Origin of the sequence: Actinophytocola sp. (assembly GCF_035634895.1) — a bacterium.
Lineage (GTDB): Bacteria > Actinomycetota > Actinomycetes > Mycobacteriales > Pseudonocardiaceae > Actinophytocola.
Window position 1 is genome coordinate 1 of record NZ_DASQCC010000098.1, and the last position, 41,327, is coordinate 41,327.

40 protein-coding genes and 1 pseudogene are annotated in these 41,327 nt (G+C 71.3%); 20 read left to right on the plus strand and 21 right to left on the minus strand.

The window, feature by feature from the left end:
• The 4 genes from VET29_RS13370 to VET29_RS13385 all read left to right on the plus strand — a co-directional run.
• Window positions 1–258 (plus strand): substrate-binding domain-containing protein (locus tag VET29_RS13370; protein ID WP_324919709.1); only part of this gene is annotated, 258 nt, incomplete at its 5' end.
• Window positions 259–301: 43 nt separating this feature from the next.
• The gene (locus VET29_RS13375) at window positions 302–877 is read left to right on the plus strand and encodes a DNA-binding protein (RefSeq protein WP_324919711.1); all 576 of its coding nucleotides are present in this window, start codon (window positions 302–304) and stop codon (window positions 875–877) included.
• 1 nt (window position 878) lies between these two features.
• Window positions 879–1,526: an RES family NAD+ phosphorylase gene (locus VET29_RS13380; RefSeq protein WP_324919713.1), complete on the plus strand. Its 648-nt coding sequence runs from the start codon at window positions 879–881 to the stop codon at window positions 1,524–1,526.
• 135 nt (window positions 1,527–1,661) lie between these two features.
• Window positions 1,662–1,883, plus strand: coding sequence for a hypothetical protein (locus VET29_RS13385; RefSeq protein ID WP_324919715.1), 222 nt, complete (start codon window positions 1,662–1,664; stop codon window positions 1,881–1,883).
• A gap of 5 nt (window positions 1,884–1,888) precedes the next feature.
• On the opposite strand, the gene VET29_RS13390 is transcribed toward VET29_RS13385, so the two are convergent.
• Window positions 1,889–2,935, minus strand: a complete 1,047-nt coding sequence (locus tag VET29_RS13390) for a TerC family protein (protein ID WP_324919717.1) — start codon at window positions 2,933–2,935, stop codon at window positions 1,889–1,891.
• A gap of 273 nt (window positions 2,936–3,208) precedes the next feature.
• Between VET29_RS13390 and VET29_RS13395 the strand changes: the two genes are divergently transcribed.
• Window positions 3,209–6,091: an alpha/beta fold hydrolase gene (locus VET29_RS13395; protein ID WP_324919719.1), complete on the plus strand. Its 2,883-nt coding sequence runs from the start codon at window positions 3,209–3,211 to the stop codon at window positions 6,089–6,091.
• A 91-nt stretch (window positions 6,092–6,182) separates the two neighbouring features.
• Complete coding sequence (locus VET29_RS13400; RefSeq protein WP_324919721.1) at window positions 6,183–7,103, plus strand: ABC transporter permease; 921 nt, start codon at window positions 6,183–6,185, stop codon at window positions 7,101–7,103.
• Window positions 7,104–7,131: 28 nt separating this feature from the next.
• Here VET29_RS13400 and VET29_RS13405 read toward each other — a convergent pair whose 3' ends face one another.
• The 6 genes and pseudogenes from VET29_RS13405 to VET29_RS13430 all read right to left on the minus strand — a co-directional run bounded on the left by VET29_RS13405 (window position 7,132) and on the right by VET29_RS13430 (window position 13,228).
• Window positions 7,132–7,785, minus strand: a complete 654-nt coding sequence (locus VET29_RS13405; protein WP_324919723.1) for a hypothetical protein — start codon at window positions 7,783–7,785, stop codon at window positions 7,132–7,134.
• A 94-nt stretch (window positions 7,786–7,879) separates the two neighbouring features.
• Window positions 7,880–9,814, minus strand: a complete 1,935-nt coding sequence (locus VET29_RS13410) for a VWA domain-containing protein (RefSeq protein ID WP_324919724.1) — start codon at window positions 9,812–9,814, stop codon at window positions 7,880–7,882.
• 169 nt (window positions 9,815–9,983) lie between these two features.
• Window positions 9,984–11,393, minus strand: a complete 1,410-nt coding sequence (locus VET29_RS13415) for a sigma 54-interacting transcriptional regulator (protein WP_324919727.1) — start codon at window positions 11,391–11,393, stop codon at window positions 9,984–9,986.
• Window positions 11,394–11,442: 49 nt separating this feature from the next.
• Window positions 11,443–11,694, minus strand: a complete 252-nt coding sequence (locus VET29_RS13420) for a signal peptidase II (RefSeq protein WP_324919729.1) — start codon at window positions 11,692–11,694, stop codon at window positions 11,443–11,445.
• 41 nt (window positions 11,695–11,735) lie between these two features.
• Window positions 11,736–11,936: pseudogene (locus VET29_RS13425) on the minus strand (signal peptidase II); the annotation flags it as partial.
• An 83-nt stretch (window positions 11,937–12,019) separates the two neighbouring features.
• Entirely contained in the window at window positions 12,020–13,228 is a 1,209-nt protein-coding gene (locus VET29_RS13430) for a low temperature requirement protein A (RefSeq protein ID WP_324919731.1), read from the minus strand.
• Between the two features lie 41 nt (window positions 13,229–13,269).
• On the opposite strand from VET29_RS13430, the gene VET29_RS13435 reads away from it, so the two are divergent.
• The 3 genes from VET29_RS13435 (at window position 13,270) to VET29_RS13445 (ending at window position 15,181) form a co-directional block, all read left to right on the plus strand.
• Window positions 13,270–13,752: a YcxB family protein gene (locus VET29_RS13435; RefSeq protein ID WP_324919733.1), complete on the plus strand. Its 483-nt coding sequence runs from the start codon at window positions 13,270–13,272 to the stop codon at window positions 13,750–13,752.
• Window positions 13,753–13,815: 63 nt separating this feature from the next.
• Window positions 13,816–14,613, plus strand: coding sequence for a hypothetical protein (locus VET29_RS13440; protein ID WP_324919735.1), 798 nt, complete (start codon window positions 13,816–13,818; stop codon window positions 14,611–14,613).
• Window positions 14,603–15,181, plus strand: coding sequence for a hypothetical protein (locus VET29_RS13445; RefSeq protein ID WP_324919737.1), 579 nt, complete (start codon window positions 14,603–14,605; stop codon window positions 15,179–15,181). The genes VET29_RS13440 and VET29_RS13445 overlap by 11 nt, the downstream gene beginning before the upstream one ends.
• On the opposite strand, the gene VET29_RS13450 is transcribed toward VET29_RS13445, so the two are convergent.
• From VET29_RS13450 to VET29_RS13475, 6 genes are all read right to left on the minus strand, one after another.
• Complete coding sequence (locus tag VET29_RS13450) at window positions 15,163–16,191, minus strand: ferrochelatase (RefSeq protein WP_324919739.1); 1,029 nt, start codon at window positions 16,189–16,191, stop codon at window positions 15,163–15,165. The genes VET29_RS13445 and VET29_RS13450 overlap by 19 nt on opposite strands.
• 2 nt (window positions 16,192–16,193) lie before the next feature.
• The gene (gene fabI / locus VET29_RS13455) at window positions 16,194–16,961 is read right to left on the minus strand and encodes an enoyl-ACP reductase FabI (RefSeq protein WP_324919741.1); all 768 of its coding nucleotides are present in this window, start codon (window positions 16,959–16,961) and stop codon (window positions 16,194–16,196) included.
• 45 nt (window positions 16,962–17,006) lie between these two features.
• Window positions 17,007–17,711 carry a beta-ketoacyl-ACP reductase gene (locus VET29_RS13460; RefSeq protein ID WP_324919743.1) on the minus strand — a complete coding sequence of 235 codons (705 nt, stop codon included), beginning with the start codon at window positions 17,709–17,711 and terminating at the stop codon, window positions 17,007–17,009.
• Window positions 17,712–17,810: 99 nt separating this feature from the next.
• Window positions 17,811–18,803, minus strand: coding sequence for a VWA domain-containing protein (locus tag VET29_RS13465; protein WP_324919745.1), 993 nt, complete (start codon window positions 18,801–18,803; stop codon window positions 17,811–17,813).
• Window positions 18,803–19,687, minus strand: a complete 885-nt coding sequence (locus VET29_RS13470) for a DUF58 domain-containing protein (protein WP_324919783.1) — start codon at window positions 19,685–19,687, stop codon at window positions 18,803–18,805. Before VET29_RS13470 ends, VET29_RS13465 begins: the two co-directional genes overlap by 1 nt.
• Window positions 19,688–19,769: 82 nt before the next feature.
• Window positions 19,770–20,840: a MoxR family ATPase gene (locus VET29_RS13475; RefSeq protein ID WP_324919747.1), complete on the minus strand. Its 1,071-nt coding sequence runs from the start codon at window positions 20,838–20,840 to the stop codon at window positions 19,770–19,772.
• 224 nt (window positions 20,841–21,064) lie between these two features.
• Here VET29_RS13475 and VET29_RS13480 point away from each other — a divergent pair, with 224 nt between their 5' ends.
• From VET29_RS13480 to VET29_RS13490, 3 genes are read left to right on the plus strand one after another with little or no spacing between them, the layout of a single operon-like run.
• Complete coding sequence (locus VET29_RS13480; protein ID WP_324919749.1) at window positions 21,065–21,394, plus strand: TfoX/Sxy family protein; 330 nt, start codon at window positions 21,065–21,067, stop codon at window positions 21,392–21,394.
• Between the two features lie 10 nt (window positions 21,395–21,404).
• Window positions 21,405–21,896 carry a cupin domain-containing protein gene (locus VET29_RS13485; protein WP_324919751.1) on the plus strand — a complete coding sequence of 164 codons (492 nt, stop codon included), beginning with the start codon at window positions 21,405–21,407 and terminating at the stop codon, window positions 21,894–21,896.
• Window positions 21,889–22,638, plus strand: a complete 750-nt coding sequence (locus VET29_RS13490) for an SDR family oxidoreductase (RefSeq protein WP_324919753.1) — start codon at window positions 21,889–21,891, stop codon at window positions 22,636–22,638. The genes VET29_RS13485 and VET29_RS13490 overlap by 8 nt, the downstream gene beginning before the upstream one ends.
• A 3-nt stretch (window positions 22,639–22,641) precedes the next feature.
• On the opposite strand, the gene VET29_RS13495 is transcribed toward VET29_RS13490, so the two are convergent.
• A complete protein-coding gene (locus VET29_RS13495) occupies window positions 22,642–23,916 on the minus strand; it encodes an NlpC/P60 family protein (RefSeq protein ID WP_414636493.1) in 1,275 nt (424 codons plus the stop codon).
• Between the two features lie 197 nt (window positions 23,917–24,113).
• Between VET29_RS13495 and VET29_RS13500 the strand changes: the two genes are divergently transcribed.
• Together VET29_RS13500 and VET29_RS13505 are read left to right on the plus strand one after the other, a co-directional pair.
• Window positions 24,114–24,602 carry a hypothetical protein gene (locus VET29_RS13500; RefSeq protein ID WP_324919755.1) on the plus strand — a complete coding sequence of 163 codons (489 nt, stop codon included), beginning with the start codon at window positions 24,114–24,116 and terminating at the stop codon, window positions 24,600–24,602.
• Window positions 24,599–26,131 (plus strand): flagellar basal body protein FliL, encoded by a 1,533-nt coding sequence (locus VET29_RS13505; protein WP_324919757.1) that lies wholly within the window; start codon window positions 24,599–24,601, stop codon window positions 26,129–26,131. The genes VET29_RS13500 and VET29_RS13505 overlap by 4 nt, the downstream gene beginning before the upstream one ends.
• A 112-nt stretch (window positions 26,132–26,243) precedes the next feature.
• Here the strand turns inward: VET29_RS13505 and VET29_RS13510 are convergent, their stop codons facing one another.
• Window positions 26,244–26,609, minus strand: a complete 366-nt coding sequence (locus VET29_RS13510) for a VOC family protein (protein WP_324919759.1) — start codon at window positions 26,607–26,609, stop codon at window positions 26,244–26,246.
• 99 nt (window positions 26,610–26,708) lie between these two features.
• Between VET29_RS13510 and VET29_RS13515 the strand changes: the two genes are divergently transcribed.
• Window positions 26,709–29,513: an aconitate hydratase gene (locus tag VET29_RS13515; RefSeq protein ID WP_324919761.1), complete on the plus strand. Its 2,805-nt coding sequence runs from the start codon at window positions 26,709–26,711 to the stop codon at window positions 29,511–29,513.
• Window positions 29,514–29,780: 267 nt separating this feature from the next.
• On the opposite strand, the gene VET29_RS13520 is transcribed toward VET29_RS13515, so the two are convergent.
• The 6 genes from VET29_RS13520 to egtA form a co-directional block, all read right to left on the minus strand.
• Window positions 29,781–30,713, minus strand: coding sequence for a DNA-3-methyladenine glycosylase 2 family protein (locus tag VET29_RS13520; protein WP_324919763.1), 933 nt, complete (start codon window positions 30,711–30,713; stop codon window positions 29,781–29,783).
• Window positions 30,714–30,834: 121 nt separating this feature from the next.
• On the minus strand, window positions 30,835–32,421 hold the full coding sequence (locus tag VET29_RS13525; RefSeq protein ID WP_324919765.1) for an alpha/beta hydrolase: 1,587 nt from the start codon (window positions 32,419–32,421) through the stop codon (window positions 30,835–30,837).
• A gap of 224 nt (window positions 32,422–32,645) precedes the next feature.
• The gene (gene egtD / locus VET29_RS13530; protein ID WP_324919767.1) at window positions 32,646–33,614 is read right to left on the minus strand and encodes an L-histidine N(alpha)-methyltransferase; all 969 of its coding nucleotides are present in this window, start codon (window positions 33,612–33,614) and stop codon (window positions 32,646–32,648) included.
• Between the two features lie 31 nt (window positions 33,615–33,645).
• Window positions 33,646–34,392 (minus strand): ergothioneine biosynthesis protein EgtC, encoded by a 747-nt coding sequence (gene egtC, locus VET29_RS13535; protein WP_324919769.1) that lies wholly within the window; start codon window positions 34,390–34,392, stop codon window positions 33,646–33,648.
• 3 nt (window positions 34,393–34,395) lie between these two features.
• Window positions 34,396–35,733, minus strand: a complete 1,338-nt coding sequence (gene egtB / locus VET29_RS13540) for an ergothioneine biosynthesis protein EgtB (RefSeq protein WP_414636494.1) — start codon at window positions 35,731–35,733, stop codon at window positions 34,396–34,398.
• Between the two features lie 64 nt (window positions 35,734–35,797).
• Window positions 35,798–37,024 carry an ergothioneine biosynthesis glutamate--cysteine ligase EgtA gene (egtA, locus tag VET29_RS13545; protein ID WP_324919771.1) on the minus strand — a complete coding sequence of 409 codons (1,227 nt, stop codon included), beginning with the start codon at window positions 37,022–37,024 and terminating at the stop codon, window positions 35,798–35,800.
• Between the two features lie 156 nt (window positions 37,025–37,180).
• Here egtA and VET29_RS13550 point away from each other — a divergent pair, with 156 nt between their 5' ends.
• The 5 genes from VET29_RS13550 to VET29_RS13570 form a co-directional block, all read left to right on the plus strand.
• Window positions 37,181–37,771, plus strand: a complete 591-nt coding sequence (locus VET29_RS13550; protein WP_324919773.1) for a helix-turn-helix domain-containing protein — start codon at window positions 37,181–37,183, stop codon at window positions 37,769–37,771.
• Window positions 37,772–37,822: 51 nt separating this feature from the next.
• Complete coding sequence (locus tag VET29_RS13555) at window positions 37,823–38,386, plus strand: TIGR03086 family metal-binding protein (RefSeq protein WP_324919775.1); 564 nt, start codon at window positions 37,823–37,825, stop codon at window positions 38,384–38,386.
• Between the two features lie 144 nt (window positions 38,387–38,530).
• Window positions 38,531–39,856 carry a hemolysin family protein gene (locus tag VET29_RS13560; RefSeq protein WP_324919777.1) on the plus strand — a complete coding sequence of 442 codons (1,326 nt, stop codon included), beginning with the start codon at window positions 38,531–38,533 and terminating at the stop codon, window positions 39,854–39,856.
• Window positions 39,853–40,902 (plus strand): hemolysin family protein, encoded by a 1,050-nt coding sequence (locus VET29_RS13565; RefSeq protein WP_324919779.1) that lies wholly within the window; start codon window positions 39,853–39,855, stop codon window positions 40,900–40,902. Before VET29_RS13560 ends, VET29_RS13565 begins: the two co-directional genes overlap by 4 nt.
• A gap of 34 nt (window positions 40,903–40,936) precedes the next feature.
• Window positions 40,937–41,327: hypothetical protein (locus VET29_RS13570; RefSeq protein WP_324919781.1), on the plus strand; the 391-nt coding region annotated here is incomplete at its 3' end.

Below are 41,327 nucleotides of genomic sequence, written 5' to 3' on the forward strand. Positions count from 1 at the left end.
GCGATGGCGGTGGGGGTGCTGGCGGCACTGCGGTCGCACGGGCTGGGGGCCGGACGGGACGTGGGCATCGTGGCGTTCGACGACGTACCGTGGGCCGGGCTCGTGGACCCGCCGATGACGGTGGTCGCCCAGCCCGCCTACGAGATCGGCACGGTCGCGGCGCAGCTGCTCCTCGCCCGGATGGCCGACAACACCCGCGCGGCGACGACGACCACGCTGAGCGCGCGGCTCGTCGAGCGGGGCAGCTCGCACCGGTAACCCGTCCGCGCACGACTCCGCACGCGCGTGCTACCTTAGGTGGATGTCAGGTCTACGGTCCGCGCTCTCCCGCGCCGGGCTGCGTGTGGAGGCCGACGAGTTCGTGTCCCTCGTGGAGGACGCCTCCCGGCGGCTCGCCCCCGTCGACCCGCGCCCCGCCGACTACTTCAGCCCGGACCAGCGAACCGCCCTGGAAGCCGTCGGGCTGGACCTTTCACCCCAGCACCCCGGCGACAAGGACGTGCGAGCCCGCACGGTCGCGCTGCAGGCCGTGCTCCGAGACACCGCGCTGACCGTCGCCGGCGCCGCCGATCGTATCGGCGTGGACTCGAGCCGTATCCGGCACCGGCTTTCCGCGGCACAGCTGATGGGCTGGAAGGACCGCGGCGGCTGGCGGCTGCCCGTGTGGCAGTTCACCGACGACGACGTGTTACCCGGCCTCGCGACGGTGCTGGCGGCCGTGCCCGCGGACCAGCCGGCCCTGGTGGTGGCGGCGTTCATGACCACGCCGCAACGGCTGCTCGGCGATCCGCCGGTGACGCCCCGGGACTGGTTGATGGCCGGCGGCGCGCCCGCGCGGGTCGCCTCGTTGATGTCCGTTCTGGGGACGCCTGCCTGACGTGTCCCGACTTCCCCTGCCACCCTCGCCGAACATCCTGCGCAAGTTGCTGCGCCAGCAGGAGGATTTCGTCATGGTGCCGCCATCGACCCGACTGGTCCGGGTGTTCGTCGCCGCCGGGGCGCACCAGCAGCGGTGGAACACGTTCCGGCACACCGGGCCGCTGCCGCACGCGCGGTTCGACACGCATCCGCCGAACGGCGGCACGACCACCTCCGCCGCGCACGGCGTGCTGTACTTCGGGCTGTCCGTACGGACTTCCATCGCCGAGGTGTTCCAGGCCTCCTCGGTGGTGGACCGGACCACCCGGCGACCGCACATCGCGGTGTTCGCCCCCTCGCGCCCGCTGTGCCTGCTGGACCTGACGGGGTTGTGGCCCACCCGGGTGGGTGCCTCACAGGAGATTTCCAGCGGCCCCAAGGACATCACGCAGGCGTGGGCGCGTGCGATCCGCGAGGCGTTTCCGGACATCGACGGACTGTGGTACCGGTCGTCGATGGACTCCGGGGACCCCGCCGTGTGTTTGTGGCATCCGCCCGGCGGTTCGGCGTTGCCGCTTTCGCCGGAGGTGTTGCTGCCGCTGGACTACCCGGGGCTGGACCTCCCGCTCGCACGCATCTGCGACTCGCTGAACTACGTGCTGAACTAGCGTCTCTCAGGGGCCCGCGGTGGGGTTTCCCCTACTCCCGGTTCGGGAGGTTCCCCGATGTTTCGGCGCCCCCTCAGGATCTACCGTCATGACAACACAGGCAGTGAGTCACATCACAGGAGCCGGGAGGGTGTCATGGACGAGGCAGACGAAAGAAGCAGGCCGAACCGCCCGCGGGTGTGGCTCGTCGGGCGGGTCGGGACCACCCCCAACCCGGCCGATCTGCCCGCCGTCCGGGACTCCCAGATGCGCACCTGGGTGCCCGGGGCCGACGGGGTCTACCACTCCGCGGACGGTCGGCGTCACGCCACCTGGACCGAGTTGCACGCGCACTACGACCTGGTCGAGGTGGCCTGACCGGGTTACCTCGCCTGGTCGGCGGCGGTGTCACCGGCCGCGGCGGGCTCCCGTTCGATCTCCTCGGCGTTCCTTCGTCCGTCCCGGCGGGTCTTCGCGAGGCTCGCGATCGCGGTGACGGCCAGGACGCCGATGATCACGGACAGGGACAGTGGGATGCCGATGGTCGGCACGGACAGCGGCTCGCCGCCGTTGATGAACGGCAGACTGTTGGTGTGCAGGGCTTCCAGGACCATCTTCACGCCGATGAAGCCCAGGATCACGGCAAGGCCGATCGACAGGTACACCAGCCGCCTGAGCAGGCCGCCCAGCAGGAAGTACAGCTGCCGCAGGCCCATCAGCGCGAAGGCGTTCGCCGCGAAGACCAGGAACGCCTCCTTCGTCAGACCGAAGATCGCGGGGATCGAGTCCACCGCGAACATCAGGTCGGCGGAGCCGATCGCGATCATCACGATGAAGAGCGGGGTGGCGAACCGCCGGCCGTCGACCTTCGTGAAGACCTTCCCGTCGCGGTAGTCGTCGGTCACCGGGAACAGCTTGCGTGCCCACTTGGTGAGGCGGTTCTCCTCGTAGTCGTCCCCGTTCTCGTCGCCGCCGAGGCTGGAGCCGGACAGCTTGACCGCCGTGTAGACGAGGAACGCGCCGAACACGTAGAACACCCAGCTGAACTGGGAGATGGCCGCCGCGCCGAGGGCGATGAAGATGCCGCGGAACACGAGGGCCAGCAGGATGCCCACGAGCAGCACCTTGTGCTGGTGGATCGTCGGCACCTTGAAGGCGGCCATGATCACCAGGAAGATGAAGAGGTTGTCCACCGAGAGGGAGTACTCGGTGATGTAGCCGGCGAAGAACTCGCCGGCGTGGGTGCCGCCGGAGAACATCCAGATGCCGAGGCCGAACAGCACGGCACACGCGATGTAGAAGCTGACCCAACGCCCGGCCTCACCGACAGTGACCTCGTGCGGCTTGCGGTCGACGATCACCAGGTCGACGGCAAGTAGCACGAGGAGACCACCGATCGTGGCCAACCAAACCCAGAAAGGGACCATCATCCACACAACCTCCGGTTCAAGCGCACAACAGGCGAAAACCGGAGGTCTCTTCCGCAGGCTCACCGCCCGCCGGAGGCGCCGGGCCCTGACGATCCAGGTCCGTGCTGACGACACCGCCGCGAAGGAATACTCCCCTCCAACGTCTCCCATTGTCGGGGCCGAGTCCGATTCGCACCAGTCGAAAGCGTGTTGTCCTTCGTCACATCGGACGAACAGGGCTTAACGGACAGGCCTTCTCAGCGCTCTCAGCAATCGTCCAATAGCTTTCTCAGCGTGCCTCGCATTCCACGTCCTCGACCGCGCACCGTCGCCGCCGCGCTGGTCGTCGTGCTCGCCGCCGCAGGCGGGCTGGTCTGGCTGAACAGCGGCGACGAGCCACCCGTGATCCACACCAGGGACCTCACGCTCGCCGGCGCCCAGGGCCCGGACGACAAGGCCCCGGTCCGCCTCGACGCCACTCTCTACCTGCCCGAACAGACACCGGCGCCCGCGGTCATCGTCGCGCACGGGTTCGGTGGGTCGAAGCAGAGCGTGGCCGGTGACGCCAGGGAGCTGGCCGAGCGCGGGTTCGTCGCGCTCGCCTACTCGGCCCGCGGCTTCGGCCGCAGCGAGGGCCAGATCGGGCTGAACTCGATCTCCTACGAGGTCGCGGACGCCTCGAAGATCGTCGACTGGCTCGGCGAGCAGCGCGAGGTCACCAAGGACGGGCCGGACGACCCGAGGGTCGGCGTGACGGGCGGGTCCTACGGCGGTTCGCTGTCGCTGCTGCTCGCGGGCACCGACAAGCGTGTCGACGCGCTCGCGCCGGTGATCACCTACAACGACCTGAGCCAGGCGCTGCTGCCGAACTCGGCGACCACGGGCACGGTGCCGGACACCCCGGCGGCCAACGCGTTCGGGCCGGACGGGGTGTTCAAGAAGTCCTGGGCGGGCATCTTCTTCGCGTCCGGCGCGGCCGGCGGCGGCAGCGGGCTCGACCCGTCCGCGGACGCCATCGAGCCGGGCAACGACGATGACGACATCAACGCGGCGCCCTCCGGCGGCACCGCCGCGCCGGCCGACACCGCCTCCACCGAGGGCGGCCCGGACGCCGCTCCCCCGGTGGGCGCCGACAACCCGTGCGGCCGGTTCCGGCTCGAGTTCTGCGCGGCCTACGCGGAGGTCGCCACCACCGGCCGGGCCAGCCAGCAGACCATCGACCTGCTGAAGTCCGTCTCGCCGGCGACGGTCACCAAGAACATCACCCAGCCGACCATGCTGGTGCAGGGCGAGCAGGACACGCTGTTCGGCCTCGACCAGGCCGACGCGAACGCACGGCAGATCGCCGCCGCGGGCGGCAAGGTGAAGGTCGTCTGGTACACCGGCGGCCACGACGGCGGCAAGCCCGGTCCCGAGCTGCGTGCCGAGATCGCCGACTGGTTCGACTTCCACCTGCGGGACCGCGGGGCCGACCCGGGCCAGGGGCTCGAGTACGCCGTGCAGGGCGCCCTGCGGGTGCAGGGCGCGCCGTCGGTCCGGACCGTGAGCGCGGACGCCTACCCCGGCCTGCCCGGCGACCCGGCCACCCGCCGGCGCGCGGTGCGGGTCTACGGCCCGGAGCAGACGATCATCAACCCGCCGGGCAGCAGTCCGGCGTCGATCAGCAGCCTGCCGGGCCTCGGCGCGATGATCGGCACGTCCTCGCGGCTGGTCAACCAGCTGTCGATCGACCTGCCCGGCCAGGCCGCGCGGTTCGACAGCCGCCCGCTGTCCTCGCAGCTGCTGATCGCGGGGGCGAGCACCGTGAGGGTGCGGGTCGCGGCCGTGCCGGGGGCGCCGCCGTCGGCACAGGACGGCGCCGTGCTGTTCGCGAAGCTGTACGACGTCGGGCCGGACGGCAACACCCGGGTGCTGCCGGGGTCGGCGGTCTCGCCGTTCCGGATCCCCGCGCTGCCGGCCGACGGCTCGCCCGTCGAGGTGACCGTGACGCTGCCGGCCGTCGTGCGCCCGGTCGAGTCCGACCACCGGATCGAGCTGGTGGTCGCCACGACCGACCAGGCGTACGCGACGCCGCCGCAGGCCACCGCCTACCGGATCTCGATCGCGGACGACACGGCCGTCGAGGCGCCGGTCGTGTCGGGCACCCGCTCCGACGGTGGCCCGCCCGCCGGACCGCTGGTCGGCATCGCGATCGTGCTCGGCATCGTGATCGTCGCGGCGATCTGGGGCGCGTTCCGCAGGCGGCGCGCGACCGACCACGACTCGTCGCTTGACGACGTGCCGCTGGTGATCGAAGGACTGTCCAAGCGGTACCCGGGTGACGTGACCGCGGTGGACGACCTGACGTTCCGGGTGGAGCGGGGTCAGGTGCTGGGCCTGCTGGGCCCGAACGGCGCGGGCAAGACGACGTCGCTGCGGATGCTGATGGGGCTGATCCAGCCGACCGGTGGTTCCATCCGCGTGTTCGGGCACAAGGTGTACTCGGGCGCGCCGGTGCTGTCCCGCATCGGGTCCTTCGTGGAGGGCGCCGGGTTCCTGCCGCACCTGTCGGGCCGGGCGAACCTGGAGCTGTACTGGGCGGCGACGGGCCGGCCGCCGTCGAAGGCGCATGTCGAGGAGGCGCTGGAGATAGCCGGTCTCGGCACGGCGGTGCACCGGCGGGTGCGGACCTACAGCCAGGGCATGCGGCAGCGGCTGGCGATCGCCCAGTCCATGCTCGGACTGCCGGACCTGCTGGTGCTCGACGAGCCGACCAACGGGCTGGACCCGCCGCAGATCCACCAGATGCGGGCCGTGCTGCGGCGGTACGCGTCGACCGGGCGGACCGTGGTGGTGTCGTCGCACCTGCTGGCCGAGGTGGAACAGACGTGTGACCACGTGGTGGTCATGCACCACGGCAAGCTGGTCGCGTCCGGCCGGGTCGACGAGATCGTCGGCGGTGGCGGCGAGGCGACGTTCCGGGTGGACGACCCGGAGGAGGCCGCGGCGGTGCTGCGGTCCGTGCATGGCGTCGCGGACGTGGAGATCGAGGGCAACCAGGTGCACGCGGACCTGGACGGCCTCCCCCGTTCCGAGGCACTGGCGAAGCTCGTCGGTGCGGGTGTCGCGGTGGAGCAGGCCGGACCGCGCCGGCGGTTGGAAGACGCGTTCCTTGCCCTGGTTGGAGAGTCGCAGTGACCCGGGCACGCAACCGAGCGTGCGCCGCCCGAACCGGCGGGCACGCGACGAGGGACGACGGCGTGTTGGGAAAGTGGAGCGGAGCGAGCCGATGACCGACGTACATACCGACGAGGCGGCCATCGAGCAGATGGCCGAGGCCGCGGCGCACGAGGAGTCCGAGGTCCAGGCGGACGGCTCGATCGCGGGGTACCGCGCGTCGCACACGCTGCGGTTGCGGGTCGAGCTGCTCCGCCAGGTGCGGCGGCGCCGGGTGCAGCTGGTCCTGGGGTTCCTGGTCGCGCTGCCGTGGATCCTGTGGGCGGCGTTCGAGTTCGGCTCGGACTCGTCGGGCAACCGGTCCGGCGGCTTCGTGGACCTGGCGACGTCGTCGGCGCCGAACTTCGTGGTGTTCGTGCTGTTCGCGGTGTCGAGCTTCCTCTTGCCGATGATCGTGGCGCTGTTCTTCGGCGACACCGTCGCGAGCGAGGCGTCGTGGTCGTCGCTGAAGTACCTGCTGGCGATGCCGATCCCGCGGCACCGGCTGCTGCGGCAGAAGGCGATCGCGTCGGCGCTGCTGTCGCTGTTCGCGGTCACGCTGCTGCCGGCGGTGTCGCTGGGCGTGGGCCTGATCTTCTACGGTCCGCACGAGGCACTCAGCCCGACCGGCGACGCCATCTCGTTCGGCGACTCGATGCTGGCGCTGCTGTTCACGGTGATCTACCTGGCGATCCACCTGTTGTGGGTGGCCGGGGTGGCGCTGTTCCTGACGGTGTCGACGGACGCCCCGCTGGGTGCGGTGGGCGGGACGGTGCTCATCGCGATCCTGTCGTCCATTCTGGACCAGATCACCGCGCTGGAGGGCCTGCGGAACTACCTGCCGACGCACTACGCGTTCGCGTGGTCGGACCTGATCTCGACCGATATCGACTGGTCGAACATGGCCGCGGGCGCGTTCTCGTCGGTGACGTACGCGGCGATCTTCGGCCTGCTGGCGGCCCGCCGGTTCCGGACGAAGGACATCACCTCGTGAGGCGCCCACGCCGTCCGGCGCGACGCGGTCAGCCCCCGACGACGCCCGACTCGCTCGCGTGGTGCTCGAACACCGAGTGATCGGGCCAGGTGAGCCGCCGGCGACGGGGTGAGACCAGCGGCGGCTCCGCCTGCCCCGCCTGCCCGACGAACGCCGGCTCGTCCGGCCCGGCATCGACCACCGCGAGGCGCGACGGTGTGTAGCTCTGCCGCGAGTCGCCGGTGGGGTTCGTCGTGTAGACAAGCCAGGCGTCCTTGGCCGCCCTGGCGGTGTCGACGAGGCCGAGTGCCTGGGCGTCGGCCGGACCGGTCACGCGACCGGTCCGGCCGAAGACGTCGCCCACCCCGCCGGCGAACAGCATGACGATGTTGGCGACGGCGTTGACGACGCCGCGCAGGATATTCCAGAAGAACCTGCGGATCAGCCGCTTGCCTTTGACCGTCCCGTCCTTGCGGCGGCCGGGGATCTCGAACACGGGCCTGACGTCACCGAGGTGGAGCGCGATCACCGGCTCGCCCCACCGGCTCTCGGCCAGCGCCTGGACCCGTTCCCGGAGCTCGGGAACGGGACTCCGGCTCGCGGCCCACTCATCGAGACCCCGACCGGCCTCGTCGATCTTCGACGCCAGGCGGGCGCCACGAGCCCACCGCCGCCGCTCACTCTCCGCGGAACCGACCGCCATCTCCCACTCCCCCGAACCAGGAGCCGTCGAGCCTACAAGGTGCCGGGCGCCGCCCGGAGATCCAACACCCCACCCGATCGGGGCACGGCCGCGGTCAGCGGCCGCGGCGGGTGCGGAGGTAGTCGCCGACCACTGCCGCGCCGAGGCCGTCCAGGTCCGGGGCCACCACCCGGCCGCCGCTCCGGCGGGCCACCAGGTCCACGAACTTCTGCAGCGACGGGTCCTCGCCGAGCATGAAGACCGTCACCGACGCGCCCAGTTTGGCCAGGGCGTCCACTTCGGCCACCGTCTTGCGCAGGGTCCGTGGCTCCGGCGGCCAGGAGAACTCCGCCTCGCCGTCCGGTTCCAGGTGCGCGGTCGGCTCGCCGTCCGTCACGACCAGGACGACCGGTTGCGCGTCCGAGTGCTTGCGCAGGTGCCGGCCCGCCAGCAGGAGCGCGTGGTGCAGGTTGGTGCCCTGCTCCCACACCCCTTCCAGGCCGACCAGCTCCGGCAGGTCCACCGTCCGCGCGTGCCGCCCGAACGTGATCAGCTGCAGCGCGCCGCCGCGGAAGCGGGTCGTGATCAGCTGGTGCAGCGCCAACGCCGTGCGCTTCATCGGCACCCAGCGGCCGTCCTGCACCATCGACCACGACGTGTCCACGCACAGCGCCACCGCGGCCCTCGACCGCTGCTCGGTCTCCACCACCTCGACGTCCACCACGTCCAGCTTCACCGGCCCCGGACCGGACCGCAGCACCGCGTTGCGGATGGTCCGTGACGTGTCCCACGAGGACGTGTCGCCGAACTCCCACGGCCTGGTCGAACCGGTCGGCTCACCGGAAGCGCCGGACAGCACCGAGTCACGCTCACCGGAGTTGCGGGCCGCGGTCAGCACGTCCTTCAGCGCGGTCTCACCCAGCCGACGCAATGCCTTGGGGGACAAGCGAAGCGACCCGTCGGGCGCCCGCTCGAGCAGACCCTGTGCACGCAACTGCTGCTCCAGCTCGGCCAGCCTGCGGGCGTCGACCCGGGAGTCCTCGCCCAGTTGGCGTTCCAGCGCCTCCAGGTCGATGTCCTCGAGCCGGGCGCCCGGGTACGACTGGGCCAGCTGCTCGGCCAGCGCGTCCAGCTCCGCGAGGTCCGCCATCGCCTGGGCGCCCTCGCCCATGCCCAGCGGCTGGTTGCCACGGAACCGCGCCGAGCCCGTCCAGTCCTCGCCCGGCCGCAACGCACGCAGGTTCGCGTCCAAAGTGGACACCTGCTGTGCCAGCCGGGGATCGCCGAACGCGGACGCCATCAGCTCCGACAGCTCGGCACGCTGCTGCTCGGACATCGAGTTCATCATGCGCTGTGCGGCCGCGGCCCTCGCGGCCAGCGCGTCGACCAGCTCCTCGGTGTTGCGCGGGTTCTCCGGGAAGAACTCCCCGTGCTTGCGCATGAAGTCCTGGAACTGCTCGGTGGTGTCGTCGCCACGCAGGTGCGACAGCAGCAGGTCGTTCAGGTCCGCCATCATCTGGCGGATCCGCTCCGTGTCCTCCGGTGTCATCTCCTGGAGCGTCTGCTTCATCCCCTGGAAGCGGGACTCCATCAGCTCCTGGCCGAGCAGGTTCCGGATCTCCTCGTACTTCCCGCGCGCCTCGTCCGAACGCCAGTCGTACTCGGCCAGCTCGCGCACGGCGGCCGCGGTGCCGGACGGCAGCGCGTCGAGCTGCGCCTCCCGGAAGCGGGCGTCGTCGTCCGGGTCGGGGAACAGCGCGGTCTTCTCCAGCTGGACGGCCTCGTCGAGCAGCCGCCGCACCTCCTGCAGCGTGCCGTCGAGGTTGTGCCGGCGCTGGATCTGCGCCCGCCGCTCCCAGAGCTTCCTGCTCAGTTCGTCCAGGCCGGCCGCGTTCCGGGTGCCGCGGCGGAGCAACTCCTCCAGCGCGGACCGCGGTGACCGGCCGTCCATGACGTCGCGCCCGATCGCGTCCAGGGCGTCCCGCAGGTCTACCGGGGGCGCGAGCGGGTCGGGGCCGTCGTAGTAGCGGCCGTACGTGAACCTGCTCATGACGTCACCTCCTCGCCCGCCCTGCCCGACGCTACCTCCATGGCAACGAGTGAATCGGTAATCCTGCTCCCGAGACCCGCGCGAAAGTCCCACTCGTGCGTACGAGAGTCCCGCTCGTGCATCCAGGCGCAGGTCGGGCGCCAGTCGTGGGTCGCTCCGTGGGCTCCGCTCATGGGCCGTAGACCGTCGTTCCCTCGTCGGAGTCCTTCGCGAGCTTGCGGCGGAGGTACAGCGCCTCCAGCGCCAGCTCCACCGCCGCGGCGATGCGGCCGGGGCTGTCGGTCGGCGACACGTCCAACCGGCTCGCGACCTCGTGCAGGATCGGCAGCTCGGGCAGCGCCGCCAGGACCTCGGCGCCCGGCACGCGCTCGCCGGTGGCGACCAGGTGGCCGTCCACGACCGAGTCCACGAGCGGCCGCAGGTCCAGGCCGGCGAACCGGTCCTTGGCGGTCTCGGCGACCGCGCGGCGCAGCAGGTGCACGAGGTGCTCGTTCTCGCGGCCCTCCTCGCCGGACTCGAACTCCAGCTTGCCGCGCAGCACGCTCGGCACCGACTCCAGGTCGATCGGGCGGGCGACGGCCGGGTGCTCGTCGGTCAGCGCGGACCGGCGCAGTGCGGCGGCGGCGATCGTCTCGGCGGCCGCGACCGCGAACCGGGCGGACACGCCCGAGCGTTGGTCGATGGCGTTCGACTCACGCAGGTTGCGCACGAACCGGGCCAGGATCTCCAGCAGCTCGTCCCCGACCTCCGCGACGAGGTGTGCCTCCTGCCGGATCACGTCCACCTCGGCGCCGATCGTCAGCGGGTAGTGCGTGACGACCTCGGCGCCGAAGCGGTCCTTCAGCGGCGTGATGATGCGGCCGCGGTTGGTGTAGTCCTCGGGGTTGGAGGTGGCGACGAGCAGCACGTCGAGCGGCAGGCGCAGCGTGTAGCCGCGGACCTGGATGTCCCGCTCCTCCATGACGTTCAGCAGCGCCACCTGGATCCGCTCGGCCAGGTCGGGCAGCTCGTTGATGGCCACGATGCCCCGGTGTGCGCGCGGGACGAGTCCGAAGTGGATGGTCTCCGGGTCGCCGAGCGTGCGGCCCTGGGCCACCTTGACGGGGTCGACGTCGCCGATGAGGTCGCCGACGGAGGTGTCCGGGGTGGCGAGCTTCTCCGTGTACCGCTCGGAGCGGTGCCGCCAGGCGACCGGGAGGTCGTCACCCAGCTCGGCGGCGCGGCGGCGGGACTCGGGGGTGATGGGGTCCAGCGGGTGCTCGCCCAGCTCGGAGCCCTCGATGATCGGGGTCCACTCGTCGAGCAGGCCGACCATGGTGCGCAGCAGTCGGGTCTTGCCCTGGCCGCGCTCGCCGAGCAGGACCACGTCGTGGCCGGCTATCAGCGCGCGCTCCAGCTGGGGCAGGACGGTCTTGCCGAAGCCCACGATGCCCGGCCAGGGGTCGCGTCCAGCACGCAACGCCTGAACGAGGTTGTCGCGGATCTCGGCCTTCACCCCGCGGGGAGTGTGCTGCGCCGCGCGCAGCTCACCCGCGGTGCGGGGGAGGTTCTCGGGTTGGGTCGGTACAGCGCCTGTCACGATTACAACGTTACGTTCGTTGTGGCGATCAGTCGACGTGGAGCACGCTCTAGGTGTCGGTCGCCTGCTTCGGCTCCGGGGCCGGCAGGCCGAAGAGGACTATCCACACCGCACCGCAGAACAGGGCGATGTCCGCGACGTTGCCGACGAACCAGTCGTTGTAGTCGATGAAGTCGACCACGTGGCCCCGCGCGAAGCCGGGGGCACGGAAAAGGCGGTCTCCCAGGTGGGTCGTGGCGCCGCCGAGCAGCAGCGAGAACCCGATGAGCCGGGCCTTCGGCTGCGGGCGGTGACCGCCCACAGGAGCCAGCCGGCGGCGACCGCCGCGACGACGGCGAAGACCCAGGTGAAGTTTTCGCCCATAGAGAACGCGGCGCCCGGGTTGTAGAGGAGGCGGAACTCCAGGAAGTCGCCAAGGACCGGGATCGGCGCGTGGTCGGTGAGGGTGCGTACGGCCCAGAGCTTGGTGGCCTGGTCCAGCACTACTACGCCGGCCGCGATGGCCAGGGCCGGCGGGAGCCGGCGTGTCGGGGTGGTGTCCATCGGCGCTCAGCGTAGCGAGCCCGGCGACGGTCGGCCGGGCTTCTGGCGAGCACGTTCGAACAGCTCCTGGGAGTGGCCGTTCGCTAGTGCTCCCCGTGGCGGACCTCGTCGCGGGTGTCGCGGAACCTGATGGACTCGATGGAGTTCAGTGCGATCAGCAGGACGGCCAGCACGCCCAGGCTCGCGAGCGCGGGCAGGTGCTCGACGAGCGGCACCAGCGCGACGAGCACCACGGCCACCACCAGCCGGTACAGCTTGACCTCCCGGTAGCACCGCCACGCGAAACCCACGTGTGCCAGCAGGTACAGCGAGGTGCCGCCGTACAGGGCCCACAGGGGTGCCCCGTGCAACGCGTCGGCCAGCGAGTGATGCTCGGTGTCCCCCACGTAGGTGAGGACCTTCTTCAGGCCCAACGCCAGCATCACGATCCCGAGCACCATCGGCAGGTGCAGGTAGGTGAAGCCGGCCCGTGCCATCGACACCCGTTTGTGGCCCTCCGCGCTGGCCAGCGCGTGCTCGCCGACCAGCGCGGCGGTGTCGAAGTACGCCCACCACAGGCTTGCCGACACCGCCAACCCGAACACGGCGGCGACCACGATCGGCCACGAGATCGGCAGGTGGGTGACACCCACACCTATGGCCACGATCGACTCGCCGAGGGCGATGAGCACCATGAGCCCGTGCCGCTCGGCGAAGTGGCGCGCCGAGTTCAGCCGCCAGCCACGGGCGCCGATCGCCAGCGTGCCGCCGTAGTCGGCCACCACCGCGGCCCCCCACAGCCACAGCTGCGCGGCCCCGGACGTGTTCGCGGCGAGCAGAAGCAGCACCGTGCCGCCGACCATCGTGGGGGCGAACTTGCCGACCTGGCGCCGCAGCCCCGGGTCGTTGCCGCTGATGAGCCAGAACAGCCCGACGTGCACAGCGCGCAGCGCCAGGTAGCCGAAGGCGAACACGGTCGGCCCGTGCAGCCCGCCCGGCAGGTCCCGGAACGACTCGGGGATCGCGAGTGCCAGCAGGAACATGGCCGCCATCGCGAACAGCATCGTCACCCGGGTCAGGCCCTCGTCGGCCTTCACCAGGTTGGAGATCCAGGAGTATCCGACCCAGCACCACCACACGACGGCCATCAGCAGCGTGCCGCGCAGCAGGCCGGTCCCGTTCGGCTCCTCGGCCATCAGGGCCGTGATCTGGGTAAGCGCGAACACGAAAACCAGGTCGAAGAACAGTTCCAGCGTCGTCGCGGAGGCGGCTTCCCGTAGCCTCTCGACTCGTACCCGGGCCGGTTGTGACATGCGCACAGTCTCGCCCACGAACTCAGGAGGGACGACCGAGCATGGCGCTTGAGCTGCGGTGGGACCCGGCGCCGTCGGACTGGAGCGACGCACTGCGTGCGGTGTACCCGATGTACCGGTGGGCGCCGTGGTTCGGCATCGGGCTCGGTGCGCTGGCCGTCGTGCTGCTGGTCGCCGGGCAGCCGGTGCCCGGGTTCTTCGGCGTGCTGTGCGCGCTGATCATCGTGGCCATGCCGATGGTGGCCGTGTGGGCGCAGTTCCGGCGCAACCCGGTCGCGGCGGCGACGGTCACGGCGACCGTGGACGAGCAGTCGTTCCGGATGATGACCGTCGACGGCACCGCGTACACGGACCTGCGCTGGTCGACGATGGCGGGCTGGGTCGAGACCAGGCACAACTTCGTGCTGCGCACCGGCGGGTCGGCCCTGTTCCCGGTGCCGGGCCGGGCCTTCGGCGAGCAGGAGGACCTCGACGGGTTCCGTGACCTGCTGCGTCAGCAGTTGGGCGAGCCCTCGAAACGCTAGGCGGAACGCGTGAGATCAACCTACCCGAAAGTCGGCTGAGCATCGTCGCGTAACCTTTCCCGTGTGTCATCCCCCAGCGCGACTCTGGCGGTGTGGAGCTCAGCCTGGCTGAGTGGCGCGGCCGCTGCTGACGATGTGCTCGACGCCCTGCAGGACTGGGCCGAGCTGCACGAGGTGGTCGCCGCGGACGAGCGGCTCGCCTCCACTCTCGAGCTCCCTGTTCGTGGCGAGGCAGGCGGGTCACCCGCCGCGTTGCTCGCCGCGCTGCGCCGCTCCGGCGCGGTCAACGCCGAGCTCGTCATGCCGGTCCCCGGCGACGTACGCGGCCTCGGCGGCGCCAGCCGGTTCGCCTCGGAAGCCTTACGTGCCGGCGAGGCGGTGGTCGTGGGCGGCCTCGGCATCGTGCCGGAACGCGTCGGCGGCAACGTCGACACCGGCATCATCCGGTGGACCGTCTTCGAGATCGACCGCACCACGCCGACGCCGAACGTGCCGCTCGGCGAGGCCGAGCACGAGCTGACCGGCGCGATGCGTGTCGCGGCCGGCATGCTGATCGAGCTCGGCGTCGCCAAGCGGCGGGCCGGGGTCCGCGAGGAGCTGCAGGCCCGGGTCGCGGAACGCACGAAGTCCCGGTGGCCGGAGGGCATGCCGCAGCGGGCGCTGCGGGTGCTGCAGCGCGCGGCCGAGGTGGCGGCGATCCTGGAGCTGGCCATGGAGGACGAGCCGGGTGGCGCCCTGTCGGCGTCGTCCGCCCTCAAGCGTGCCGAGGCCCTGCGGCCCCTGTTCCACGCCGTCCGCACGGCCCGCTGCGCGGCGGTCGCCGACGCGGTCCGCGCCCTCGACGTGACCGATGCTCATTGAGAAACGGCTGTGGGCCGGGATTCAGGACGGGTCGATCACGGTGATCTTCCGCCGGTGGAAACGCCGGCAGGCCACCGCGGGCAACACCTACCGGACCGCTGCCGGGCGGATCGTCGTCGACGAGGTCACCGAGATCGCGCCGTCCCGCATCCGCCGGGCCGACGCGCTCGCCGCCGGCTACGGGTCGGTCGCCGAGGTGGTCGCGGATCTACGTGGCACGCCAGGGGATCCCGTCTTCCTGCTGCGGCTACGGCCGGCGCGGGACGAGGATCCCCGTACGGTGCTGGCCGAGACGGTCCAGCTGTCCACTGAGGACGTCGAGGGGATCACGCGCCGGCTGGCGCGGCTCGACCACGCCAGCGGCCACGGCCCGTGGACCGAGCAAACGCTTGTCATCATTCGGGAACGCCCGGCCGTCCGGGCGGGCGACCTCGCGGACGAGCTGGGCCGCGAGATGCTCCCGTTCAAGGTGGACGTGCGGAAGCTGAAGAACCTCGGCCTGACACTGAGCCTCGAGGTCGGCTACCGGCTCTCGCCGCGCGGCGAGGCCTACCTGCGGCTCCGCTGAGGCGGCTCACAGCACCCGACCGCGCAGGGCGCGCCGTTCACGGTGCACCCGCCCACGGGGAAGTCCGACAGCTTCCGGACGGGCGCGTCGGCCAGTTGTTCCTTCACCAGCTCCACGATCAGCCGCGCGAACCGCGGGTCCCCGCTCGGCGCGACCGCCCTGGCGAAGCCCATGCCGTACGAGGCCGCCTTCTCCGCGGCCTCCGTGTCGAGGTCCCACACGACCTCGAGGTGGTCGCTCACGAACCCGACCGGACACAGCAACACGGCCGGGACTCCCTTGCCGTGCAGGGCATCCAGGTGGTCGAGGATGTCCGGCTCCAGCCACGGCACCTGCGGCGGCCCCGACCGGGACTGCCACACCACGTCGTACTCCGTGACGCCCAGGTCCTCGGCCACCAGCCGCGCGGCCTCCGCGATCTGCTTCGAGTACCGGTGACCGCCCTCGGCGGGCGGCCCGGACGCCGCGTCGGCCGACATCGGCACCGAATGCGCGGTGAACACCAGCCGGTGCTCCCCCAGCCCCTCGGCGGCCGCGCGCACCGCGTCCGCGAACGCCGCGACGAACAGGGGGTGGTCGAAGAAGTGCCGCAGCTTCGTCAGGTCCGGCGCGCCGTCCCCCACCGCGTCACGCGCACGGGTGATGTCCTCGTCGTACTGCCGGCACGCCGAGTACCCGCCGTACGCACTGGTCGGGAAGACCAGGGCGGACCTCACCCCGTCGTGGTACATCGCGGAGAGCGTGTCCTCGACCATCGGGTGCCAGTTGCGGTTGCCGAAGTACACCGGCAGGTCGATGCCCTGCGCCGCCAGCTCGGCCTCGACCGCCGAGATCGCGGCCCGGTTCAGCGCGTTGATCGGCGACACGCCGCCGAACCCGAGGTAGTGCTGCTCGACCTCGTCCAGCCGCTCCGGTGGCACGCCCCGGCCCCTGGTCACGTTCTCCAGGAACGGCCGTACGTCGGCGGGCTTGTCCGGCCCGCCGAACGACAGCCACAGCAACGCGTCCACCGCTACTGGCCCGTCGCGTGCACGCCGCCGTCGACCATGATCATCGACCCGGTGGTGGCCGGCAGCCAGTCGGACAGGACCGCGCAGATGGACTTCGCGACCGGCGTGGCGTCCTCGGCGTCCCAGCCGAGCGGCGCCCGGTCGCCCCAGCCGTCCTCCAGCTCGTTGAAGCCCGGGATCGACTTGGCCGCCATCGTCTTCACCGGACCCGCCGACACCAGGTTCACGCGGATGCCCCGCGGTCCGAGGTCACGCGCCAGGTAGCGGTTCACCGACTCCAGCGCCGCCTTCGCCACGCCCATCCAGTTGTAGGCCGGCCACGCGACCCGCGCGTCGAAGTCCATGCCGACGATCGAGGCGCCCCGGCCGAGCAGCGGCAGGCACGCGACGGCCAGCGACTTGAACGAGAACGCCGACACCTCGATCGCGACCGACACGTCCGCGCCCGGCGCGTCGAGGAACGGCGCGCCGAGGCAGGTCTGTGGGGCGAACCCGATCGAGTGCAGCACGCCGTCGAGCCCGTCCACGTGCTCGCGCACCCGGTCGGCCAGCGTGTCCAGGTGCTCCTGGTTCTGCACGTCCAGCTCGATTACCGGCGGCGGCGTCGGCAGGCGCTTGGCGATCCGCTCCACGAGGCTCATCCGGCCGAACCCGGTGAGCACGACCTGCGCGCCCTGCTCCTGGGCGGCCCTCGCCGCGTGGAACGCGATCGACGCCTCGGTGATGACACCGGTGATGAGCAGGCGCTTGCCTTCGAGCAGACCGGTCACTTGCCGTTCCTCCTGGGAAGATGACGTTGGGTCGGGGTCAGTGTGTCAGTGCCCCATCCCGAGCCCGCCATCGACCGGCAGCACCGCGCCGTTGATGTAGGCGGCGGCGTCGGAGGCGAGGAACGTGACGGCCGCGGCGACCTCGTCGGTCTGCCCGTAGCGGCCGGCCGGCACGCTGGCGAGGATCGTCTGCTTGCGCTCCTCGGACACGGCGTCGGTCATGTCGGTCGCGATGAAGCCCGGGGTGATCACGTTCGCGGTGATGTTGCGCCCGCCCAGCTCCCTGGTGACCGAGCGGGCCACGCCGATCAGGCCCGCCTTGCTGGCCGCGTAGTTGATCTGGCCGGGGCCGCCGCTCAGGCCGACCACCGACGAGATGAAGATCATCCGACCCCAGCGGGCCTTGAGCATCGCGCGGGTGGCCCGCTTCGCGACCCGGAACGCGCCGGTCAGGTTCGCGTCGAGGACCCGGGTGAACTGCTCCTCGGTCATCCGCATGAGCAGCGTGTCGTCGGTGATGCCGGCGTTGGCGACCAGCACCTCGACCGCGCCCTGCTTCTCCTCGATCTCCTTGAACGCGGCGTCGACCTGGCCGGTGTCGGTGACGTCGCAACGCACCCCGAACAGGTCCTCCGGCGCCGGCTTGCCCCGGTAGGTCACCGCCACCTCGTCGCCCTGCGCGGCGAACGCCCTGGCGATGGCCAGACCGATGCCCCGGTTACCCCCTGTTACCAGTACTGAACGACCCACGGCGCGATCTCCTTGCTGGCACAACCTTCATGTCCGTCGGCAAGGCTATCCGCCGGCAGGGACGGCGGCGCGCACGGCTCTGTCCGGTTGTCGGCGAGGTCACGGTAGGCGTTGGCCGATCAGCAGGGCGCTGCCCGCCGCGAGGAGGGCCGCGAGGGTGCCGAGCATGAGCCACGGCTTGCTGGCGTCGGCGTCCTTGGTCTCGTAGCCGATCTGCTCACCCAGCGTGTCGTACACCCGGTGCAGCTCGTCGGCGCTCGCCGCCTTGTAGAACTCGCCGCCGGACAGGTCCGCGATCTGCTTCATGGACTCGTCGTCGACCGGCACGGCCTGGCTCTTGCCGTCGATCGTGACCTCGCCCTCGGTGGTGCCGTACGAGATCGTGGACACCGGGACCTTCGTGTCCTTCGCCTGCCTGGCCGCGGTGAACGCGCCCCTCGGGTCGTCCGCGTCGTCGGTCGGGACGGTCTGCTTCCCGTCGCTCATGAGCACGATCCGGGCCGGCGGGGCACCGTCCGCGCCGCCGACGATCTGTGCGAAGCCCTCGATCGACTGCAGCGCCGCGAAGATCGCCTCACCGGTCGCGGTGGACTCGGCGAGCCGCAGGTTGTCGATGGCCTTGGCCACGCCCGCGCGGTCGGTGGTCGGCGAGACCATCACGCTCGCGGTGCCGGCGAAGGAGATGAGGCCGAGGTTGATGCCCGGTGTGAGGCCGTTGGCGAAGTCCTTCGCGGCGTCCTTCGCGGCCTTGAGCCGGGACGGCTTGACGTCGGTGGCCTCCATCGACAGCGACACGTCGATCACGAGCATCACGGTCGCGCGGTTGCGGGGCACCCGCTGCTCGGCGGTGGGGCCGGCCATCGCCGTGGTCAGCAGCGTCAACGCGACCACCAGGACCACGGCGGGCACGTGCCGCACCCAGGTCTGCTGCCTGGGCACCACCCGCTCCAGCAGCGCGAGGTTGGTGAACCGCATGATCCGCCGGTGGCGCATCCGCTGCACCACGACGTAGCCGACCACCAGCAGCACGACCACGATCAGCAGCAGGAACCACCAGGGGGCGGTGAATCCGCCGAAGCTGAGGCCGAACATCAGGCCACTCCTCCCCCGGACCAGCGCCGCTTGCGGGCGACGACGAAACGTACGGTGTCCGCGATCCAGTCCGAGTCGGTGCGCAGGACCAGGTGTCCCCCGCCCGCGCCGCGGACGGCGGCCGCGACGGCGGACCGGTGCTCGGCCGCCGCGGCGGCGAACTCCCTGCGCAGCAGGGCGGAGGCGTGCACCTCGCGCTGCCGGCCGGTCTCCGGGTCGGACAGCACGACCAGGCCGACCTCCGGCAGGTCGATGTCGCGCGGGTCGAGCACCTCGATGGCGATCAGCTCGTGCCTGGTGGACAGGCCACGCAGCGGGCGCTGCCACTCGAGGTCGCCGAGGAAGTCGGAGATCACCACCGCGAGACCGCGGCGGCGCGGCGGGCGGCGGAGCTGCTCCATCGCCTCCCGCAGGTCACCCCGGGTGCCCTCCGGCGCGCGTGGGGTCTCGGCGACCTTGCGCACCAGGCCGCGGGCGTGCGCGAGCCCACCCCGCGCCGGGACGCGGATGGTCGTCGCGCCGGTCGAGATGATCGCCCCGATGCGGTTGCCGCCACCACCGGTGAGGTGCGCGACCGCGGCCGTGGCGGCCACCACCAGGTCCCGCTTCTCGCACGCGGCGGTGCCGAAGTCCAGGCTCGCGGACAGGTCGACGACCAGCCACGTCTCCAGCTCGCGGTCGGCGACCGTCTCCCGGATGTGCGGCACGGTCGTGCGTGCCGTGACCGCCCAGTCCATGCGGCGCACGTCGTCGCCGGGCTGGTAGGTGCGTGCCTCCCCCGGCTCGGAGCCGGGCCCCGGCACGAGGCCGAGGTGGTTGCCCTGCAGGAGCCCGTCGAGCCGGCGGCGCACGTCCAGCTCGAGCAGCCGGAGCCCGTGCTCCATCCGGTCGCCCTGCAGGATCGGCGGTGCCCAGCCCGGCCGCTCCTTCTTCTTACTCACTGCCCCGACCGTCCGCTTCGCTCACCTACCGGCCCACCCCGACCGGCGGCGGCTGCACCCCGCCCGACTGCGGGCGGGCGGAGACCTGGGGCAGCGGCACGGTCTGCAGCACACGGGACACGATGTGGTCGATCGGCACGCCGTCGGCGAGCGCGTCGTAGGACAGCACGAGGCGGTGGCGCAGCACGTCCGGCACCACGTCCACGACGTCCTGCGGCAGCACGTAGTCGCGGCCGCGGATCAGCGCCAGGGCGCGGGAGGCGGCGACGATGCCGAGGCTGGCCCGCGGCGAGGCGCCGTAGGCGACCCAGCCGGCCACGTCCTGGAGGCCGTGCTCGGCGGGTGTGCGGGTCGCGAGCACGACGCGGACCGTGTAGTCGACCAGCGCGTGGTGGACGAAGACGCGGGAGGCCACGTCCTGCAGGCGGACCAGCTCCGCGGGGCTGAGCACCTGGCTCGGCTCCGGGGCGGTCACCCCCATCCGGTAGACGATCTCGCGCTCCTCCTCGGCCGTCGGGTAGTCCACGATGATCTTGAAGAGGAACCGGTCGCGCTGCGCCTCCGGCAGCGGGTAGACGCCCTCGTTCTCGATCGGGTTCTGCGTGGCCAGCACGAGGAACGGGTCGGGCATCGGGAAGGTCTGGCCGCCGATGGACACGTGCCGCTCGGCCATCACCTCGAGCATGGCCGACTGCACCTTGGCCGGCGCGCGGTTGATCTCGTCGGCGAGCACGAAGTTCGCGACCACGGGACCCAGCTCCACGTCGAACTTCTCGGTGCCCTGCCGGTAGATCCGGGTGCCGAGGATGTCGGCCGGCACGAGGTCGGGGGTGAACTGCACACGCGTGAACGACCCGCCGACGACCTTGGCGAAGGTCTCCACGGCCAGGGTCTTCGCGACGCCGGGGACGCCTTCGAGGAGCAGGTGGCCCTTGGACAACAGGCCGACGAGCATGCGCTCGACCAGCCGGTCCTGTCCCACGATGACGCGCTTGACCTCGAACACGGTGCGTTCGAGCAGCTGTCCGTCCCGGGCCGGCGTGCTGACGGGCGCGTCGCTCCCCGATCCATTCACCGACTCCGCCGGCTCGGTCACTGACACAACCTCCTCATGAAGCACCAACTCTCCGATCTACAGGAGACCGGACGAACGGTATGACGGCTGTGAACTACCCACCGACCAAGGGCGGAAGGCGTGCCCCACCAGGGCGAAACGCGGGAAGGCGATTGTCGGCCCGGGTGGCACCCGGGCGTTCTCGGCCCCGTCCGGCCGGCCGCGGGAGCGGTCACGACGGTCGAACGGCTGCGATAATCGCCGCCATGGCCTACGACCGCGAGCTTGCCGAGCGGATCCGGGAGCTCGTCGCCACCGAGCGGGGTGTCCTGGAGCGGCGGATGTTCGGCGGTCTGGCGTTCCTCGTCAACGGCAACATGTCCGTGTCGGCCAGCGGCAGGGGCGGGCTGCTGGTCCGCGTCGACCCCGAGGACGTCGTGGACCTGCTCGACGACCACGTGCACACGGCGATCATGGGTGGCCGCGAGATGCGTGGCTGGCTGCGCGTCGACGCCGCCGTCCTCGACGACGACGCCCGGCTCGCCGAGTGGGTGGACCGGGGCGTCTCCTTCGCGCGGTCGTTGCCGGCCAAGTAGCTTCGTGCCCGTGCTGAGCAAGGACGTCGCCGACATCGCCGCCCGGTACGGGCTGGCGCCGCTGCCCGTCGAGGGCGGCCTGTTCCGCCGGACGTGGGCGGGCCCTACGGACGAGACCGGCCGGCCGGCGGGCTCGGCGATCCTCCTCCTGCTGTCGGCGCCGGACGGCCTGTTCTCGGCGATGCACCGGCTGCCCATCGACGAGGTGTGGCACTTTTACCGCGGCGACCCGGTGGAGTTGCTGCTGCTGTCCCCGTCCGGACGAGCACGCGTCGAACCGCTGGGACCCCAGCTGACCGTGCCCGCCGGCACGTGGATGGGCGCACAGGTGGCGGCCGGCGGCCGGTGGGCGCTGTGCGGGACCACGATGGCGCCGGGGTTCGTCCCGTCGGACTACCAAGGCGGCGACGCGGAGGAGCTGTGTGCCCGGTACCCGTCGGTCGCCGACCGGATCCGGGTCCTGTGCCGCCCCGACGCGCCGGTGCGGATGTCCGATGCTTGACCTGACCGGCACGGTGGCCCTGGTGACCGGCGCGAGCGGCGGCATCGGCCGCGGGATCGCGCTGCGGTTCGCGGCGGCGGGCAGTGCGGTCGCCGTGCACTACCACCGGCAGGCCGACCGGGCGGCCGCCGTCGTCGCGGAGATCGAGGCGGCCGGTGGGCAGGCCGTGGCGCTCGCGGCCGACCTGGCCGACGACGGCGCGTGCCATGCGCTCGTGCGGGCCGTGGTGACGTGGGGCGGGCGGCTCGACACGCTGGTCAACAACGCCGGCATCCAGCCGGTGGAGCCGCTGCCGGAGATGCCGGTGGCGGCCTGGCGGCTGATGTTGGAGACGAACCTGACCAGCGCCTTCTCGTGTACGCAGGCAGCGGCCGAGGTCATGTCGGGCGGGTCGGTCATCCACATCGCGTCGATCGAGGCCGCGCAACCGTCGCCGGGGCACGCGCACTACAGCTCGGCGAAGGCCGCCCTGGTGATGCACGCACGGAACGCGGCGCTGGAGTACGGAGCGCGGGGCATCCGCGTGAACACGGTCTCCCCCGGGCTCATCGACCGTCCCGGGCTGGCGGAGGACTGGCCCGCCGGCGTGGAACGCTGGCGGAAGGCCGCGCCACTGGGCCGCCTCGGCACGCCGGCCGACGTCGGCAACGCGTGCGTCTTCCTGGCGTCACCGCTCGCCGAGTGGATCACCGGCCACAACCTGGTCGTCGACGGCGGGGTCGGCAGCCACCCCACCTGGTGACCGTCAGAGCGGCCTGGTCGCGTAGCCGACGATGCCGCCGTAGCGGACCGCCGCGACGCGTACGTGGGAGCCCGAGAACGGCGCCTCCACCATCCGTTCGTCGCCGATGTACAGGGCGACGTGGTGGATCCTGCCCCGCGTGGCCCAGAACAGCATGTCCCCCGGCGCCTTCTGGGACAGCGGCACGCGCCGGCCCGCGGTCGCCTGGTAGCCGCTGTAGTGCGGCAGTCGTTTCCCGGCCGCGGCGAACGCGTAGACCATGAGGCCGGAACAGTCGAAGCCGACCTTGTCGTAGTCGCCGAACAGGTCCGCCACGCCACCGTCGCGGATGCCCTGGGTCGGCCCGTAGACGTCGCCCCCGCCCCACGCGTAGGGGACACCCAGCTGGGACATCGCCCGCCCGATCACCGCCTGGGCGTCACCGCTCGACGGCGCCGGGCCACCGCTCGACGGCGGCGGCTGGTTCTGCGCCGCCTCCTCCGCCTGCTTGGCCGCGAGCCAGTCCAGGTACGCCTGTCGCTGCCCCTGCAACCCGGCCGCGTTGGACTGGGCCTCCGTGAGCTGGGCCTCCGCCGCGTTCTTCTGGGCCTCCAGCTGCTGGGTGGCCGCCGACTGGTTGGCCTGGGCCCGCTGCGCGGCGGCCATCGCGGCGTCGGCCGCGGCCTTGGCGGTCAGCGCGTCCGCCTGCTTCTGGTTCGCGATGTCCATGGCCTCGCGGGCCGCCGAGTCCTTGTTGGCCTTCTCGGTCCTGGCCAGCTCCATGCCGTCCAGCGCGTCGAGCTGGCTGGCGGCGACCGCGCCGAGCAGCTGGGCCCGCGCCAGGAGGTCGTCCGGGCTCTTCGACCCGATGTAGGCCGACATCGAACCGATCGTGGAGCCCTGCTTGTAGCTGCCGGCGGCGAAGTCGTCGAGGGCCTGGCGGGCGTCGGTGACGTCCTGGCCCGCGCCGTCGGCGGCGGCCTTGGCCTCGTCGGCGTCCGTCTTCGCCGCGGCGGCCTCGTCCTGGGCGGTCCGCAGGTCGACCAGCGCGCGGTTGGCGTCCTCCATCTTCAGCTCGACGTCGGCCTGTAGCTGGTCGAGCTGGGACTCCGCCTCCGCGACCTGGCTGGTGAGCTCGCCGACCCTCGTCGCCTTGGCCCGGGCGTCGGCCTTGCTCGAGCCCAGCTGGTCGTCGCTCGGGTTCGGCGGCGGTGGTGGGACGGCGACCGCCGTGCCGGCGCCCATGCCGACGGTGAGCAGCAGCGACACGACCACGATTCGAAGCCTCGTGCCGCCCACGGTGCACCCTCCCTCGCGCCGTCCGCACACGCCCTGAACTGGGGCTCAGCAAGGCCACTGTGCCACTGTGGACACATTTCTCACCAGCCGCACCACGAGAACCATCGACATCTGGGGCAACTTTCACCCCATAGAACACAGTGGACTCACTCAGGGTGTCGGCCGGCGCCCTCACCAGCCCTGACACCATGGGCCGGGTGCTGACCAAACTCGCGACCCGGCCGCACACCCGGGTCGGCCTCGCCGGCGCCGCGCTGACCGCGGCGGGTTTGGTGACGGTCGCGGTGGGTACGTTCCTGCCCTGGGTGATCTCCGGCACCGTGCTGCGGGACAGCTACGAGTCGATCGCGATCATCCGGTCCGTCCGGTTGCTCGACGGCAGCCCGTTGGCGCTGGTCCTGGACGCGTGGACCCTGCTGATCCCGGTCAGCACGCTGGGCGTGGTCGTGTACGCGCTGGGGTTACGGAGGTCCGCCGCAACGATTTCCGCCCTGATCGCGATAATCGGCGGAACCATCGCGGGGGCGGCGTCCGTCTCAAGCGGTGGCGAGGATGTCCACCTCGGCATCTCGAACGCCGGCCCCATGACGACGTTGGTCGGCGCGGTGCTGACGTTGTCCGGGGTGGTGTGCGTCTTCGCCGGGCGGCGCGGAAAAGCGACCGAAAAAGCAGGAGGGGAATCGTGACCTATCCACCTGGCGGCCAATGGCAGCCACAGGATCCGAACCAGCCGGGGGGCTACGGCCAGCAGGGCTACGGCCAGGGCCACCCGCAGCAGGGCGGGTATCCCCAGAGCAACCCACAGGGTTTCCCCCAGCCGCAGGCCGGCCCCCAAGGTTTTCCGCAGCAGCCGCAGACCGGCCCACAGGGTTTTCCCCAGCAGCCGCAGACCGGTCCCCAGGGCTTCCCGCAGACCGGCCCTCAGCCCCAGCAGTACGGCCAGCCGCCGTACGGGCAGCAGCCGAACTACGGCGGTCTTGCCGGCGGCGGCTACGGCGAGACGCCCAAGAAGAAGGGCAAGGGCCCGATCATCGGCGCGATCGCCGCGGTGGTCGTGGTCGCGGTCGGCATCGCCGCGACGGTCTTCGTGCTCAACCGCAGCGAGGCAGGCTCCGGCGGTGAGGACAACCCGACGCAGGCCGCGACCAACCTGGTCGACAGCCTCAGCCAGGGTGACGTGCTCGGCGTGCTGGAGAGCCTGACGCCGGCCGAGTCGTCGCTGCTGGTCGACTTCAACTCGAAGACCACCAAGCGGCTGCAGGAGCTCAACGTCTACAAGAAGGACGCCGACCCGAACACGCTGCACGGGGCGTCCGTCAAGGCAGCGAACCTGAAGTACGACGAGGACGGCGCGGAGAAGGTCAACGACCACCTGACCATCACCAAGCTCATCGGCGGCACCGTGACGTTCCACTCGGACGTCAGCGACCTGCCGCTGACCGAGGACTTCATGAAGGCGGCGTTCCCGGACGGAGTGAACTCCGAGCCGACCGACGAGAAGGTCGACATCGCGAAGGTCGTGCGCGAGTCCGGCGAGCCGATCCGCATCGCGACCGTGAAGGTCGACGACAAGTGGTACCCGAGCCTGTTCTACACGGTCGCCGACTACGGTCTGCGGAGCGCGAAGAAGGAATGGCCGTCGAAGCCGATCCCGAACAACGGCGCCGGCAGCGCCGACGACGCGGTCAAGGAGATGGTGCAGGCCGCGATCAACGGTGACGCCGAGCGGGTCATCGAGCTGCTGCCGCCGGACGAGATGGGTGCGCTGCACGACGCGGGCCCCGCACTGATCGACGAGCTGGGCAGCCCGAAGTCGTCCGGTGTGGAGGTCACGAAGCTGGAGACCGAGTCGACCAAGGCGGAGACCGGTGGCCAGCGCGTGATGCTGAAGGACATCGAGGTCAAGTCCGACGGCCAGACCTACCACGTCACCAAGAACGGCGACTGCTACACCGCCGAGGGTGAGGGCGAGACCCAGCAGCTGTGCGCCAGCGACATCGCGGGCGAGCTGGGCACCAGCAAGATGAGCGCCGACATGCAGCAGGCACTGACCCACCTGGCGTCCGGCCTCCTGAAGAACACCGGCGTGGTCGCCACCGAGGTCGACGGCAAGTGGTACGTCAGCCCGCTCCGCACCTACAGCGAGCTGGGCCTGTCCGCCCTGTCGGATCTCACTCCGGAGGACGTCATCGCCCTGGTGTCCAACAGCAAGTAGTCTTCTCCGGGTCGACGTCCGGCACTCCCTCGCGGGGTGCCGGACGTTCGCTTTTCCAGCTCCGGTACGACACGACGGCCACCCGGTGACCGAGCCGCTCCGCGATCCGCGATCACCCTTCGAGGAACTCGAGTCTGTTCCCGCACGGGTCGTTGGTGTGGAAGCGCTTGCGGCCGGGGATCTCGGCCGGGTCGGCCCACCGGACGGCATGGCCGGCGGCCTCGATCGTGGTGGCCGTCGCGTCGATGTCGACCACGAACGCCGGGTGGGCCTTCCTCGCCGGGCGGAAGTCGTCCTCGATGCCGACGTGGAGCTCGGCGTCGGGGCCGCCGCGGCCGGGAACCCGGAACCAGCAGCCGCCCCGGACCGCCAGCAGCGGCGGCTTCGGCAGCTCCTCCCAGCCGAGCACGCCGGTGTAGAACGCCCGAAGCCGATCTTCGCTGCCCGCGGGTGCGGCTATCTGTACGTGGTGCAGCATGGTGGCGACCCTCCCTTGGCGTCGAATACAGGACAAGCGTACTGTTTGCGTCCAGAGAGGTAGTCCCGAACTGAACACCACAGGCCAATGGAGTTGGACGTGACCGCACCAGCAAGCAAGGACACCTTCGGCGCACGCCAGTCACTGACGGTCGGCGATGCCTCGCACGAGGTGTTTCGGCTCGATGCCGTCAAGGGCTCGGAACGTCTCCCCTACAGCCTGAAGATCCTGCTCGAGAACCTGCTGCGCACCGAGGACGGCACCAACATCACCGCCGACCACGTCAACGCGCTCGCCGGCTGGGACCCGTCCGCCGAGCCGTCGACGGAGATCCAGTTCACCCCCGGCCGCGTGGTCATGCAGGACTTCACCGGCGTGCCGTGCGTCGTGGACCTCGCGACCATGCGCGAGGCCGTCACCGCGCTCGGCGGCGATCCCGCCAAGGTCAACCCGCTGGCCCCGGCCGAGCTGGTGATCGACCACTCGGTGATCGCGGACATCTTCGGCCGGCCGGACGCCTTCGAGCGCAACGTCGACCTCGAGTACGAGCGCAACAAGGAGCGCTACCAGTTCCTGCGCTGGGGGCAGAGCGCGTTCGACGAGTTCAAGGTCGTGCCTCCGGGCACCGGCATCGTGCACCAGGTCAACATCGAGCACCTGGCCCGCGTCGTGATGACCCGTGGCGGGCAGGCCTACCCGGACACGCTCGTCGGCACCGACAGCCACACGACCATGGTCAACGGCCTGGGGGTGCTGGGCTGGGGCGTCGGCGGCATCGAGGCCGAGGCCGCGATGCTCGGCCAGCCGGTGTCGATGCTCATCCCGCGCGTGGTCGGCTTCAGGCTGGAGGGCGAGCTGCCGGCCGGCGCCACCGCGACCGACCTGGTGCTGACGATCACCGAGATGCTGCGTGACCACGGCGTGGTCGGCAAGTTCGTCGAGTTCTACGGCGCGGGGGTGTCGGCCGTGCCGCTCGCCAACCGCGCCACGATCGGCAACATGAGCCCCGAGTTCGGCTCGACGTGCGCGATCTTCCCGATCGACGGCGAGACCATCGAGTACCTGAAGTTCACCGGCCGCTCTGCCGAGCAGGTCGCGCTGGTCGAGGCGTACGCCAAGGAGCAGGGCCTGTGGCACGACGCGTCGGCCGAGCCCGCCTTCTCCGAGACACTGTCGCTCGACCTGTCCACCGTGGTCCCGTCGATCGCCGGGCCGAAGCGGCCGCAGGACCGGATCGCGCTGTCGGACGCCAAGCCCGCGTTCCGTTCCGCGCTTGGTTCGTACACCTCGGACGCGCCACAGTCCCCGGTGGACGAGTCGGTCGAGGAGTCCTTCCCCGCCTCCGACGCGCCCGCGTACTCCGGTTCGGGCAACGGTGACGGCAGGCCAGAGCACTTCACCGCGGCCGAGGGAGCGGAGGGCCGGCCGTCGAAGCCGACACCCGTGACCCTCGACGGCGCCTCGTTCGAGGTGGACCACGGCGCCGTCGCGATCGCGGCGATCACGTCGTGCACCAACACGTCGAACCCGTCGGTCATGATCGGCGCGGCGCTGCTCGCGAAGAAGGCCGTCGACAAGGGCCTTTCCCGCAAGCCGTGGGTGAAGACGACGCTGGCGCCGGGCTCGAAGGTGGTCATGGACTACTACGAGCGCGCGGGCCTGCTGCCGTACCTGGAGAAGCTGGGCTTCCACCTGGTCGGCTACGGCTGCACCACGTGCATCGGCAACTCGGGTCCGCTGCAGGAGGAGATCTCCGCGGCCGTGAACGACGCCGACCTCGCGGTGGTGTCCGTGCTGTCCGGCAACCGCAACTTCGAGGGCCGGATCAACCCGGACATCAAGATGAACTACCTGGCGTCGCCGCCGCTCGTGGTGGCGTACGCGCTGGCCGGGTCGATGGACAAGGACATCACGACCGAGCCGCTGGGCACCGGGTCCGACGGTGAGCCGGTGTACCTGGCGGACATCTGGCCGTCGCCGCAGGAGGTCCAGGAGGTCGTGGCGTCGGCGATCTCGTCGGAGATGTTCACGAAGGACTACGCGGACGTGTTCGCGGGCGACGAGCGCTGGCAGTCGCTGCCGACGCCGTCTGGCAACACCTTCGACTGGGCCGCCGACTCGACCTACGTGCGCAAGCCCCCGTACTTCGAGGGCATGTCGCCGGAACCCACCCCCGTCACCGACATCGCGGACGCCCACGTGCTGGCCCTGCTCGGCGACTCGGTGACCACGGACCACATCTCGCCGGCCGGAGCGATCAAGCAGGACTCGCCCGCCGGCAAGTACCTGACCGAGCACGGCGTGGAGCGCAGGGACTTCAACTCCTACGGCTCCCGGCGCGGCAACCACGAGGTGATGATCCGCGGGACGTTCGCGAACATCCGGCTGCGCAACCTGCTGCTGGACGACGTGCAGGGCGGGTTCACCCGTAACTTCCTCGCGCTCGACGCGCCGCAGACGACGATCTACGACGCGTCGGTCGCCTACGCGGAGGCCGGGGTGCCGCTGGTCGTGCTGGCGGGCAAGGAGTACGGCTCGGGCTCGTCCCGTGACTGGGCCGCGAAGGGGACGTCCCTGCTGGGCGTGCGAGCGGTCATCGCCGAGTCGTTCGAGCGGATCCACCGGTCGAACCTGATCGGCATGGGCGTGCTGCCGCTGCAGTTCCCGCAGGGCGACTCGGCGTCGTCACTGGGACTCGACGGCACGGAGAAGTTCACCATCGAGGGCGTGACGGCGCTCAACGACGGCGAGACCCCGCGCACGGTGAAGGTGACCGCCACGCGCGAGGACGGCACCACCACGGAGTTCGACGCGGTCCTCCGCATCGACACGCCTGGTGAGGCCGACTACTACCGCAACGGCGGCATCATGCAGTACGTGCTGCGCAAGATGGTCAACAGCTGATCTCTGTGTCCCGGTGCCGGCGGCCGTTGGTCGCCGGCACCGGTGTTTTCAAGGAGCGATCGGCCACCCGCGGGTGGCCCGTGCACGACAGCGACTCGCGGAACAGCCCGCGGGGCAGGCATCCGTGAGCGATGGCGGTCGGGCAGAGGAGGCTGGCGCCCGCCTTCTCGCCACGCCCGCCATCGCCGGGTCGGCTGTGGGAGCCGTGCCGGAGACCCCCTGCCGGCGTTGCCGTTCGGTTGTCGCGGTTCCAGGTGGCGGCCGGGGTCAGCGGGTGGCTCGTCTGCCCGTGGCGATCTCCTTCGTCTCCTCCTCCCGGTTGACCCTCATCAGCAGGGCCACCCAGGTGCGGTACGGCGCCCAGGATTCGGCTATCGCGATCAGGTCACTCTTCGTCGTCGCCCGGTAGGCACGTCTCATCTCCTCGTGCAGGCGTTCCTCCGCCTCCGGGAAGACGTCCGGGTGGGCGGCGCCGCGGAGCAACACGAGCTCCGCCGAGAAGCTGCCGATGCCCGGGAGCTCCTTCAGCCGCGTCAACGCCTCCCGCACCGGCAGGGACCTCAGCTCCGCCGCGTCCAGCCGGCCTTCCAGCGTGGCCTTCGCCACGGCCTTCATGCGGTCGCTCTTCAGCTCGCTCACCATCGGCACGTGTGGTTGCGCCAGCAACACCGCCGGCGCCGGGAACGTCGGCATCGTCTCGCCGTGCACGTCCACCGTGTCGCCCAGGCGCACGGCCAGCTGTTGCTTGATCGCCGCGGCCTGGGTCATGCGGACCCGGTGGCTGAGGATCGCGTAGCACGCGGCCTCGTACGGCGAGTGGAACGCCACCGGGCGCAGGCCCGGATGGCGCCTTTGGAGGGCGCCGACCACGGGGTCCCGGGCGCCCACGTCCGGGAAGCCCGAGCCCGCCACGTCGATCGACAGGATGCGGCGGACGGCCGCCACCACGTCGTCCACGTCGGACTGTTCGGCTCGGATGGCCACGCGGAGGGGACCCCCGGGCACCGGTTGTCGTACCAGTACCCCGGCGGGGCGCCAACTGGGCGCCACCGGGAACGCCAGGCGTAGCTCGCCAGGGGTCGCGGCCGCGCCGGCGCGGGCGGCCGGGGCGAAGCCCTCCAGGAACCGGGCGCTCGTGGTGAGGTCGAACGGGCCGTCGACGGTCAGGTTGAACCAGGTGATCTGGTCGAAGGTTGTCATGGGGTGCACTGTGCCGGGAGGCACCGACAAAAAGGCTGGGGCGGGGTTTGTGAAAGGGACTTTCGTGCGGGAAAGGAGTCGGGCGGCCGGTGTCCCACGTCACCGGCCGCCCGAGGTCACCTCAGCTCGTCCGTGCCCGCGGCGCGCCGGGGAACGGCTGCACGTCCGGGTGGCACACCGTGCCGGAGCCCGGAACCCGCAGGTTGACGAGGAAGTCGGCCGCGATCCGGTCGGTGCACGCGCTGCCGCCGAGGATGCAGTGGCCGAACGAGTCGACGCTCACCAGCCGTGCGTTGCCCAGCTGCCGCGACATGCGCCGCGCGAACTCGTACTGCGTGGCCGGGTCGTAGTAGTTGCCGAACACCAGCACCGGGTTGTCGGTCCGCTTGTTCCACGGCCCGTTGTAGGTGTCCGGATCGCGCACCGGCCAGGTCGGGCACCCCGCCGGGTCGCCCCACGCCAGGTACCGGCCGAAGCTCGGCATCTGGCGCTCCCACCTGTCGGCCAGCGCCGGAATGCCGGACGGCCGGTTGTGGAACGGCTTGTCCGAGCAGTTCACCGCGAGGTACGAGTCGTCGCTCAGGTACGGCGTGTCCGGCAGGATGTCCGCCCTGCCCTGCCGGGTCGTGCCCTGCAGCGCCCGCACCGCCTCGCCGGTCACGGTGATCGCCGAACGCGACGCCGGGTTGATCGCGTTCCACAGCGCCTGCAGGATGTCCGCCAGCTGTGTGAAGACCTCCGGCGCGTACAGCACGCCCGCGACCGTGCCGGTCAGCGTGCCCTCGTCGACGACCTCACCGTCGGCCAGGGTGATCGGCCCCTCGTTCCGCAGGTGGTCACGCAGTTCGTCGTACTTCTGCCGCGCGCCGCCGCTGAACGAGCAGCCGGCGCCCGCCGCGTCGCAGCGGGCCAGCATGGCGTCGAGGGAGATCTCGAAGCCGTTGGTGCGCTGGCGGTCGTACTCGACGCCGTCGTGCAGGCGCAGGTTCGGGTCGACGTTGCCGTCCAGGATGATCGCGCGGGTCTTGTTCGGGAACAGGTTGACATACGTCGCGCCCAGCAGCGTGCCGTAGGAGAAGCCGACGTAGTTCAGCTTGGCGTCGCCGACGGCCTGGCGCAGCACGTCGAGGTCACGGGCGACGTCCTTCGTCGACATGTGCTCGAGCAGCGGACCGGCGAACCGGGCGCAGAACTGGCCGTAGTCCTTGAGCGCCTTGAGGGTCGACGCCTCCTCCCGGGCCGTGACCGGCAGCGCGGCCATGCGGCCGAACACCTCGTCGGCGTCCTCCGCGGTCGCGAAGCAGCGCAGTGGCGTGCTGCGTGCGACGCCGCGCGGGTCGAAGCCGATCAGGTCGAACCGGTCGAGTACCCCCGGCTCGAAGATGGCGCTCCCGGCCATCGGCAGGTTGAAGCCACTGCCGCCGGGACCGCCCGGGTTGAGGAACAGCGAGCCGATCCGCGCGGCCTGGTTGTTGGCCGCACGCCGCATCAACGCGATGTTGATGGTGCCGAGTCGCGGCTTGTCGTGGTCCAGCGGCACCGCGTAGTCGGCGCAGCTGTACCGGGGAAGCTCGTCGGCGGGGAGGCCGTCGAGCTCGTCGGCGGGACACTGGCTCCAGGAGATCGGGGCCGGAGCCTTCGCGGTTGCGGGCGCGGCGGAGGCGGCGCCGGGCGCCACCAGACCGATCGCCCCGGTTGCGAGGGCCACCAGGACGGTGGCACCCCGCCGGACCGAGCGTGTGGGTCTTGCAGACACGACAGAACCCTTCTCCCGACCTGGAGCGACGTCTCGTCACAGCAACAGTCGAAAGAGTCACACAATGTGATGATCTTTAATATAGACAGATCGGGCGAACCGGCTAGAGCGTTCGGCCAAGCCCGAAAGTAGGTAAGGGCCGTGACCACGCGGCCACGGCCCCTCAGCCACGCCGATCAGCCGACCGCCCGCGCCAGGGAGACGCCGAAGCGGCCCTCGCCGTCGGTCCACCACCTGGTCAGGCCGAAGCCCGCCTCGGCAAGCTCGGCCGCCACGCGGGCCCGCCGGAACTTCGCCGAGACCTCCGTGTGCAGCTCCTCGCCCGCCTCGAACGGCACCGTCAGGTCGAGCCCGCGGACGTGCACCGCCATGGCCCTGGTGGCACGCAGGCGCATCTCGATCCACTCCTCCTCGGCGTCCCAGCGCGCCACGTGCTCGAACGCGGACACGTCGAAGTCCGCGTCCAGCTCACGGTTCAGCACCCGCAGGACGTTGCGGTTGAACTCCGCCGTCACGCCTGCCGCGTCGTCGTACGCCGCGACCAGTGTCGCGGGGTCCTTCACCAGGTCCGTGCCCAGCAGCAGCCACTCCCCCGTCTCCAGGTCGTCCCGCAGCGCGGACAGGAACTTCGCGCGTTCGGCCGGGACCAGGTTGCCGATCGTGCCGCCCAGGAACGCCACCATGCGGGGCTCGCCGCCCGGCAGCAGGGCCAGGTGCCTGGTGAAGTCGCCGACCACGCCGTGGACGGTCGCCGGCGCGTAGTCCGCGCGCAGCACCGCGACCGACGCCTCCAGGGCGGAGTCGGACACGTCCAGCGCCACGATCTCGCGGAGGGTCTCCCTGCGCCGCAACGCGTCCAGCAGCAGCCGGGTCTTCTCCGACGAGCCGGAGCCCAGCTCCACCAGCGTGTGCGCGCCGGTCAGCTCGGCGATCTCGTCGGCATGCGCGGCCAGTACCTCCCGCTCGGCCCTGGTCGGGTAGTACTCGGGCAGGCGGGTGATCGCCTCGAACAGCTCGCTCCCCCGCGCGTCGTAGAACCACTTGGGCGGCAACGTCTTCGGGGTCGCCGTCAGTCCGGTCAGCACGTCCGACCGCAGGGACCGGACGATGTCGTCCTGGGTCAGGTGGACGGTCAGGTCCGTCATGACAGCACCTCGATCGCTGCGCAGCCTTCGTTCATCGTGCTCCCACCTCGATAATGTCCACACTGGACGGTGTCGCCGTCACGAGGTGCCCGTCGGGCACCTCCCGCCAGCTCGGGTCCTCGTCGTACGGTTCGGACGCCACGACCGCGGCACCGGGCCGCGCACGCACCCACAGAGCGTGCGTCCACGCGGTGCCGACGATCGTCGAACCGTTGGTCAGCAACAGGTTCAGCCGCGAGTCCGGCGCGGCCGCGGCCACCTCGGTCACGACCGAGGCCACCGCGCCGGCCGGTTCCTCGCCCGCGGTCAGGCGCGCCCGCAGCAGCAGCCACAGCAGCGCGGCGTCCGTTGGCGCGTCCATCAGCAACAGATCGGTCACCGGCAGCCGCCCGGCCAGCCCGGCGACCGACGACGGCCAGCCACGCACCAGGCCGTTGTGGCTGAACAGCCACGGCCCGGCGGTGAAGGGCGCGCAGGCGGTCTCCACGACCGGCATGCCGACGGTGGCCGAGCGGACGGCCGCCAGCACGCCGCCGGTGGTGACGGAACCGGCCAGTCCCGGCAACGCCGCGTCGGTCCACATGGGACCGACGCGGCGGAGCCGGACGGGTTCGGGATCTCCCGCGTACCAACCGATGCCGTAGCCGTCCGCGTTCACCGTCCCGCCGCCACGCATGTCGCGCGGCGCCCAGGACTGCCGCAGCAGCGAGTGCGGCGGCGTCAGCAGCAGGTCGGCGAGCCGCACGGGCTCGCCGACGTAGGCCAGATGCCGGCACACGGCTCAGGCCAGCTCCTCGCGGGACGCGTCCCGTGCGCAGCGGAACCCGGCGAAGATCTGCCGCCGGATCGGGAGGTCCCAGTTGCGGAACGTCGCCCTGGCCGCGGCCGGGTCGGTCCCGAACGAGCCACCACGCAGCATCTTGTAGTCGCCGCCGAAGAACACCTCCGAGTACTCCCGGTACGGGAACGCCTCGAAACCCGGGTAGCCGTGGAAGTCCGAGTCCAGCCACTCCCACACGTCCCCGATCAGCTGGTGCACCCCCAGCGGGGACACCCCGGCCGGGTACGCGCCCACCGGCGCCGGCGACAGGTGTCGCTGGCCGAGGTTCGCGTGCGACGGGTCGGGGTCCTCGTCACCCCAGGGGAACCGGCGCGAGCGGCCGGTGGCCGGGTCGAAGCGGGCCGCCTTCTCCCACTCCGGCTCGGTCGGCAGCCGCTTGCCCGCCCACGTGGCGTACGCGAGGGCCTCGTGGAAGCAGACGTGGACCACCGGCTCGTCCGGCGGGATCGGCTCCACGTGGCCGAACCGGTCGCGCAGCCAGCCCGCCCCGTCGCGCACCCAGAACCGCGGCGCGGTCAGGTCGGCCTTCACCCGGTAGGCCCAGCCCTCCTCGGTCCAGAACCGGGAGTCGTCGTAGCCACCCGCGGCGACGAACGCGAGGTACGCCCCGTTCGTCACCGGCGCCGTGTCGATGAAGAACGCGTCCACGTGCACGTCGTGTGCCGGCCGCTCGTTGTCCAGCGCCCACGCCTCGATCGACGTGCCCATCGTGAACCGGCCCGCGGGCACCAGGACCTCGTCGGCCGGGAGAGCGCTGCCGGCCGGCGGCGGCGGCGCGTGCAGCACCGGCGCGCCGGTCCGCAGCTGGTGGGTGGCCAGCATGGTCTCGTCGTGCTGCTGCTCGTGCTGGACGATCATGCCGAACGCGAAGCCGCCCGTCTCCAGGCGACGGCCCTCCAGCGGGCTGCGTTCCAGCACGTCCAGCACCTTGTTCCGCACGTCACGCACGTACCCGCGCGCCTCGGCCGGGTTCAGCAGCGGCAACGTGGGACGGTTCGCGCGCGGGTGCTGGAACGCGTCGTACAGGTTGTCGATGTCCTCCCGCACCGGCTCGCGACCACCCACGTCGCGGACCAGCCAGAGCTCCTCCTGGTTGCCGATGTGCGCCAGGTCCCAGACCAGCGGGGACATCAGCTTCGAGTGCTGTCGCACCAGGTCGTCGTCGTCCACGGCGTCGGTGAGCGTGACGCTCCGGTCGCGTGCGCGGCGCAGCTGCGCGGCCACGTGCTCGCGCAACGCCTCCGTGCCCGCCTCTGCCGAGTTGGTCGCTGCGCTCACTCGCGGCCGCCTCCTTCACCCGTCGATCCGGAGGAGGTGCGTTCGCTCCGCTCTCGTGCGATGGTCATCTACTGCTCCTCACGATGAGTTGGTCGAGGTCGGCGACGATCGCCGTGGTCAGGTCGGACGACAGGCCCATGCCCGGCACCTTGGTGGCGCCGAGCGAGAGCACGGTGGCCGCGGCGGTCGCGATCGCCTGGTCGGCCAGGCCGTCCCGGGCGGCCGGCAACCACCGGTCACCGACCGGCAGGCAGGCCTCGAGCACGGCCTCGACCGTGGGTTGGTCCGACATGAGCGCGGCGAGCAGCGTGGTCGGCACGACCCAGGCGCTGCCCGGCTGCGCGTCGAGGTAACGCACCTCGAAGTACCCGTGCGGCCGCACGGGCGGGAACATGGTCGAGATGTGGTAGTCGAGGTCGTCGGTGGTCGGGGGCCTGGCCAGGCCCCCGGCGACCCAGTCGGCGAACGTCAGCCCGACCGGTGTCTCCCAGCGTTCACCGTCTCCCCGGACGCACAGGACGGGCGTGTCCAGCACCCGCCGCGCCCAGTCGGCCGCCGGATCGTCGACGATCGCGGACGGCATCGACCTCGGCGGGTCGGTGCCGAGCACCGCCCGCATGCGTGCCGAGGCCCAGCCGGTCGGCCGGCCGGCCAGCGTCGGTGAGTTCGCGAACGCCGCGACCAGCACCGGACCGAGCGCGCACACCGCGGCCCACCGGTCCGCGACGGTGTGCGGCTCACCCACGTCGAGGCACACCTGTAGACCGGCGGAGCAACACATCATGGTGATCCCGTGCGGGCCGATGGCCTCGAAGACGTGCTCCATCGCCGCGTAACGCGGGGTGTCGAGGACCCGAGCCGGCGAACGGTGCTGGTCGAGACCGCGGTCACCGAGCACCAGACCGGCTTCGCGGAGCAGTTCGGCGAGGAAGGCTTGGTCGGCGGTGACCACCTCGAACAGCTCGGCGAGGGAAGAGGAAGGAAGGGACGATATCTCGACCTGCCCCCCGGGTTCGACCGTGAGCGGCGACCCGGACGGGAGCGGGAGCTCTGGACTGTCTTTGACGAGTGTTCGTGGAGCGTAGGAACCAAGAGCGGCGGCCAGCCTCGAAGCGTCCAGCGGCCGCCGCGGATCGTCCTCATGGTGGACGGTCCACTCCAGCTCGACGCCGTGCAACTTCGGTGGGCCATGCTTGAAACAGACAGAAGCCACATATGCCTCAGCCTCCACCCGATTGCGCAGCCAGCGCCCAGCAGGGCCTCTGACCTGCGGATGCTTGAGTGTCGCCATAGCCGATCACACCTCCAACAGGGACTGAAATCGACGCTACACGCGACCACCGACAATCACGTGACAGAAGAACGCACACCACTGGTCCACCGGGGTGAGATCTGGAAGACGTACGTACGGATTGCATCCGGATGGCCGGCCTGCCACGATCGCTGAATGCCCCGGGTCAGCCAGGATCACCTCGACGCCAGACGCCACCAGATCCTCGACGGGGCCCGGGTGTGTTTCGCCCGCTACGGCTACGAGGGCGCGACGGTGCGCCGGCTCGAGGAAGCGACCGGCCTCTCCCGAGGTGCCATCTTCCACCACTTCCGCGACAAGGAGTCTCTCTTCCTCGCCCTGGCCGAGGACGACGCCCTCCGGATGGCCGACGTGGTCGCCAAGGAAGGCCTGGTCCAGGTCATGCGCGACCTCCTGGCCACCCAGGACGGCGCCGACTGGCTGGGCAGCCGCCTGGAGCTGTCCAGACGGCTCCGCACCGACCCGGAGTTCCGCGACCGCTGGGCGGAACGGTCCCGCAACCTGACGCTGGCCACCCGCGCCCGCCTCGTCCGCCAGCGCGAGGCCGGCAACCTCCGCGACGACGTCGACGTGGACGTCCTCACCGCCTACCTGGAGCTCGTGCTCGAGGGCCTGGTCTCCCACCTGGCCATGGGCCTGCCCGCCGACGACCTCGACCCCGTGCTGGACCTCGTGGAGGCCTCCGTCCGGCGCGGGAGCGGGGCGCCGGAGGCCGCCCGCGACTGAGCGCGGCGGCCCGTTCAACACATGTCGGTGATCGGTCCTAGCCTGGGCACCATGGAACTTCTGGACGCGCACGCCCAGGCACTGGCCGTCTTCGACAACGCGATGCACAAGATCGGCCTCACCGACTGGGACTCCCCGACGCCCTGCGCGGACTGGACCGTCCGGGACCTGGTGAACCACATCGTCGGCGAGCAGCTCTGGGTGCCGGACATGCTCGCCGGCCGCACGGTCGAGGAGGTCGGCGACAAGTTCGACGGCGACCAGCTGCACGACGACCCGCTGTACGCCTGGCGTGAGTCGAGCGACGCCGCACGGGCCGCGTGGGTGCAGCCCGGCGCCGTCGAGCGGACCGTCCACCTCAGCTACGGCGACGAGAGCGCCGAGCAGTACGGCTGGCAGATGACCACCGACCTCGCGGTGCACGGCTGGGACCTCGCCACCTCCCTCGGCGCGGACGCGGGCATCTCGGACGAGCTGGCCGCGCGGCTGCTGGAGTTCATCGAGCCGCAGCTCGCGATGTGGTCGGGCACCTCGATGTTCGCCGAGCCCGTGCCGGTGCCCGACGACGCGCCGGCCGCGACACGCCTGGTGGCGCTGCTCGGCCGCAAGCCCTGACGGCCGGCGCGCCTTACACTGGTCATTACTTCCATCTGGACAGGAGTGACCGAAAGCCGTGCCCGAAGCACAGTCCCCCAGCGACAGTACCGAGCCGGGCGAGCCCGGCTGCCATACGCGTCCGGTTCTCGGCGGTGATCGCCGATGACCGGGTTGCTCCTGGAACTCCTCGGCGTTCTCGCCATCCTCGCACTCACCTTCGGCACGGCGGTCTTCGTCGCGGCGGAGTTCTCCCTGACCGCTCTGGAACGCAGCCAGGTGGAGCAGCACCTGCGCACCGTCGGCGACGCCCGCGCCGAGCGCGTCGCCAAGGCACACCGGTCGCTGTCTTTCCAGCTCTCCGGCGCCCAGGTCGGCATCACGATCACGACGCTGACCATGGGTTACCTGGCCGAGCCGATCATCGCCGGCTGGCTCGAGCCGCCGCTGTCCGCGCTCGGCATCCCGCACGGCGTCTCGGTCGGCGTGGCGCTCGTGCTGGCGCTGGTCCTGGCGAACGTCATCTCGATGCTGTTCGGCGAGCTGGTGCCGAAGAACATCGCGATCGCCAAGCCCCTGGCGACCGCGCGGGCCGTCGCGGGCGCGCAGACCCGGTTCTCCACGATGCTGAGCTGGTTCATCAACGCGCTCAACAGCTGGGCGAACTGGCTGGTCCGCAGGCTCGGCATCGAGCCGGCCGACGAGCTGGCCTCCGCGAGGTCACCGCAGGAGCTCGGCTCGCTGGTCCGCACGAGCGCCGCACGCGGCACGATCGACGCCGGCACCGCGACGCTGCTCGACCGCTCGCTGCGCTTCGGCGAACGGTCGGCCGACGAGCTGATGACCCCGCGCGTGCAGGTCGAGTCGCTGCCGGCGGACGCGACCGTGGTCGACCTGGTCGACCTGGCCCGCCGGACCGGCTACTCGCGGTTCCCGGTGTACGAGGGCGACCTCGACGACGTGCGCGGGGTCGTGCACGTCAAGCAGGCGTTCAGCGTGCCGGTGGACAAGCGCGCCGCTACCCGGATCAGCGACCTCATGCAGCCGGTGCAGACCGTGCCGGAGAGCCTCGACGGCGACACGCTGCTCGACCGGCTGCGGAAGTCGGGGCTGCAGCTCGCGGTGGTCGTCGACGAGTACGGCGGCACGGCCGGGCTGGTGACGCTGGAGGACCTGATCGAGGAGATCGTCGGTGACGTGCGCGACGAGCACGACCGGGGCGAGATCAACCCGGTGCGCCCGCTGGGCCGGGACAGTTGGATGGTCTCCGGCCTGCTGCGCGACGACGAGCTGTCCGACGCGACCGGCTTCCGCATGCCCTCCGGTGACTACGAGACCCTGGCCGGGCTGGTCCTCGCCCGGCTCGGCCGGATCCCGGAGGTCAACGACGAGGTCCAGGTCGACCGCTGGCGGATCACGGTGATGGCCATGGACCGCCACCGCGTGGCGGAGCTTCGCGTGGCCCGGGTCGCCGAGGTGAGCACCCGATGAGTGGTGGTGCCGCGATCCTGGTCGCCAGTTTCCTGCTGATACTGAACTCGTTCTTCGTCGGCGCCGAGTTCGCCCTGGTCAGCGCCCGCCGCGACCGGCTGGAGGCGATGGCGGACCGGGGGGTGGACCGGGCGCGGATGGTCATGCGTGCGGCCGAGCACACGTCGATGATGATGGCCGGCGCACAGCTGGGCATCACGCTCTGCACCATCGGCCTCGGCGCGCTCGGCGAGCCGACCGTGGCGCACTTCCTGGAGGTCGTGCTCGGCCCGGTGAACCTGCCGGCCGCGGTGCTGCACACGGTCGCGTTCGTGATCGCCCTGGTGTTCGTGTCGATCCTGCACATCGTGCTCGGCGAGATGGTCACCAAGAACATCGCGATCGCCGCGCCGGAGCGGACCGCGGTGTGGCTGACGCCGGTGCTGATCGGCTGGGTCCGGCTGGTCCGTCCGGTGATCTCGCTGCTCAACGCGGTGGCCAACCGCACGCTGCGCCTGCTCGGGGTCGAGCCGAAGGACGAGATCGAGAGCGCGCACACGCCGGAGGAGCTGGCGAACATGATCGCCGACTCACGGCGCGAGGGCCTGCTCGACGAGGAGGAGCACCGCAGGCTGACACAGACGCTGTCGTCGGCGGAGCGGACGGTCGTCGACGTGCTGGTGCCGCTGGCGGAGGTCGAGACGGTGCCGCACCCGCCGACGGTCGGCGACGTCGAGGAGGCGGTCAACCGCACCGGCTTCTCCCGGTTCCCGGTGCGCATGCCGGACGGGCGGCTGAACGGGTACCTGCACATCAAGGACGTGCTGGACCTGTCCGACCAGGACCCGGCCACACCCGTGCCGTACCACCGGATCCGCGGCCTGCCGGAGCTGCCGGCCGACTCGCGGCTCGACGAGGCGCTCGCGGCGCTGCGCCGGGCCCGCAGCCACGTGGCGAAGGCGGTGGCGGCGGACCGCGCGGTGCTCGGCGTGGTGGCGCTGGAGGACCTGGTGGAGGAGTACGTCGGGACCGTCCGGGACGCCACACACACCGATCCCGACACGTGACCCGGGCGCCTGCCGGCGCTGCCATGCTGATGCGATGGTGTCCCGGCAGGCGTCGCTGGTCGCGGCAGGGTTGGTCGCGGCAGCGTTGGTCGTGGCGTCGGTCCTGCTCGCCGCCTGTGCCCCCGCGGTGCGGCCACGGCCGGTGGCGGACCCCGTCGCCCGCGCGAGCGCCCGCCTCGGCTCGCCGGACCTGGACGAGCGGCTGGCGGGGGTCCACGAGCTGGAGGGACTGATGCGGCGGTACAGGTCGCCGCACCAGCCGGCGGTGATGCGGGCGCTGTCGGCGTTCGTGCGTGCGCGGGCCACCGGCTGCGGCCACGCCGGGCCGGCGGAGGACGTCGAGGTCGCGCTGTCCGTGCTGCGGCACCGCGATCCCGCACGCGACGGTGGCACGGTCATGGACCTGCACGGAGCCTGTCTCGCCG

What these genes read in the sequence shown, in the direction of transcription:
- VET29_RS13375 (WP_324919711.1), top strand. Translation starts at nt 302, where the DNA reads ATGTCAGGTCTACGGTCCGCGCTCTCCCGCGCCGGGCTGCGTGTGGAG.
- VET29_RS13385 (WP_324919715.1), top strand. Translation starts at nt 1,662, where the DNA reads ATGGACGAGGCAGACGAAAGAAGCAGGCCGAACCGCCCGCGGGTGTGG.
- VET29_RS13390 (WP_324919717.1), bottom strand. Translation starts at nt 2,935, where the DNA reads ATGATGGTCCCTTTCTGGGTTTGGTTGGCCACGATCGGTGGTCTCCTC.
- VET29_RS13400 (WP_324919721.1), top strand. Translation starts at nt 6,183, where the DNA reads ATGACCGACGTACATACCGACGAGGCGGCCATCGAGCAGATGGCCGAG.
- VET29_RS13405 (WP_324919723.1), bottom strand. Translation starts at nt 7,785, where the DNA reads ATGGCGGTCGGTTCCGCGGAGAGTGAGCGGCGGCGGTGGGCTCGTGGC.
- VET29_RS13410 (WP_324919724.1), bottom strand. Translation starts at nt 9,814, where the DNA reads ATGAGCAGGTTCACGTACGGCCGCTACTACGACGGCCCCGACCCGCTC.
- VET29_RS13430 (WP_324919731.1), bottom strand. Translation starts at nt 13,228, where the DNA reads ATGTCACAACCGGCCCGGGTACGAGTCGAGAGGCTACGGGAAGCCGCC.
- VET29_RS13435 (WP_324919733.1), top strand. Translation starts at nt 13,270, where the DNA reads ATGGCGCTTGAGCTGCGGTGGGACCCGGCGCCGTCGGACTGGAGCGAC.
- VET29_RS13445 (WP_324919737.1), top strand. Translation starts at nt 14,603, where the DNA reads ATGCTCATTGAGAAACGGCTGTGGGCCGGGATTCAGGACGGGTCGATC.
- VET29_RS13465 (WP_324919745.1), bottom strand. Translation starts at nt 18,803, where the DNA reads ATGTTCGGCCTCAGCTTCGGCGGATTCACCGCCCCCTGGTGGTTCCTG.
- VET29_RS13470 (WP_324919783.1), bottom strand. Translation starts at nt 19,687, where the DNA reads ATGGAGCACGGGCTCCGGCTGCTCGAGCTGGACGTGCGCCGCCGGCTC.
- VET29_RS13480 (WP_324919749.1), top strand. Translation starts at nt 21,065, where the DNA reads ATGGCCTACGACCGCGAGCTTGCCGAGCGGATCCGGGAGCTCGTCGCC.
- VET29_RS13490 (WP_324919753.1), top strand. Translation starts at nt 21,889, where the DNA reads ATGCTTGACCTGACCGGCACGGTGGCCCTGGTGACCGGCGCGAGCGGC.
- VET29_RS13510 (WP_324919759.1), bottom strand. Translation starts at nt 26,609, where the DNA reads ATGCTGCACCACGTACAGATAGCCGCACCCGCGGGCAGCGAAGATCGG.
- VET29_RS13520 (WP_324919763.1), bottom strand. Translation starts at nt 30,713, where the DNA reads ATGACAACCTTCGACCAGATCACCTGGTTCAACCTGACCGTCGACGGC.
- egtD (WP_324919767.1), bottom strand. Translation starts at nt 33,614, where the DNA reads ATGACGGACCTGACCGTCCACCTGACCCAGGACGACATCGTCCGGTCC.
- egtA (WP_324919771.1), bottom strand. Translation starts at nt 37,024, where the DNA reads ATGGCGACACTCAAGCATCCGCAGGTCAGAGGCCCTGCTGGGCGCTGG.
- VET29_RS13550 (WP_324919773.1), top strand. Translation starts at nt 37,181, where the DNA reads ATGCCCCGGGTCAGCCAGGATCACCTCGACGCCAGACGCCACCAGATC.
- VET29_RS13555 (WP_324919775.1), top strand. Translation starts at nt 37,823, where the DNA reads ATGGAACTTCTGGACGCGCACGCCCAGGCACTGGCCGTCTTCGACAAC.
- VET29_RS13560 (WP_324919777.1), top strand. Translation starts at nt 38,531, where the DNA reads ATGACCGGGTTGCTCCTGGAACTCCTCGGCGTTCTCGCCATCCTCGCA.
- VET29_RS13565 (WP_324919779.1), top strand. Translation starts at nt 39,853, where the DNA reads ATGAGTGGTGGTGCCGCGATCCTGGTCGCCAGTTTCCTGCTGATACTG.